The organism is Streptomyces sp. JK94, from assembly GCF_053613315.1.
Genome location: NZ_JBSICH010000013.1, coordinates 1 through 42,852 on the forward strand (window position 1 = coordinate 1; position 42,852 = coordinate 42,852).

20 protein-coding genes and 2 pseudogenes are annotated in these 42,852 nt (G+C 73.8%); 16 read left to right on the top strand and 6 right to left on the bottom strand.

Annotation, left to right across the window (positions count from 1 at the left end):
• Positions 1 to 99: 99 nt before the first annotated feature.
• The 3 genes from ACVV2G_RS13060 to ACVV2G_RS13070 are packed head-to-tail and all read left to right on the top strand — an operon-like array spanning position 100 to position 4,319.
• A complete protein-coding gene (locus tag ACVV2G_RS13060) occupies positions 100 to 999 on the top strand; it encodes a DUF6039 family protein (protein ID WP_453842845.1) in 900 nt (299 codons plus the stop codon).
• Entirely contained in the window at positions 996 to 3,368 is a 2,373-nt protein-coding gene (gene fabD, locus ACVV2G_RS13065; RefSeq protein WP_453842846.1) for an ACP S-malonyltransferase, read from the top strand. Before ACVV2G_RS13060 ends, fabD begins: the two co-directional genes overlap by 4 nt.
• A gap of 18 nt (positions 3,369 to 3,386) precedes the next feature.
• The gene (locus tag ACVV2G_RS13070) at positions 3,387 to 4,319 is read left to right on the top strand and encodes a DUF6039 family protein (protein WP_453842847.1); all 933 of its coding nucleotides are present in this window, start codon (positions 3,387 to 3,389) and stop codon (positions 4,317 to 4,319) included.
• Between the two features lie 87 nt (positions 4,320 to 4,406).
• Here the strand turns inward: ACVV2G_RS13070 and ACVV2G_RS13075 are convergent, their stop codons facing one another.
• Both ACVV2G_RS13075 and ACVV2G_RS13080 read right to left on the bottom strand, forming a co-directional pair.
• On the bottom strand, positions 4,407 to 4,772 hold the full coding sequence (locus tag ACVV2G_RS13075) for a VOC family protein (protein WP_453842848.1): 366 nt from the start codon (positions 4,770 to 4,772) through the stop codon (positions 4,407 to 4,409).
• Between the two features lie 116 nt (positions 4,773 to 4,888).
• Positions 4,889 to 5,290 (bottom strand): DUF3224 domain-containing protein, encoded by a 402-nt coding sequence (locus ACVV2G_RS13080; RefSeq protein WP_453842849.1) that lies wholly within the window; start codon positions 5,288 to 5,290, stop codon positions 4,889 to 4,891.
• 168 nt (positions 5,291 to 5,458) lie between these two features.
• On the opposite strand from ACVV2G_RS13080, the gene ACVV2G_RS13085 reads away from it, so the two are divergent.
• On the top strand, positions 5,459 to 6,175 hold the full coding sequence (locus ACVV2G_RS13085) for a PIG-L deacetylase family protein (RefSeq protein ID WP_453842850.1): 717 nt from the start codon (positions 5,459 to 5,461) through the stop codon (positions 6,173 to 6,175).
• Positions 6,176 to 6,374: 199 nt separating this feature from the next.
• Here ACVV2G_RS13085 and ACVV2G_RS13090 read toward each other — a convergent pair whose 3' ends face one another.
• Positions 6,375 to 7,121 (bottom strand): class I SAM-dependent methyltransferase, encoded by a 747-nt coding sequence (locus tag ACVV2G_RS13090; RefSeq protein WP_453842851.1) that lies wholly within the window; start codon positions 7,119 to 7,121, stop codon positions 6,375 to 6,377.
• Positions 7,118 to 9,142 carry an alpha/beta fold hydrolase gene (locus tag ACVV2G_RS13095; protein ID WP_453842852.1) on the bottom strand — a complete coding sequence of 675 codons (2,025 nt, stop codon included), beginning with the start codon at positions 9,140 to 9,142 and terminating at the stop codon, positions 7,118 to 7,120. Before ACVV2G_RS13095 ends, ACVV2G_RS13090 begins: the two co-directional genes overlap by 4 nt.
• A 262-nt stretch (positions 9,143 to 9,404) precedes the next feature.
• Here ACVV2G_RS13095 and ACVV2G_RS13100 point away from each other — a divergent pair, with 262 nt between their 5' ends.
• The 8 genes from ACVV2G_RS13100 to ACVV2G_RS13135 all read left to right on the top strand — a co-directional run bounded on the left by ACVV2G_RS13100 (position 9,405) and on the right by ACVV2G_RS13135 (position 38,060).
• Positions 9,405 to 9,659: an acyl carrier protein gene (locus ACVV2G_RS13100; protein WP_453842853.1), complete on the top strand. Its 255-nt coding sequence runs from the start codon at positions 9,405 to 9,407 to the stop codon at positions 9,657 to 9,659.
• 38 nt (positions 9,660 to 9,697) lie between these two features.
• Complete coding sequence (locus ACVV2G_RS13105; protein WP_453842854.1) at positions 9,698 to 11,284, top strand: AMP-binding protein; 1,587 nt, start codon at positions 9,698 to 9,700, stop codon at positions 11,282 to 11,284.
• Positions 11,281 to 32,523, top strand: coding sequence for an SDR family NAD(P)-dependent oxidoreductase (locus ACVV2G_RS13110; protein WP_453842855.1), 21,243 nt, complete (start codon positions 11,281 to 11,283; stop codon positions 32,521 to 32,523). Before ACVV2G_RS13105 ends, ACVV2G_RS13110 begins: the two co-directional genes overlap by 4 nt.
• Complete coding sequence (locus tag ACVV2G_RS13115) at positions 32,523 to 33,758, top strand: hydroxymethylglutaryl-CoA synthase family protein (protein ID WP_453842856.1); 1,236 nt, start codon at positions 32,523 to 32,525, stop codon at positions 33,756 to 33,758. The genes ACVV2G_RS13110 and ACVV2G_RS13115 overlap by 1 nt, the downstream gene beginning before the upstream one ends.
• Positions 33,759 to 33,777: 19 nt before the next feature.
• Complete coding sequence (locus ACVV2G_RS13120) at positions 33,778 to 34,053, top strand: phosphopantetheine-binding protein (RefSeq protein WP_453842857.1); 276 nt, start codon at positions 33,778 to 33,780, stop codon at positions 34,051 to 34,053.
• Complete coding sequence (locus ACVV2G_RS13125) at positions 34,050 to 35,342, top strand: beta-ketoacyl synthase N-terminal-like domain-containing protein (protein WP_453842858.1); 1,293 nt, start codon at positions 34,050 to 34,052, stop codon at positions 35,340 to 35,342. Before ACVV2G_RS13120 ends, ACVV2G_RS13125 begins: the two co-directional genes overlap by 4 nt.
• A 118-nt stretch (positions 35,343 to 35,460) precedes the next feature.
• A complete protein-coding gene (locus tag ACVV2G_RS13130) occupies positions 35,461 to 36,702 on the top strand; it encodes a cytochrome P450 (RefSeq protein WP_453842859.1) in 1,242 nt (413 codons plus the stop codon).
• On the top strand, positions 36,699 to 38,060 hold the full coding sequence (locus tag ACVV2G_RS13135) for a MalY/PatB family protein (RefSeq protein WP_453842860.1): 1,362 nt from the start codon (positions 36,699 to 36,701) through the stop codon (positions 38,058 to 38,060). The genes ACVV2G_RS13130 and ACVV2G_RS13135 overlap by 4 nt, the downstream gene beginning before the upstream one ends.
• Here ACVV2G_RS13135 and ACVV2G_RS13140 read toward each other — a convergent pair.
• The gene (locus ACVV2G_RS13140) at positions 38,024 to 38,713 is read right to left on the bottom strand and encodes a Crp/Fnr family transcriptional regulator (RefSeq protein ID WP_453842862.1); all 690 of its coding nucleotides are present in this window, start codon (positions 38,711 to 38,713) and stop codon (positions 38,024 to 38,026) included. The two genes, ACVV2G_RS13135 and ACVV2G_RS13140, sit on opposite strands and share 37 nt — an antisense overlap.
• Positions 38,714 to 40,076: 1,363 nt before the next feature.
• Entirely contained in the window at positions 40,077 to 40,436 is a 360-nt protein-coding gene (locus tag ACVV2G_RS13145) for a hypothetical protein (RefSeq protein WP_453842863.1), read from the bottom strand.
• A 41-nt stretch (positions 40,437 to 40,477) separates the two neighbouring features.
• Between ACVV2G_RS13145 and ACVV2G_RS13150 the strand changes: the two are divergent.
• From ACVV2G_RS13150 to ACVV2G_RS13165, 4 genes and pseudogenes are all read left to right on the top strand, one after another.
• Positions 40,478 to 41,884: pseudogene (locus tag ACVV2G_RS13150) on the top strand (transposase); the annotation flags it as partial.
• Positions 41,885 to 41,949: 65 nt separating this feature from the next.
• Positions 41,950 to 42,129, top strand: a pseudogene (locus ACVV2G_RS13155) (transposase); the annotation flags it as partial.
• 125 nt (positions 42,130 to 42,254) lie between these two features.
• The gene (locus ACVV2G_RS13160) at positions 42,255 to 42,728 is read left to right on the top strand and encodes an IS3 family transposase (protein ID WP_453842864.1); all 474 of its coding nucleotides are present in this window, start codon (positions 42,255 to 42,257) and stop codon (positions 42,726 to 42,728) included.
• A gap of 16 nt (positions 42,729 to 42,744) precedes the next feature.
• Positions 42,745 to 42,852, top strand: a 108-nt coding sequence (locus ACVV2G_RS13165) for a hypothetical protein (RefSeq protein ID WP_453842865.1), incomplete at its 3' end; no start/stop codon positions are given.

Here is a 42,852-nt window from a genome sequence, read left to right on the forward strand (position 1 = left end):
TTGCGCACCCCGGGTGGTTCCCCTTTTGGGTGGTTTCTGGTGGGTTCCCCCCCCCCCCCCCCGAGCCACGCACTCCGCGCACTGGAAGGACGGCCATTCATGGACCAGCGGACAGCCCGGAGCACGGCCGGTATCAGCCCCGCCTCGGCCCAGAGCCCCATGCCCGCCGACAAGCTGCTGCACTCCGGCAACTCGGGCTTCACCATCGCCCGCAGCGCCCAGCTCAAGTATGAGCACCGCGCCGAGGGCCGCAAGCTCTTCGCCGACGTGATCGCCTACATGAACCAGTCCGACCTCAACGGCGCCTCCTTCTACTTCTACGAGGAGGCGTTCGGCAAGCAGGACCGGGTGCACTGGCTGATCCACTGGAAGACCCCGAACGACTACGCCATCAGCCTGGACATGGTCGATCACGACGAGAAGATGATCGACATGCTGGAGAGCGACCACGTGCCCGACGACGCCGGCGCCGGCGTCTGGGGCCGGGCGGTCGTCGAGGGCTCCGTCAGCGAACGCATCCTCGTCCCGCAGCACGGGCTTGTGCACGAGGAGGACGACCACGACAGCGGCGACCTCTGGGTGGACCCGGCCAGCCTGCAGACCGGGCAGCCCGACACCGAGCTGCTGCACTCCGCCAACGCGCTGCTCACCCTGCACCGCACCGGCCAGGCCTCGCACGAGTTCCGCAAGGAGGCCCGGCTGTACGCGTTCGCCTGGCAGAACGAGGTCAACCGCAAGCTGCCCGGCCGCGCCACCTCCTACCTCTACGAGGAGACCTTCGGCGTGATGGACCGGCTGCACTGGCTCATCCACCTCAAAGACTTCGACGCCTACCAGGAACTGCTCGAACTGGAGCGCACGGACGCCGACTTCCGGGAGCTGGGTGAGCGGCAGTTCATTGCCGAGCGCAAGGGCGGCGGCACCTGGGGCCGGTCCTACGTGCCCGGCACCATCGAGGACACCCTGCTGCTGCCGTACCAGCTCCGCACGGGCGCGTGAAGGCCTGGCTCTTCGCCGGCCAGGGGGCGCAGCGCGCCGGCATGGGGGAGGCGCTCTTCGACCGCTTCCCCGCGTACGAGACGGCCGCCGACCGCATCCTCGGCGAGTCGGTGCGCGCGCTGTGCCTGGACGACCCCGACGGCCGGCTGAACCGCACCCGGTGGACCCAGCCCGCGCTGTACGTCGTCAACGCGCTCGCCTGCGCGGCGGCGCTGGCGGAGGGCCCGGCCCCCGACGTCCTGGCGGGACACAGCCTCGGTGAGTACAACGCGCTGCTCGCCGCGGGCTGTTTCGACTTCGAGACCGGCCTGCGGATCGTGTGCCGGCGCGGGGAACTGATGGGCGAGGCGGACGGCGGTGCGATGCTGGCCGTCGTCGGCCTCGCGCCGGACGCCGTGCGCGCCCTGCTCGACCGCGGCGGGCTCGCCGACGTCGACCTGGCCAACCTCAACACCGCCACCCAGGTGGTGGTGTCGGGTCCGGCCGCGTCCGTGAAGGCGGTCCGCGCCGCCGTACGGGAGACCCCGGGTGCCCGCTGTGTCCCGCTGGCCACCAGCGGCGCCTTCCACTCCCGGCACATGCGCCCCGCCCAGGAGCGCTTCGCCGCGTTCCTCGCCACCGTCGACGTCCGGCCGCCGCGCATCCCGGTGATCGCCAACGTCACCGGCCGGCCCTACCCGGCCGACGGCGTGGCCGGCCTGCTGGCCCGGCAGATCGCGGCCCCGGTGCGCTGGCACGAGACCCTGCGGGAGCTGGTGCGGCGGGGCGTGACCGAGGTCAGGGAGTTCGGTCCGCGATCCATGCTGCGGCCGATGTGGGACTCGGTGCGGGCGGAGGCGGAGGCACATGCAGGGACTGGGACAGGGGCGGGGACTGTGTCCCTTGGTGTGCCGGAAGCCGTGCCTGTTCGTGGGCCGGCGGTCGGACGGCGGAACGCTTCCGCCCCCGAGCCGGAGACCGTAGGGGACCCGGCCGCCGCGCGGCTCGGCAGTGTGGAGTTCCGGCGGGACCACGGGGTGCACTACGCCTACCTTGCCGGCAGCATGTTCCGGGGCGTGTCCTCCGTGGAGCTGGTGGCCCGGCTCGGCCGGGCGGGTCTGCGCGGTTACTTCGGCGCCGGCGGACTCGGCCTCGCCACCGTCGAGAAGGCCCTCACCGAACTCGCCCGCACCCCCGGCCTCGACGGCCGCTACGGCGTGAACCTCCTGCACGACCTGACCCACCCCGGCGCCGAGGACGCCCTGACCGACCTGCTGCTGCGACACGACGTCCGGCACGTCGAGGCCGCCGCCTTCACCGCCGTCACCCCGGCCCTCGTCCGCTTCCGGTTCACCGGCGCCCACCGCACTTCCGACGGCACCCCCGTCGCCGTGCGCACCCTGGTCGCGAAGTGCTCGCGCCCCGAGGTGGCCGCCCACTTCATGGCACCGCCCGCCGAGGAGCTGCTGCGGCGCCTGGTTGCCGAGCACGCGCTGACCCCGGCCGAGGCCGACGCGGCACGCGGGCTGCCGGTAGCGCAGGACATCTGCGTCGAGGGAGACTCGGCCGGTCACACCGACGGCGGGGTCAGCCTGGCCCTGGTGCCGACGACGGCCGCGCTCGCCGAGCGGCAGACGGCGGCGCACGGCTACGCCCGCCGCCTGCGGGTGGGGGCCTGCGGCGGGCTGGGCACCCCCGAGGCGGTTGCGGCGGCCTTCGTACTCGGTGCCGACTTCGTGGTCACCGGCTCGGTCAACCAGTGCTCACCGCAGGCGGGCACCTCGGACGCCGTGAAGGACCTGCTGGCCGCCCTGGACGTCCAGGACACCGCGTACGCGCCCGCCGGAGACCTCTTCGAACTCGGCTCCCGTGTCCAGGTGGTCCGCAAGGGCACCCTCTTCGCGGCCCGCGCCAATAAGCTGTACCAGCTCTACCGCGGCCACTCCGGCCTGGACGACCTGGACGCGGCCACCCGCACCTGGCTGGAACGCGACTGCCTGCGCGCCCCGCTGGACCAGGTGTGGCAGCGGACCCGCGCCCACTACCGGGACACCGGACGCGCCCACGAGGTCGAGCGGGCCGAGCGTGACCCCCGGCACCTGATGGCGCTGCTGTTCAAGTCCTACTTCGCCCGCACCAACCGGGCCGCCCAGGACGGCGACCCCGCCGAGCGCGCCAACTACCAGGTGCACTGCGGGCCCGCGGCCGGCGCCTTCAACCGCTGCGTCGCTGGTACCGCCCTGGAGCCCTGGCGGGAACGGCACGTCGAACGCATCGCCGAGCTGCTGATGACCGGGGCGGCGCGGGTGCTCGATGAGCGCCTGGCCGCCTATGCCGGGCCCGTGCCGCACCCCCGGCCCACCCCTGACCCACTTCCGACCCACCCCTGACCCACCTGAGGAGAGCCCATGACCCCGGACAGCGGCACGCCCCTCGTCCCGCCCGCCCGGCACCAGACCACGCAGCCCCTGGACCGGATCCTGCACTCGGCCAACGCCGGCGTCGTCGTGGAGCGGGTAGCGCAGATCGCCGCCGGGCAGGGTGACAGCGCGCGCCGGCTGGCCCGTGAGGCGGCCGAGTTCGTCAACACCAAGCACCCGGACCTCGCCACCGTCTTCGTCTACGAGGAGACCTTCGGCGTCAAGGACCGGCTGCACTGGCTGATCCACTTCCGTTCCCTGGAGGACTACGAGCGGCTGGTGCGCATAGGCGGCTCCGGCGACATCCGGGACGGGGTGCTCGGCGGCCACGTCTCCCACCACCAGGCGGACGCGTGGCAGGCCGCGTTCGTGCCCGGCAGCGTGCGCGAGACCATGATGCTCCCGCACCGCTGGGGCATCTTCGGCACCGCCACCCAGACGATGGCCCAGGACCCGTCGATGAGCCCGCTGGCCGCCGGCCGGGACGAGCCCTGGTTCGAGGTGCGGCCGGCGCACCACCAGACCTCCGTCCCCGCCGAGCGGCTCCTCAACACGGCCACCGCCGGCGTCATCATGCACCGGGTGGTCGACTTCAGCTACAAATACCGGGCCGAGGCGCGCCTGTTCGCCCGCACCGTCGCGGAGAACACCAACCTCAACGCCGGCGGGGACGCCACCGCGCTGGTCTTCGAGGAGCTGTTCGGCACGATGGAGCGGATGCATTTCCTCATCCACATGAAATCGCTGGGCACGATGTACAAGCTGATGGGCATTGACGCCCGCACCGACCCCTCGGCGCCGCGTGCCACGTACATGCAGGACTGGGTGTCCAAGGAGCAGGGCGGTGGCCGCTGGGACAGCCTGATGCTGGAGGGCAGTGGACACGACGGCTGCCTGACACCGCAGTACTGGGGGGACTGAGGATCGGAGCGGGGAACGGGAACGAGGAGGCCGCGGCACCCGGACGAGTGTCGCGGCCTCCTCGCGCCGTGTCCGGCGGGGCCGGGGTCAGGCCATGTTGGTCACGCAGAACGGGTGACCGGCCGGGTCGATCAGGACGACCCACTTCTCGCCGCCCGGCTGGTGGTCCGGCTTGGTGGCGCCCAGTGCGGTCAGCCGCTCCACCGACTCGTTCAGGTCACCGACGCTGAAGTCGAGGTGCATCTGCTTGTCGTCACCGGGCCAGGAGGGCTTCTTCAGGCTCTCCACCCGCTGGAAACCGATGCGGCTGGAACCGTCCGGCGTGCCGATGTAGGCGAAGTCCTCGCTGGCGAAGAGCGTCTGCCAGCCGGTGACGGCGCTGTAGAACTCGGCCAGGGCCTTCGGGTCCGGCGCGTCGAGGGTGACTGCTGCCAGTTGCCCAATGGGGGACATGATGAAAAATTTCCTCTCTCGGGACGATGAGCATCTCGGCGTGCGACTTCCACGTGCACCTCCGAAGTTCGCGAGCCTAGGCACTCATCGGTCCGGGTGCACGCGGATCGCCGGGACTACTCGAAGGAGTGATCCAACTCGATCGTCGCATGACCGTCCGGGCCCGGGTTGTCGCAGAAGTAGGTCCCGGTACCGCGTAGTCCGGTCAGACCGTCCGTTCCGGAGCCCTCCAGCACCTCCAGGGTGGCCTTGGCGGTGCCGCCGCCGGTGGTGCCGGTGACCTGGAGGACGAAGCTGCCGCTGCGGTCGCCGACCCGGCCCGTCACCCGCTCCAGCGCCGTGAACACACTGGAGCCGCCGGGGGACAGGGCGATGAGGACCTGCTGGACGCCCTCGCCCTCGACGGTCCCCCGGTAGTGGTTGGCCACCTCGCCGCGCAGCAGCAGCGGAGCGCCCTCCGTCTGCTCGTAGGGAGCCGGCTGCCACGGATCCCAGGTCAAGGTGCTGGTCGACTGCATGTGCTGTCCTCTCGCTCGCGGTACCTCGGCGAACCGGTGGCCGGACTGCCGACGGGGGTCAGCCGAATTCTCGCTCTTCGGCGCCGTCGGCTCTGCTCACTATTGAGCGGACCGGAGAAAAGGATTTCGGGGTACCGGGATGAGAAAGAGCGCTGTTATCTTCGGGTCATGAGCGATGAATTCCAGGAAATGCCCGAGGACTGGACCCGTGCCCTTGCTGTGGTAGCGCACCCCGACGACATGGAATTCGGTGCCGCGGGCGCCGTGGCGCGCTGGACCGCGGCCGGGAAGTCGGTCACCTATCTGGTGGCCAGCCGGGGCGAGGCCGGCATCGACTCGATGGCACCGGAGAAGGCCGTCGAGGTCCGCGAGGCGGAGCAGCGGGCCAGCGCGACCGTGGTGGGGGCGGCCGGGGTGGAGTTCCTCGACCATCCCGACGGTCGTATCGAGTACTCCGCCGAGCTGCGCCGCGAGTTCGCCGCCGCGATCCGCCGGCACCGCCCCGAGCTGGTCATCGGCTTCTGCCACCACGACCACACCTCGACGGGCCGCTGGAACTCGCCGGACCACCGCAACACGGGCCGTGCGCTGCTCGACGCGGTCGGTGACGCGGCCAACCGCTGGATCTTCCCCGAGGTGGGTCCCGGCCCCTGGCAGGGCGTCCGGTACGTGGCGATCTCCAACTCGCCCCGGCCGACACACGCCGTGGACGTCACCGACCACATCGACCAGGCGGTGGCCTCGCTGGAGGCCCACGCCAGCTACCTGGCGGCCATGCGGCCGCCCGTCACCGACGTCCGCGGCCCGTTGCTGGGCCTGGCCCAGGCGATGGGGGCGCGGTTCGGCGGCCGCCCGGCGATCGCGTTCGAACTCATATCGCGCTGAGGCCCGCGGCGCCGAGGCCCGCGGCGCCGAGGCCCGCGGCGCTGACGCACACCGGGTTCACCGCGCTGGGCCGCCGCCGCGCCGAGCCGAACGGCACGGGCCGGGACGACGGGCCCAGTCGCCCCGTCCTCCCGGCCCGTGTGCGAGGCGGGTGGTGGCCCCGGCGGTCCGGCCGGGGACCAGACCCGGACGCGGCCCCTCAGCTCCTGACGTACACACTGCGGTGCACGCGCCACTGCTGTACGCGGGGGCGGTCCGGGTCGGGCAGAGCGCGCAGGTCCGCCAGCGCCGGCTCCACCACCCGCGCCCAGGTCGCGTCGTCGACGTCCCACAGGTACGGCGGCATCCGGCGCTCCAGGCTCTCCAGGAGCTGCCGGGGGGACGTGGCGCGCTCGTAGTCCGGGGCGAACTCGTGCCGCAGCCGCTCCAGCCCCACCGCCCGCGCCGCCGCGTCGAGCCGCTCGGGCGTGTCGGGGCGCGGCGGCTGGAGCACCGCCAGCCGGTCCAGTACGGCGACCAGCTCGTCCGGGTCGGCGGCGGGATCCCCGTGCACCGCGAGCAGCCGCCCGCCGGGACGCAGCACCCGCGCCGTCTCGCGCAACGCCTGGGGCATGTCCCCGACGAGATGCAGGACGTGCGTGAACACCACGTTGTCGAAACTGCCGGCGGGGAACGGCAGCGCCCGGGCGTCCCCGACGGAGACCCGCCCCGGGAGCCGTTCGGCGGCCCGCGCCAGCATCGCCGGCGAGACGTCGACGCCGTGCACCTCGTGGCCCAGCTCGGCCAGCCCGGCCGCCACGACGCCCGTACCGACGCCCACCTCCAGCACCGGGCCCGGGGCCAGGTCCTCCGCCAGTTGTGCCGCGGCCTGCCTGCCGCGTTCCATTCCGCCCCGCATCCGGTCGTAGTCGTCCGCGACCCGGTCGAAGGCCTTGGCCTCGCTCACCGCGCAGTTCCTTCCGTGTCGATGTGCCAGGTGATCTCCGCGTGCCGCACGAGATCGGCGACCTCGTGCGGCGCGCGGACGAACTCCGTGATCAGCTCCGCCACCAGGGCGGGGCGGTCGTGCGGCGCGTAGTGGCCGGCGACGGCCAGCTCCGCGTACTGCGCGTGCGGGAAGCACCGGGCGGCCTCGCGAGCCCGGGCGGGTGAGGAGATGCCGTCGAACTCGGAGCAGACGAACAGCGCCGGCACGGTCACCCGGTGCGCCTGCGCCGCCGAGTCCAGCCGCCAGAGGTCGACGAGCTGCCGGGCGTAGCGCACGAGCACCTCGGCGTCCCGGAAGGGCCGCCGCACCTCGTCGGCGAGCGCCCCGCTCAGCACCCCGAGCACCCCCGCGTCCCGGGCGCCGGGGCCGCCCTTGCCGCCCGCCACGCCCGGAGCCAGCAGGTCCAGCATCCGGGCCGCCCGGTCGGGCCTGCGGTCCAGCGCGCGGCAGACCGCCGCGAGGTCGGCCTCGTACTTGGTGTCCATGCCGTCCCAGCGGCCGTCCTGCCGGAACGTGGCGTTCAGGAACACCAGGGAGGTGACGGCGTCGGGGCGGTGCTGCTGGAAGGCCGTGGCGATCTTGGCGCCGGTGCACCAGCCGAGCAGATGGGCGTGCCCGGCCCCGACGGCCCCCAGCACCGCGTCGATGTCGTCGAGCTGGTGCCGGGTTCCCCAGGCCGGGTCCGTCCGCTCGGTGCCGCGGACCTGCCAGGTGACGACGCGGTGGTGCGGGGTCAGGTGCGCGCAGAGCCGGGTCAGGAAGCCCGGGCCCTGCCCGAGCGCGTTCAGCACCAGCAGGGGCGGCCCATCGCCGGACCCGCCCTCGAACAGCGTGAGCGGCCGCCCGGCCACCTCCACGTCCCGCCGCCGCAGCCCCGTGTCCCGCACTTCGTCCGAGGACGCCTGAGAGGCCCGCACCGCCCCGAACACCTCCCACTGCCCGGCGGGGGAAAGGGCGGCCGGGGCACTCGCCGCCGAGCCGGCCCCCGCCCCGCCCGGCTGCGACTCGCGCGGGGCCGCGGGCGTCGTGGCGGCGTCCGCGGCCCGCAGGCGTACCGCCTGGTGGCGTACGTCGGTCAGGCGCAGGTCCAGGAGGCGGTCGGCGGCGTCAAAGGTGTCGCGGTCCGGTACCCGGCGGACGTCGACGCCGTACACCGCGCCGGCCCGGGCGAGCACGTCGGCCAGCGGGACCGGGGCGGGCCGGGGCACCGTCGCGAAGCCGTCGGGCAGGTCGCCGGCGCCGCCGGCCCGCCAGAGTCCGTCGGCGGCCTGCCCGGCGGTGAGCAGGGGCAGGCCGAGGCCCGCCGTATCGGCCACCCGCAGCGGATGCCGCTCGAACCAGTCCGGCACCCGGTCCTCGACCTCGGCCCGCACCGAGTGCAGCGCCCACAGCAGCCGGTGCGCACCCGGCGGGCACTCGCCCAGCCCCGGCGCCCCGGCATCCACCACCGGCGCCGTGCGCAGCACCCGCCAGGAGACCCCGGCGTTCAGACACGCCTCCACCGCCAGCCGTTCCAGGTCCCGGTACGACGCGTGCGCCGAGCCGTCGTCCGGCGTCGTGTCCGGGCCCACGTGCACATAGCCGCGGGCCCCGAGGGCGGGCAGCGCGGCGAGCAGCGAGCCGGTCAGCGCGGCGTCCGCGCGGGCCCCGCGGGCCGGCGACCGGTCCCAGCCCGGCACCACGCACCACACCCGCTCCGCGGTCCAGGCCGTCAGCTCGGCGGCCACGGCGTCCGGTTCGGCGCAGACCACGGTCAGCCGCCCCGCGCCGCGGGCGTCCGGCACCCCGTCCCCGGTGTCGCACCGCGTCACGTACTCGGCCAGCTCCCGCCGCCCCGGTGCCGGCGCCCCGGGGCCGGACCGGACGGCGGACAGCAGGACCACCTCGGGGCCGGCGGCGTCCGTGGCCACCAGGCAGCGCGCGGCCAGCCGGGCCGCGAGGAGCGGTGACGTACCGGCGATCAGCACACGCTGCGGCATGCGTACCGTCCTCCTGTGCCGGCGGGCGCCGCCGAACGCTCGAATCCCGGGGCCTGGAAAAAAATAAAGACCCCGCATGGTCCACTCTTTACGGGCCGCAATTCTGCTCAACATTGCGCACGCCGAAAAATTACCCGGACGCCCTTGCGGTGGCGGAAAATAAATCGCTAGCATCCCCGCGCCGGAATTCTCCGACCGGGCCCGCACGCCCTTTCCCGGCACACCGGCACCACCCCGGCGACGACGAAGGACGAGGCGTACCGTGGCGACGAACTGGGACGAGACCTACGAGAAGCTGGTCAGGGCCGCACTCACCGATTACCCCCCGACCGCTCCGCTGCGCGCCGACCTCCCGTTGCCCGCACACGGCCTGGACTCCCTCGGCATGGTCGGCCTCTCCGCTCGACTGGAGGACGCCTACGGCATCGAGTTCCCCGACGGCGCCCTCGTCCCGGCCAGCTTCGCCACCCCCGCCGACCTCTGGCGCGTGGTCGACGGCTGTCTGGCGGACCGGTGACGCCCGGCAGGCCGGACACCCGGCCGGGGGCCGCAAGGATGCTGCACGACTGGTTCGCCGACGGCCTCGCCCAGAACCCCGACGGCCCCGCCTTGCGCATCCTCGACCGCGACTGGACCTACACCGAGGTCGACGCGCTCGCCCGCGCCTGGGCCGACGCCGTCGCCGGGGCCGGTGCCGCCGGTACACCCGTCGCCGTGCTCGCCTCCAAGACCCCCGAGGCGTACATCGGCCTGCTCGCCGCGCTCTACGCCGGCGCCCCGGCCGTGCCGCTCAACCCGGAGAACCCGGTGGCCCGCAACGCCGCCGTGCTGCGCGCCGCGGGCTGCGGTGCCGTGATCGCCGCCCCGGACACGGCGGGACAGGTGGCCCGGCTGCTGGAGTCCGCGCCCGTCCACATCGTCCTGGCCCCGGGCACGGACCGCGCTGCCCTGCCCGCGAAGCTGCCCAGCGCGGTCGGCGGCGCCCGCGTCCTGACGGCGGACGAGCTGGCCGCCCCCGGCGCCGGGGGCGGATGGCGGCCGCCCGCCGGATCCCCCGACGACATCGCCTACCTGCTCTTCACCTCCGGTTCGACCGGCACCCCCAAGGGTGTGCCCGTCAGCCACGGCAACGTCTCCGCGTTCCTCGCCGCCTCGCTGCCCCGGTACGGCGTGCGCCCCGAGGACCGGTTCAGCCAGATCCACGAGACCACCTTCGACCTGGCGATGTGCGACATCTTCCCGGCCTGGGCCGGCGGCGCGTGCGTGTGCGTCCTGTCCCGGCTGCAGGCCCTCGACCCGGCCCGCTGGGTGCGCCGGTACGGCCTGACCGTCTGGCACAGCACCCCCAGCCTCGCCCGCGGCCTGCAGCGCACCGACCGGCTCGCCCCCGGCAGCCTCGCCGGCCTGCGCCAGTCGGTGTTCGCCGGCGAGCCCCTGCTCGTCGACACCGCGCGCTACTGGCAGCGCGCCGCGCCCGGCGGCGTCATCGACAACGTCTACGGTCCCACCGAACTGACCATCGCCTGCACCGCGTTCCGCTGGTACCCCGACCAGGATCTGTCCGACCCGGCGTACGGCGCCACCGTGCCCATCGGCGCTCCGAACGCCGGGATGGCAGCGATGCTCCTGGCGCCGGACGGCTCGCCCGCCGGGGACACCGGCGAACTCGTCATGACCGGGCCCCAGATGTTCCGTGGCTACCTCGACCCGGCCCAGGACACGGACCGGTTCCTGGAGCACGGTGGCCGGCGCTGGTACCGCACCGGCGACCAGGTGCGCGGCACCGTACACGGCTACGTCCACCTCGGCCGCAAGGACGCCCAGGTGAAGGTCAAAGGGTACCGGGTGGAGGTCGGCGAGGTGGAGGCGGCGCTGCGCGACACCGCCGGCACCGACGCCGTCGCGTTCGCGCTTGACGGGTCCGACGGCACCCGGCTCGTCGCCTACCTGCTCGGCGACGCCGAACCCGACACCGCGGACCTGGCCGAACGGCTCGCCGACCGCCTGCCGTCCTACATGCTGCCCCGCCACCTGTGGTGGCTGGCCGACGTACCGCTGAACGCCCATGGGAAGACGGACCGGACCCGGCTGCGCGAGGACGCCGTCCGCCGGCTGGGACACGAGGGGGAAGCCACACCGTGAACGACCCGATCGAGTGTTACCTCGCGCTGCCACACGACGACTTCATCATGCAGAACCACCGCATCCACCAGGTGTCGGTGATGCCGGGCGCGACCTTCCTCGACATCGTGTACCGGGTTCTGCGCGCACAGGGTCTGGACACCGGGCGCGCGGTGCTGCGGGACGTGCTCTTCGCCGAGCCCATCGCCACCGCCCCGGGCCGCGACCTCGCCGTCCGCGTCACCATCGGCGCCCCGGACGCCACCGGCGCCCGCCCCGTGGCGGCGGCCGGCGCGGTCCCGGCTCCGGGCACGGGCCCGGCGGCGGCAGCCTCCGCCGGCCTGCCGTGGCGGCCGCACTTCTCGGCCCGCCTGGAGTTCACCGACGAGCGCCCGCCCCCGCCGATCGACCCGCGCGCCCTGCTCACCCGGGCCGGGCGGAGCCGGGACATGGCCGAGCTGTACCGGCAGGCCCGGGCCGAGGACATCCAGCACGGGCCGCCCATGACGGGTTTCGGCGAACTCCACTTCCTGGACTCCGGCGGCCTGCTGGCCCGCCTCGAACTGGATCCCGGTTCCCGGGACCAGGAGAGCGCCTTCCACCTGCACCCGGCGAAGCTCGACGCCGCCACCCTCGTCACCTTCGGTCACCGACCGCCGCCCGGACCCGACCCGTTCATCCCCGTCCACATCGCGGCCTTCCGCGCCCCGCGCGCGGTGACCGGGCCCTGCTGGGTGCACGTGCCGACGGCCGAGACCCTCGCCCCGTCCGGTGACGTGATGCACAACGACTGCCTGATCTATGACGAACAGGGCCGCTTCGTTGCCCAGTTCACCAAGCTGAGCTGCAAGCGGGTGCGGCACGCCGGACTCATCACCCGGCTGCTGGACGCCCCGGCCGCACCGCCCGAGCAGCCGTCCCGGCCCGCCGCCGGCACCGCGCCGGGCGGCGGTCCCGAGCAGCGGCTCGTTACGCACCTGCGCACCCTGATCGGCGGTCTGCTGGGCCGCGCCCCGGACGCCGTGGACCCCCGGCGGGGCTTCTACGAACTGGGCCTGGACTCGGTCGCGCTGCTCACGCTCAGCGCCGAACTGGAGAAGGCCGTCGACGGCCGCCTCTACCCGACACTGCTCTTCGAGCACTCGGACGCCGCCTCCGTCGCCCACCACTTGGCACAGCAGTACACCGTCACGTTGCCGGACGGGGACCGGGTTGCTGGGGCGGACGAGGTCAGGGCGGCCGAGGTCTCGGACGCGGCCGGGGCGGGAACGCCGCTGCGGCCGACGGCACCTGCGGGACCGGCCGCCGCACCGGCCGTGACATCGGCGTCCGGCTCCCACTCCAGCTTCCACCGCTCCCACTGGGTCCCTCTCGCTGCCACCCCCGCCCCGCGGCCGTCCGGCGTGTTGCTCGTCGTCACCGCCGACCCCGCGCTGGCCGACGCGGTGCGCCGCCGTGCCGCCCCCGGGCGGCGCACGGTGCACGTGCTGCCCGCCCCCGCCTACGAGCGCACCGGCCCCGACACCTGGCGCGTGCCCACCGGCAGCCGCGACGGCTTCGGCCGGCTGCTGGGCGAACTCGCCGCCGAGGACGCCACCCCTGCGGTCCTGGCCGTGTGCCCCGCGCCCGCGCCCGGCCCCGCCGCCGACACCGCCGACGGTTACGACACCGTCTGGGCGCTCGCCGGCGCGCTGGCCGCCCGGCCCGCCGACATCCCCCGCGACCTGCGCTTCCTGTACCGCGCCGAGCACGAGGACGCGGTTCCGCAGCACAGCGCCGTCGGCGCCCTGGCCCGCGGCATCACCGCGGAGAACCCGGCCCTGCGCTGCCGCAGCACGCTCGTCGTCGGTCGGCCGGACGCGGCGGACCTCGCGGACATCCTCCTGGCGGAGGCGGCCGACGCCGGGGAGGACAGGGAGAGCAGGCACCGGGACGGTGAGCGCCACGTGCGCCGCCTCGTCCCGCACCTCCTCGACGGACCGGACGCGCCCGCCCTGCCCCGGGAAGCCGTCTGCCTGGTCACCGGGGGAGCGGGCGGCATCGGCTCGCTCCTCGCCGAGCACCTGGCCGACACCCGCGGGGCCCGCCTGGTGCTGTGCGGGACCCGGGAGGCCGACGCCACGGTCACCGCCCTGCTGGACCGCTGCGCCGCCCGGGGCGGTGAGGCGCACTACGTGCGGGCCGACGTCTCCCGCCCCGAGGACGCCGAGGCCGTCGCCGCCCGCTGCCACGAGCTGTACGGCCGGATCGACGCGGTCTTCCACTGTGCCGGCCGCACCGACGACGCCCTGCACTTCCGCCGGGACCCGGACGGGACCCGTGCCGTGCTCGCCCCGAAGCTGGCCGGCACCCTGCACCTGGACCGGGCCACCGCCGCCGCCGACCCAGCCCTGTTCGTCCTGTTCTCCTCACTGTCCGCGGTCCTGCCCAACACCGGCCAGTGCGCCTACGGCTACGCCAACGCCTTCCTCGACGCCTTCGCCGGCCACCGGGCGGCCGACTCCGCTCGCACCGGCCGCACCCTGTCCCTGGCCTGGCCCTACTGGGCCGAGGGCGGCATGCGCGCCGACGCCGCCGCACTCGCCCGCTCCGCCGCGTCCGGCATGCGGCCCCTGCCCACCCGGACCGCGCTCGACCTGCTGGACCGCTGTCTGGCGGCGGCGGCCCGGCCCGGCACCCCGGCCCGGCTGGTGGCCGTGCACACCGACGGGAACGCGACCGGACCGCTGACGGCCGGCCTCTTCGCCCCGGTGCCGCACCGGGCGGGCACGGACGTGCCGGCCACTGCGCCCGCGCCCACCCACTCCCTCGCGCCGACGCAGGCCCTCGTGGCCGAGCCCGCGTCCACGTACGCCTCCGCCCGCGCACGTGGTGCTCGCACGGCGCCCGAGCCCATCGCCGTCATCGGCGTCGCCGGACGCTACCCCGGCGCCGCCGACCTGAACGCCTTCTGGGCCAACCTGGCCGCCGGCCGGGACTGCGTCACCGAGGTACCGGCCGACCGCTGGGACCACGACGCCCTCTACGACCCCGAGCCCGGCCGGCCCGGCCGCACCTACGGCCGCTGGGGCGGCTTCCTGGCCGGCATGGACCGCTTCGACCCGCTGTTCTTCGGCATCTCCCGCCGCGAGGCCGAGCGGATGGACCCCCAGGAACGGCTGTTCCTGACCATCGCCTGGCAGACCCTGGAGGACGCCGGCCACTCGCCGGACTCCCTCGCCGAGGAGCAGGTCGGCGTCTTCGCCGGCGTCATGTGGAACCACTTCCAGTTCGTGACGGATCCCGACGACGAGACCGCCCCGGTGGCCCTGCACTCCTCCGTCGCCAACCGCGTCTCCTACACCTTCGACTTCCGCGGCCCCAGCATCGCCGTCGACACCGCCTGCTCCTCGTCGCTGACGGCGGTGCAGCTCGCGGTGGAGAGCCTGCGCCGGGGTGAGAGCTCCCTCGCCCTCGCCGGCGGCGTCAACCTCATGCCGCACCCGCAGAAGTACCTCCAGCTCGCCCGCGGACGCTGGCTGTCCCGGGACGGCAGGTGCCGCGCCTTCGGCGAGGGCGGCACCGGTTACGTGCCCGGCGAGGGCGTCGGCGCGGTCCTGCTCAAGCCCCTGGACCAGGCCCTCGCCGACGGCGACCACGTCCGCGCCGTCATCCGCGCCGCCCGCATCAACCACAGCGGCCGCACCGGTGGCTTCACCGTGCCCAGCCCGACCGCGCAGGCCGCCCTCATCGCCGAGGCGGTCCGCGAGTCAGGCGCCGACGTGCGCGCCCTCGGCTACGTCGAGGCCCACGGCACCGGCACCTCGCTCGGCGACCCGATCGAACTGCAGGGCCTGCGCACCGCGCTGGCCGCCTTCACACCCGGGCCGGACCACGTGGCCATCGGGTCGGTGAAGACCAACATCGGCCACCTGGAGAGCGCGGCCGGCATCGCCGGACTCACCAAGGTGCTGCTCCAGTTCCGGCACGGCGCCCTGGCACCCTCGCTGCACGCCGACACGCTCAACCCGCACCTCGACTTCGGGGACGGCCGGGTGGCCGTGCAGCGCGGTGCCGCCCCCTGGCCGCGCCCGTCCGGCGGCCGGCGACTGGCCGGGATCAGCGCTTTCGGCGCGGGCGGCTCCAACGCCCACCTCGTACTGGAGGAGGCCCCGGAGACCCCGGTCCGGCCCGCACCACGCGGCCCCCGGCTGTTCCTTCTGTCCGCCAAGGACGAGGCGGCGCTACGGGAGCGCGCGTCCGCCCTGCTCACCCACCTCACCCCGGCCGCGGAACGGTCGGAGGAGGCCGTAGGGAGTGAGGGGCACGTGGAGAGCGGGGTTGCCGTGCGGAGCGAGGCCGCCGAACGGAGCCAGGACGTCGTGCGGAGCGAGCCCGCGCCGGTACGGTTCCTCGTCGCCAGGCGTCTCGCGGTGCCCGAGACCTCCCTCGGCGGCGGCGAGACCTTCGAGGACCTCGGTCTCGACCCCGCGGGCCGCCTGGCCCTGGCCCACGACCTGGTCGCGCACACCGCCACCGAACAGGCCCTCCCGGCCGCCGCCGAGGAGTTCGCGGCGGCGGTGCACGCCGGGACCACGCTCGACGAGGCCGCCGAGACCTGGGCCGACCTGACCGGGGCGGCCCGCGCGGACGAGGACGGCCTGCCCCGGCCGGACGACCTCGCCCACACACTCCGGGTGGGCCGTACCGCGATGCCGGTCCGGTTCGCGGTCGTCGCCGACGGCCTCCCCGAGCTGCGCGCGGCCCTGGAACGCCTGGTCGAGGGCGCCGAACCAGGACCCCGCACCTACCGGGGGACCGCGTCTTCCGACACCCCTGCACCCGCACACACGACGCCCGGCACCGGGCTCACCCTGGAGGAGCGGGCACGCCGCTGGGTCAGGGGCGACTCCGACGCCGCCGACGGGCCCGAGCCGGACGGTGCGCGTGCCCGCCGGGTGCCTCTGCCCGGCTACCCGTTCCGCGAGGAGAGGTGCTGGCCGGGCGGGTGGACGGGACGGACGGCCACGGACGGGGAGGCCGCACCCCGCGCGGTGCCGGCCCCCGCCGCACCTACTCCGACGGTCTCCTCCCGTGACGACGGCGCCGAACTCGTCGTCCTGGACGGGGGGATCGGCCTGATCCGCATGCACTCGCCCATGTTCACCGATCGGTTGCTGCACGACCTGCGCGAGGCCTTCGACGCGGTCGCCGCGCGCGCGGACGTCAAGGCCGTCGTCGTCACGGGCTCCGGCGGTGTGTTCAGCATGGGCGGCACCGCCGAGGCACTGGAGACCCTGGCCGACGGTGAGGGGCGCTTCACCGACCAGGCTTTCGTGTACGAGGGGCTGCTGCACTGCGACCGGCCCGTCGTCGCCGCGATCGACGGGCACGCCTCCGGCGGCGGTCTGGCCTTCGGGCTCTACGCCGACGTGGTGCTGCTGGCGGAGGAGAGCGTCTACAGCGCCAACTTCGTCGCGTACGGCTTCACCCCCGGCATGGGGGCCACCTATGTCCTGGAGCGCCGGTTCGGGTCGGCCCTCGCGGACGAGATGATGCTCACGGGCAGGCCCCTGACCGGCGCCGAACTGCACCGGCACGGTGCGATGGTGACGGTCCTGCCGTCACGTGAGGTGCTCCCGGCGGCGCTGAACCGCGCCCGCGCGCTCGCCGCCCGGCCGGAGGGCGCCGTACGCCGCCTCAAGCGGGAACTGGCCGACCGGGTCCTGGCCCGGCTGGATGACGTGGTCGGACGTGAGGTCCGGATGCACGAGGAGGTGCTCGGCACCGAGGCCCGCGACCGGGTCAGGGGCCACTTCGCGCGGGTGGAGGCGTTCCGGGAGACCGGGACCGGGAGCGGCACAACGACGGCTTCCGAGCCCGCGCTGCGACGTGAGCCCGAGCCTGAGGTCCGGGACGAGCCCGAGATTCGGGCGGAGTCCGCGGTCCGGCCCGAGCTCGAGGTGCGAGCCGAGCCCGTGTCAGAGGTTCGGGCCGCGTCCCGGATTCGGGCCGAGCCCGTTCCCGAGCCGATACCGGCACCGGCACAGGCACCGGCACCGGAGGCCGTAGCCGGGCCGTCCGAGGCGGAGGTGCGGGCGGGGGTCGTCGCCTCCCTCGCCCAAGTGCTCTACCTGCGGCCGGAGGAGATCGACGACGAGCGGACCTTCGCCGAGATGGGTCTCGACTCGATCGGCGCTGTCGAGGTCGTCCGCGACCTCAACGAACGGCACGGCGCCGGGCTGGAGGCCGTCGCGGTCTACGACCACCCGACCGTGCCCGCGATGACGGCAGCCCTGCTGACGGCTCACCACCGGACGGCGGCCCTGCACCGCGCGGCCCTCGAAACGACGGCACCGGCCGGGACCGACGACCGGAAGACCGTTGCCGCGAAGACAACGGCCACTGACACCCCGCGCACCGCCCCCGAGCCCGCTCCCACCCCCGAGCCGACTCCCACGCTCACCCCTATGACCGCTCCCGCACCTGAACCCACCCCACCCCCCGCCCCGCCCGGCCTCGTGACCCTGCGCCCGGTGCCCCGCCGCGCCCCGGCCGCCGCGACCAAGGCCGCGCCCGGCGAGCAGGAGCAGAACCAGGACTCCGACCCGGCCGACCCTGACCCCGGCCCTGCCGACCCCGACCCGGTCGACCCGCCGGAGGCACCGTCCGTCGACGCCGCCGACATCGCGGTGATCGGCATGTCCGGTCGCTTCCCCGGCGCCGATGATCTCGACGCCTTCTGGGAGAACCTGGAGGCCGGGCGCGTCGAGATCACCGAAGTGCCCCCGGAGCGCTGGGACACGGCCCGCTGGTACGACCCGGACCGGTCCGTCACCGACCGCACCGACAGCAAGTGGGCCGCGCTGGTCAGCGGGGCGGACGAGTTCGATCCGGCGTTCTTCCGGCTCTCGCCGCTGGAGGCGGAGGCGATGGACCCGCAGCAGCGCCTCTTCCTCCAGGAGGCCTGGAAGGCACTGGAGGACGCCGGGCACGGCGCCGGCGGCACCGACCGGCCGACGGAACGCGGCACCCGCGACTGCGGCGTGTTCGTGGGCTGCGGCGCCGGGGACTACACGGACCTCCTGACGGCAGCCGGGCAGGCCGACACCGGGCACGCCTTCCTCGGCTCCTCGCCGTCCGTGCTGGCCGCCCGCATCTCCTACTTCCTCGATCTGACCGGCCCCACCCTGGCCGTCGACACCGCCTGTTCCTCCTCCCTCACCGCCGTCCACCTGGCCTGCGAGAGCCTGCGCCGCGGCGAGTGCCGTACCGCCCTCGCGGGCGGCGTCGCCCTGATGCTCACCCCGCGCCTGCACATCCGGTGCAGCAATGCCGGGATGCTGTCGCCGACCGGCACCAGTGCCCCCTTCGACGCGCGGGCCGACGGCATCGTGCTCGGCGAGGGCGTCGGCGTGGTCGTCCTGAAGCCGCTGGCCCGGGCGGTGGCGGACGGCGACCACATCCACGGCGTCATCAAGGCCACCGGTGTCAACGGCGACGGCCGGACCAACGGCATGACCGCGCCCAGCGCCGCCGCCCAGACCGAACTGCTGCGCCGCGTCCACCGCGCCGCCGGCGTCACCGGTGCGGACGTCGGCTACGTCGAGGCCCACGGCACCGGCACCTCACTCGGCGACCCGATCGAGGTGAAGGCCCTCCAGGACGCGTTCCGCACAGACGACACCGCAGACACCGACGCCGGCACTTCCGCCATCCCCGCCACCCTCGCCGCGCCCACCGTGCTCGGCTCGGTGAAGGCCAACATCGGGCACACCACCATGGCCGCCGGCATCGCGGGCCTGCTCAAGGTCCTGCTGGCGCTGCGGCACCGCCGTATCCCGCCCACGCCGCGCTTCAGCGAGGCCAACCCCGAGATCGACCTCTCACGGGGCCCCTTCCGCGTGCTCACCAGTGCCGACACCTGGCACCCGGGCCCCCGTGGCACCCGCATCGCCACGCTCAGCAGCTTCGGGTTCAGCGGTACCAACGCGCACGCCGTCATCGCCGAGGCACCACCCCGCCGGGCCGCCCCCGCCCCCGAGCCCGCCCGCTCCCGGTTGGTCCCGGTCTCGGCACGCGACGGAGACGCGCTGTCCCGGAGCCTCACCCGGCTCGCCGACGCCCTCGACACCGCGGACGCACCCGCCCTCGCCGACGTCGCCCGCACCCTTGGCACCGGCCGCACCCACTTCCCGGTGCGCGCCGCCTTCGTCGTACGGGACCGGGCCGAACTCGTCCGCGCGCTGCGCACCGCCGCCGCACGCCGCGAGGCGCCGTACGTGCACGCTCCGGCGACCGGCGAGCCCGCGCTCCGGCGCCTCGCCGAGACGTACGCGCACGGCGGGACCGTCGACTGGGCGGCTCTGCACCCGGACGACGGCGCACACCGGGTGCCGTTGCCCACCTACCCCTTCGCCCGGGACCGGTACTGTGTGTCCGGCGCCCGGCCGGAGAGCGGCACATCCCGCCGCTCCGAGGAGGCCCCCGGCACGCTGACCCAGTCCCTCGACCCGCGCGACCGCGTCGTGGCCGACCACCGGCTCGGCGGGCGCGCCGTGCTGCCCGGGGTCGCCGGCCTCTCGCTCGCCGTGCGCTCCGCCGCCCGGCACGGGATCACCGGTGCCGTCCGCGTCTCCCAGGTGCAGTGGCTGCGCCCGGTGGCGGTGGACGCCGCCCGTGACGTCCGGGTCACGACGCGGGAGTACCCGGCGGGCGGGCTGACCTTCGAGCTGACGGCCGACGGCGACGGCGGACAGGATACGACCTGCGCCCGGGGCCGCATACAGCCGCTCACCGGCGAGGACGGCGCTGACGACCCGCTCTCCGTCGAAGCGGTGCGCGACCGCTGCCCCACCTGGCACCCGGGGCAGGACCTGTACGCCGCCTTCGCCGCCGGAGGCCTCGCCTACGGGCCCGCCTACCAGGCGTTGGAGGGCGTCTGGGCGGGCGCCGACGAGGCGCTCGGGGTGCTGCGCGTCCCGGACGCGCCGGTGGGTGAGGAGGCGTCCTGGCCGCTCGGTCCGGCCGTGCTGGACTCGGCCCTGCAGACACTCACCGTGCTGGCCCGCGATCCCGGCGACGCCCCCCTCGTCCCCTTCGCGCTGCGGGCGCTGGAGGTGCGGGGCCCGCTGCCGCGGCACGGCCACGTGCACGCGACCCGGGACGGCGCCGCGTTCACGGTGCGTGTGACGGACCCCGAGGGCCGCGTCCGCGCCACCTTCGAGGGCGTGGCGCTCCGGCCGCTGCCGGTCGCGGCGGAGGACGGGCCCGGCCAGGCGTCCGAACGGTCCCAGACCGTCGTCCTCGTCCCGCGGCTGCGCGAGGCCGGTCCCCTGGACCGGGCGACGCCCCCGGACGGGGGGCCGACCTGGCTGTTCCACACGCCCGCCGCCCGGTCCCTGGCCGAGGCCCTCGCGGGCGCGGGGCGGCAGATGACCGCGGTCGCCCTCCCGGCCGCCGACGCCACCGCGTCCCTCGAGGTGCCCGACGGCGTGCCCGACACGGTCTACTGGCTCGCCCTGCACGATCCCGCCGGACCCGCTCCCGGGCCGGGCCCGGACCCGGCGACCCTGGGCCTGTTCCGCCTGCTGAAGATCCTGCTCGCCCGAGGGGCCGGCAGTCGGCGGCTCACCCTGAAGGTGGCGCTGTCCGGTGCCGTCGCCGACGAGGAACGGGGCCCCGTCCAGCCGCACAGCGCCGGTCTGATCGGTCTGACGCGGTCGGCCGCCGCCGAGTACCCCAAGTGGCGTGCGGGCTGCGTCGACCTGCCTCCGCACGGGTCCGCGCCGGCCGAGTGGGCGGACCTCCTGTCGGCCGAGCCCTGCGCGGAACCCCTCATCGTCCTGCGTGGCGCCCGCCGGTTGGTGCGCGGCCTGGTCCCGGCACCGGCACCGCAGGCGGCCGACGGGGGGGAGGCGTTCCGCGAGGGCGGTACGTACATCCTGATCGGCGGCACGGGCGGCATCGGCACGGCGCTGGCCCGCCACCTGGCCCGGGCCCACCGTGCCCGTCTGGTGCTGGTCGGCCGTCGTCCGCAGGACGACTCCGTGCGGGCGGTGCTCGCCGAACTCGATGCACTGGGCGGGTCGGCGGCGTACGTGCGCGGCGACGTGGCCGATCCGGCCGATGTGCGGCGGATCGTCGCCGAGGCGCGGGACCGGGCGGGCCGTGTCGACGGCGTCTTCCACAGCGCGCTGGTGCTGCGCGACCGCACGCTGGGCGCGATGGACGAGGCCACCTTCCTGGACACCCTGGCCGCGAAGACGAGCGGCCTGACGGCGCTGGCGGACGCGCTCGCGGACGAGCCGCCCGGTTTCCTGGTCTGCTTCTCCTCGGCGATCTCCTTCGCCGACGCCCCGGGACAGGCCAACTACGCGGCGGCCAGCACCTTCGAGGACGCCTTCGCCGGATACCTGCGGGAGCGGTCCTTCCCCGCCTCCGTGGTCAACTGGGGCTTCTGGGGCAGTGTCGGCGTGGTCGCGCAGGAGCGGCGCGTCGAGCGGTTCGCCGGGTTGGGCATCGGCTCCCTGGAGCCCGCCGAGGGCATCGACGCGCTCACACACGTTCTCGGGACGGGGCTCGTCCAGGCCGTCGTCGTGAAGGGCACCCCCCGCGGACTCGCCCTCCTGGGCACCGGACCGGACGACGCCGTCGACCTCAGCTACGGACCGGACGTCCTCACGGACCCCGGGACCGGGCCGGACGACACCGCGGACCCCCTGACCCGGGCCCGGGCCGGGTTCGCCGGGCTGGAGCGGGTCGCGGCGACCCTGCTGAGGGCCCGGCTGACCGGAACGGACGGGGACCCCGGCACCGCCCTGGCACGGTGGACCGGCCGGCACCCCGGGGGCAGCGCCGGTGCGCGGCTGCTCGGGGCCGTGGCGGACCTGCTGCAGCGACCCGGAGCCGACAGCCTCCCGGCGGCGGAACTGGTCGCCCGCCAGCCGGCCATGCGCCCGCACGTCACCCTGCTGCAACGCTGTGTCGAAGCCCTGCCCGAGGTGCTCGACGGCACCCGGGCCCCCACGGACGTACTCTTCCCGGGCGGCTCCGTGGACCTGGTCGAAGCCGTCTACCGGGGCCAGCCGCTCTCCGACCACCACCACCGGCTCATGGCGGCGGAGACCGTCGCCGCGCTGAGGCGCCACCGGCCGGCCGACGGCACTTCCCGTCCGCTGCGGATCCTGGAGGTCGGTGCGGGCACGGGGGCGGGGACGGCCTTCGTCCTCGACGCCCTCGATGCCTTCGACGAGGCCCTGCGCGACCCGGACGGCGCCCCGCCGGTGACGTACACCTACACGGACGTCTCGCCCGCCTTCCTCGCGCACGGCGAGCGGCAGTTCGGGCCCGGCCGCCCCTACCTGTCCTTCCGGACCCTCGACATCGAGCGTCCGCCCGCGGCTCAGGACGTCCCCCCGCACGGCTACGACCTGGTCCTCGCCACCAACGTGCTGCACGCCACGGCCGACATCGGACGGACCCTGGCACACGTCCGGGAGCTGCTGGCACCCGGCGGCACCCTGCTGGTGAACGAGGTCACGCGGACCTCCGACTTCCTCACCCTCACCTTCGGGCTGACTCCCGGCTGGTGGGCGTTCCGGGACACGGAGCACAGGCTCCCGCACTCGCCCCTGCTGGGACCGGACCAGTGGCACCGGGCGCTGACCGCGACCGGCTTCGGACCGGTCCGGACCCTGGGCGTGCCGGGCACCTCCGTCGAACACCTGGACCAGTGCGTGTTCGTGGCCGGAGCGGCGCCCGAGACCGCCGCACCCGACGACGCCCATGTCCGTGCCCATGTCCGCTCCTATGTGCGCGGCGTCTTCGCCGAGGTGCTGAAGTTCGACCCCGGCGCGTTCGCGGACGACGTCACCTTCGAGAACTACGGAGTCGACTCACTGGTCAGCCTGCGCATCATCAGCCGCTTCGAGGAGGACTTCGGGGACCTCCCCGCGACCCTCCTCTTCGAGAGGCTGACGATCGCGCGACTCGCCGATCACTTCATGGACGAACACGGGACGACCGTCGCCGAGCTGCTGGCCTCCGAGCCGCTCACCCCCGAGGCGGCGACCACCAGAACCCCGCTCCCCGAGCTGCCGTCCTCCGCACCGGCCTCGTCCTGCGACATCGCCGTAATCGGGGTCAGTGGACGCTACCCGGGCGCGCCCGACCTGGACACGTTCTGGCACAACCTCGCCTCGGGCACCGCCTCCTTCACCGAGGTGCCGACCGAACGGTGGGACTGGCGGCCCACGTTTGACGTCCGGCGCGGCACACCGCAGCGCACCTACAGCCGCTGGGGTGCCTTCCTGGACGGCATCGACCGGTTCGACCCCGCCTTCTTCGGCATCCTGGGCCGCGACGCCGCACACATCGACCCGCAGGAACGGCTGTTCCTGGAGACGGCCTGGAACCTGCTGGAGGAGAGCGGCCACCTCGGTCCGGACACCCACGAGCCGAACACCGGCGTCTTCGTCGGGGTCATGTACGGCACCTACGGGCAGCTCGCGGCCACCGGCTGGCCCCAGGGCCGGCTGTCGGGCGCGCACTCGGCGCACTGGTCGGTCGCCAACCGGGTGTCGTACTTCTTCGACTTCCAGGGTCCCAGCCTCGCCGTGGACAGCGCCTGCTCGTCCTCGCTCACCGCCGTCCACCTGGCCTGCGAGAGCCTGCGGCGCGGTGAGTGCCGTACCGCCGTGGCGGGCGGGGTGAGCCTGATCCTGCACCCGGCCCACCATGTGTCGCTGAGCGCCCTCAACATGCTGTCCGCCGACGACCGGTGCAAGGTGTTCGACGCCGGCGCCGACGGGTTCGTGCCCGGCGAGGGCGTCGGCGCCGTCCTGCTCAAGCCGCTCGACCGCGCCGTCGCCGACGGCGACCGGATCTGGGCGGTGATCAAGGGCGGGGCGATGAACGCCGGCGGCAAGACCGGCGGTTACACCGTGCCCAACCCCAACGCGCAGGCCGCCCTGGTTCGCCGCGTCCTGGAGGGCACCGGCGTGCCGCCCGAGACCGTGTCGTACGTCGAGTGCCACGGCACCGGCACCGCCCTCGGCGACCCGATCGAGATCGCGGCGCTCGGCAAGGCGCTCGGCGGGGCGGGCCGCGCGGCCCCCTGCGCGGTGGGCTCGGTCAAGTCCAACATCGGGCACCTCGAAGGCGCGGCGGGCATCGCCGGACTGACCAAGCTGCTGCTCCAGTTGCGGCACCGCCGGCTCGCGCCCGCCGCCGGCCTCACCACCCTCAACCCCAGAATCGACTTCGAAGCGGCGGCCCTGGAGCCGGTCCGAACGCTCACCGACTGGCCCGCCGCGCCCGACGGCACTCCTCGCCGGGCCGGCGTCAGCTCCTTCGGCGCGGGCGGCGCCAACACACACCTGGTGCTGGAGGAGTACGTCCAGCCGGACGGGACCGTCCCGGAGGATCCCGGACCGCAGGTCTTCCTGCTGTCAGCGCGGTCCGCCGAGCGCCTCCGGGTCTACGCCCGCCGCGTGGCCGACCACCTCGCGGCCCCGGACGGTGCCGGGACCGCCCTCGCCGCGCTCGCCCGGACCAGCCAGACCGGCCGCCGCCACTTCCCGGACCGGCTGGCGGTGGTCTGCGCCGACACCGACCGGCTCGCCGTCCTGCTGCGCTCCTACGCCGACACCGGCCGCGCCGAGGCCCCCGGCCTCGTCGTCGGCAGGGCCGCCCCCGGCCGGGGCGAGCGGCGGCACGGTCCCGGCTCCGCCCTGCTGCGCGACGCCCGCTCCATCGATCCGGCACCAGCCCTCGCCCAGCTCGGCAGGCGCTGGGTCAGCGGCGACGACGTCGACTGGGCCGTGCTGTGGGAGGGGCACGCGGCCGGGCGGGTGCCGTATCCGACGTATCCCTTCGACCGGACGCGGCACTGGCTGGAGACGGGGGTGGAGGACCCGACGCTGGGCGGCCCCGCCGCGTGGCTGCCGGCCGTTCAGGAGGAAGTGGTGAATGCGCCCGAGCCCATGACCGCGGAGGGCAGCCTGCACCGCCTCGCCCCCACCCTGGAAGCGTGCCCCCTGGACACGTCCGGCCCGGCCGATCCGCCCCGCCGGGTGCTGCTGCTCGGGCCGGACTCTCTGGTGCGCCGCGCGCTGGCCGAGGAGTTCGCCCGCAGGGGCGTCGAGTGCCAGGCGGTGAGCGCGGCCGACGCCGTGCCGGTCACCCCCGACGGCCTGCGCCGGTTCGTGGCCGGGCTCGCCGACCGAGCACCGCTGCCCGACGCGCTCGTGCTGGCGTGCCCGCCGGCGGCCGGACCGCCCGGGCCGGACACCGTCGCCGACGACCTCGACGCCGGACCGCACCTGCTCCTCTGGACGGCGGCGGCCCTGCTCGCCCGCGACCGGCGGGTCCGGCTGCGCACGGCCGTGGCGCACGGGCCCACCGGCCGGCAGCCGCAGTTCTCCGCGACCGGCGCCCTGCTCAAGTCGCTCGCGCTGGAGCACAGCGGCAGCACCGCGGTCACCCTCGCCTTCGAGGCGTACGACGACGCGGCGGCCGACTCCGCCACGGCGGCCCGGATCGCCGGAGCCGTCGCCGACGAACTGGCACGCTCCGGCCCCGGCGTCACCGAGACCGTCCACGACCGCGACGGACGACGCCATCACCGTCGGCTCACCGAGCGGTCCGTACCGCCCGGTACCCCGGACACACCTCTGCCCGTCCGCGCCGGCGGCACCTACCTCGTCACCGGCGGTGCGGGCGCCATCGGCCGGATCCTCGGCGGGTTCCTCGCCGACGCCCAGCCGGTCAACCTGGTGCTCGCCGGACGCTCACCGCTCGACGGCGACGTCGAGCGGCGCACGGCGGAACTGTGGCGCGGCGGCAGCACCGTCTGGTACCGGCCGACCGACCTCGCCTCGGCTGCGGACGTCACCACCCTGATCGCCGACATCCGCTCCCGCTACGGCACGCTGAACGGCATCGTGCACGCGGCCGGGGTGCACCGCGACGCCCGCGCCGTACTCAAGACCGCCGCCGAGGCGGCCGAGGTGCTCGGCCCCAAGGTCACCGGCACGGTCCTGCTGGACCACGCCACCCGCGACGACGACCTCGACTTCTTCGTCCTGTGCGCCTCCCTGGTGGGGGAGACCGGCAACCTCGGGCAGACCGACTACGCCTACGCCAACGCCTTCCAGCTCGACTTCGCCGAGGCCCGGGAGCGGCTGCGCGCCCGCGGCGAGCGCCCGGGACACACCGTGGCGATCGGCTGGCCCCTGTGGGAGGACGGCGGCATGGCCGTCGACGAGGCCACCCGCAGACTCTTCGCCCAGCTCTGGTCGATGGCACCGCTGCGCACCGAGACCGGACTCACGGTCTTCCGCGCCGCCCTGACCGGCACCGAGCCGCGCTGGCTGCCGGTGGAACGGACTCCGGCAACTGCCACACCCACACCCACACCCACGACGGCTCCGGTCGAGCACTCGGACACGGACACCGATGCCCTGAGCGCGGCAGTGCGGCACCGACTGCGCGTCTTCACCGCGGAGTTCCTGATGGTCGACCCGGACGAGGTGGATACCGCCACCGAGCTGATGGACCTCGGCTTCGACTCGATCTCGCTGAGCGAGCTGACCGTCCGCGTCAACGACCACTACGGACTGGAACTGTTGCCGACCGTCCTCTTCGAGCACCCGACGCTGGACGCCGTGGCCGGGTACCTGAGCGGCGAGCATCCGGCGGCGACGGGTGCGGTGCACACGGCGCCTACGGCATCGACGGCACCTCGGGACGCGGCGGTCGTGCGCGCCCCGGAGGTCGTCGCTCCTGAGCCCGTCGCCCCGCCGTCGGATCCCGCCCCCCGTCGCCAGGACGTGGCCGTGATCGGCATGGCGGGGCGGCTTCCCGGCTCCCCGGACCTGGACGCCTTCTGGCGGCATCTCAGTGCCGGTGACGACTTGGTCGGCCCCGTGCCCCCGGACCGTGCCGACCTGCTGGCCGACCCCGTCACGGCGGACCTGCGCGGGGGGTTCCTCGCGGACGTGGCCGACTTCGACGCCGCGTTCTTCCGGATCTCCCCGGCCGAGGCCCGGCTGATGGACCCGCAGCACCGGCTGTTCCTGGAGACGGTCTGGCGCACCTTCGAGGACGCCGGGTACCGGCCGGAGGACCGCGCGGGCACCTCGACCGGTGTCTTCGTGGGCATGGCCACCTCGGACTACGGCGAGCTGATCACCCGGTCCGGCGCGGACACCGAGGCCCACATGGCCACCGGAGTCGCCCGCTCGCTGGTCGCCAACCGCGTCTCCCACCTGCTCGACCTGCGTGGACCCAGCGAGACCGTCGACACGGCCTGCTCCAGCTCCCTGGTCGCCCTGCACCGCGCGGTCGGCGCCGTGGCCGACGGCGAGTGCGACGAGGCGATCGTGGGCGGCGTCAGTCTGGCGCTGAGCCCGGGCCTGTTCCGGGTGTTCGACCAGTCCGGCATGCTCAGTCCCACCGGACGCTGCCGCACCTTCGACAAGGAGGCCGACGGGTACGTACGGGGTGAGGGGGTCGGCGCGGTCCTGCTGAAGCCGCTGGAGCGGGCCGAGGCCGACGGCGACCGGATCCTCGCCGTCGTCCGGGGCAGCGCCGTCAACCACTGCGGCCGGTCGCCCTCGCTGACCGCCCCCAACCCGCGTGCCCAGGCCGACGTCGTGGTCCGCGCCCACCGCGTCGCCGACGTCTCCCCGGCCACCGTCACCTACGTAGAGACCCACGGCACCGGCACCCGGCTCGGCGACCCGATCGAGGCCGAGGGCCTCAAGGACGCCTTCGCCCGCCGGTACGACGACACGGGAGACCCCGTGCCCGCCGAGCCGCACGTCACCCTCGGCTCGGTGAAGACGAACATCGGCCACCTGGAGGCGGCGGCCGGGATCGCCGGACTGCTCAAGGTGCTGCTGGCCCTGCGGCACCGCACCCTGCCCGCCCATCTGCACATGCGCGAGGCGAACCCCTACCTCCGGCTGGCTGGCACCCCGTTCCGCATCGGCACCACGACCACGCCGTGGGAGGGCGCCAAGGACGAGCACGGCCGTCCCCGCTGGCGGGCCGGGATCAGCTCGTTCGGCTTCGGCGGCACGAACGCCCATGTCGTACTGGAGGCCTGGACGCCGCCCGAGGACGCAACCCGGCCGGACGTCCGCGCCGTGCCGAGGGCTGAGTTCCAGCCGCGCCGCCACTGGTTCACCGCCCCGACCGCACCCCGGCCAGCGAAGACGGAGCCCCCCGTGCCACACCCCGACCAGGCACCCACGGTCACAGACATGACCCCCGCACCCACCACACGTCCGCAGGTCCGGCTGCAACCCCTCGACGCCCCCGCAGCAGCCACGCCGAGCGGGGCCGCTCCCGCCCGCGCCGCGGCGAAGCCGGACACCGCACCTCCGGCGGCGACATCCCCGACGCCCGCGCCCCCGGCCGAAGAGACCAGCCCCTCCGCGACCGGCATCCGCGCCACCGTACGCACCCTGATCGCCGACGTGCTGGGCCTGCCCGCCGCCGACTTCGCCGACGACACGCCCTTCGCCGACCTCGGCCTGGACTCCATCTTCCGGATGGACGTGGCCCGCGCCCTGAACGACAAGCACGGCCTCGACCTCCAGGGCGCCGAGCTGTATGAGCACGACACCATCGCCGCGCTCGCGGACCACGTACAGACAGCCCTCAGGACGGGCACGGCCCGGCCGGCCCCGCGCGAGCTCCCGCCGTCGCCCGCACCGACCGACCGCGACGACGTCCGCGACGACGCCCGTGCTGCCCTGCGCCAGGTGCTGGAACACGTCCTCGGCCGCTCCTTCGAGCCGGCGGTCACCTTCGAGGACAACGGCTTCACCTCCTTCGACATGCTCCGCGGTGTCAGCGCCCTGGAGACCGGCCTCGGCGCCCTGCCCAAGGCCCTGCTCTTCGAACGGCCCACATTGGACCAGCTCACGGACTTCCTCTGCGAGACCCACGGGGAGCGGACCGTCGCACGGGTCCGGCCCCCGGCGCAGCAGCACACCCCGGCTCCCGCCCCCGCCACCCGGGCCAGACTGCTCACCCGGACCGAGGCCGCCACCGACCTCGAACTCGGCGCAGTTCTGGCCGAGTTGGAGCGGCGGCACGGCAAGGAGAGCGGGCTCGGCGGCCGGGACATCGCCCCGCACCTCTTCGTCGGCGCCGACCGCCGCGGCTTCTTCGCCTTGTCGCAGCGGGACGGGGCCATGCTGGTGTGGAACTACACCGGCCCCGAGGACCACTTCACCGAACTGGCCGCCGAGTTCTTCGACTACGCCCGGCACACCGGCCTGCGGCCCAACCTGCTCTCCTTGGTGCGGCTGGCGGAAGTGGGCGGGGATCCCGTCACCGCGACCCCGCTCGGGGCGCTTCAGCGCATCGAGGACCTCGGTTCCTTCAAGCTGTCCGGCGGCCGGATGAGCCGGCTGCGGTACATGGTCAAGCGGTTCGAGAAGGCCGGCGCCTGCCGTACGGCCGAGTACCGCAGCGGCGACGACCCGGCCGTGGACGCGGAGCTGGCGGCACTCGTGGACGGCTGGGCGGCGACCAAGCAAATGGTCAACCCCTATGTGCGGCGGGTGCGGGGGGAACTGGCCAGCGGCAAGCTCGACGAGCGGCACCGGCTGTTCCTGACGTACCTGGACGACACCCTGGTGAACGCCGTCGTGGTCACCCGGATCCCGTCCGAGAACGGTTACCTCCTCGACGTCGAGTTCTACCCCGACGGCATGCCGCTCGGCGGGCTGGAGTTCGCGCTCGTGCGGATCCTGGAGCGGCTGCGCGAGGAGGGCTGCGAGGTCTTCAGCTTCGGCGCCAGCTTCGGCGGCGAGATGGGCACCTCGCCCAATGCGTCCGACACCGCCGTACGTGCCCTGGCCGAGTTGCGCGACGCCGGGGTCTTCGGCGGCGGCAACTACCAGTTCAAGAACAAGTTCCGGCCCGAGAACCGGACGCTGTACCTGGTGCAACCAGAGGGGGAGCAGGCCAGCGAGGTCAACGACGTCATCCTGATGATCGCGGACCCGGCGACACCTACGACCGCCGACGCCCCCACGACCGTCGATACCCCCACGACCATCAACACCCCCGCACCGAAGCAGTCCGATCCGCAGGAGCCCGCCCCGAACGAGCCCGCCCCCGACCGCGCGCCCCGCCTGGCCCAGCTCGCCGCGCACGGCCACAACCCCGTCCGGCTGCCGCACCTGACGGTCGAGCTGGACCTGATCACGGACTCCTGGGCCGACCGCGCCGACCCCTGGCAGCGGGAGCGGACCCGGGCCCTGACCGAACTGGCCGACGCGGCCGGGATCACGGGGGAGGAGCCGCCGGCCCCGCCCTGGCTGCCGTTCACCCACCGGTTCCTCGCGGCGTCCGGCCGCTCCGCCGAGGAACGGCTGTGCCGGGCCTGGCCGGGGCCGCGCGGCCGGGTCCTGCACGCCTCGGCCTTCCCGACCTGGCTCGGGGCGCTGGCGGAGCACGGGTTCGACCCCTCGCTCGCGCTGCCCGTCGTCGGCGAGGGCCCCTTCCCGGCGGATCTCCGGCTCACCGCGCTGGAGGAGGCACTGGACCGGTATGCCAACGACGTGTCCTTCGTCCTGGTGGAGGCCGCCACCAACGCCCACGGCGGCGCCCCGCTCTCCCTGGAGAACCTGCGCGGCGTCGCGGAGCGCACGCGGGCCAGGGGTGTGCCGCTGCTGCTGGACGCCACCCGACTGCTGGAGAACGCGCTGCTGGTCGCCGCCGCCGGCCCGGGCGGCCCGGCCCGGGACCCGTGGGAGGTGGCCCGGGAGATGCTGGGCCTTGCCCGGGCGGTGACGTTCAGCCTCTCCAAGGACTTCGGTGTCGACGGCGGCGGCCTGATCGCCACCAGCGACGAGCGGCTGGCCGAGCGGCTCACCGAGCGGACCCTGGAACGCGGCCGGGAACCGGGCCTGTCCGCGCGGCGGCTGCTCTCCGCCGCCCTGCTGGACCAGGAGTCCACCACACGGCTGGTGACCGAGCGGGTGGCGAACGTGGCGGCGTTCCGGCAGCGCCTGGAGCTGGGCGGGGTGCCCCTGGTGCCCGGGCCCTCCGCGCACTGCGTGCTGATCGACGTCGACCGGGCGGCCGGCGGCACGCTCCGCCACCCCGTCGCCTCTTACCTGGCCGGCGGCTACGTGGCCACCGGCGTGCGCGGCGGCCCGCACCTCACCCCCGCCACCCGTCTCACCGACGGCTCCACGCTCCCCGAGCGGCACCTGATCCGGCTCGCCGTCCCGCTGGGCATGGACCGGGATACGCTGGAGCGGGCCGCCGACCGGCTCGCGGCGTTCGTCGCCGACCCGGCGCCGGTGCCGGACCTCACGGAGGTCCCCGGTACCCAGGGACCCGCCGCGCTGCGCTCCTACCACCCGACGGACGCGCTGCCCGCCGACATCCGCGAGGCCTTCGAGACGGGCTCCGCGCCCGCCGCCCCGGCGTCCGAGAACCACGCCGTGCTCACGGAGCGGGCTCCCGGGACGCGGCGGCACCTGCTGCCGATGCCGGGCGGCACGGTGGAGGTGTTCGACTGCGGCAGCGGCCCGGCCGTGCTCATGCTGCCGCCGTTCAACATCGGTGGCGGGGTCTTCGCCGACCAGGTGGCCGGCCTGGCGGACCGGCACCGGACACTCGTCGTGCACCACCCTGGCGTCGGCGCCACCACCAGCGCGGACGACATCTCGCTGCCCGGCATCGCCGACCTGTACCGCGACGTCCTGGACCGGCTCGGCGTGACCGGCCCGGTGCACGTGGTGGGCACCTCCTTCGGCGGCCTCCTCGCGCAGAGCTTCGTCCTCGCCCACCCCGGCCGCGCCCGGTCGCTGACGCTGGTGTGCAGCTCCTACCGGTACGCCAACCGGGTGGGCGAAATGAACCTGTTGGCGGACCTGGTCGCCGAGGACCTGGACCGGATCGCCGCCGCCGGGGGAGAGGACGTGGCGCGGCACCGCGACGCGTACACGGCACGGCTGCTGCGCTGCGAGAGCATGGCCCCGCACATCGGACTGCGCTACCTGGACGTCTTCGCCCAGCAGCCCGACCTGCTGGGGCGGCTCGCCGACATCGCCGTGCCCACCCTCGTCGTGGCCGGCGGCGTCGACGCCGTCGTACCGCGCAAGACCTCGCACCTGATGCACGGAGCCATCCCCGACGCCCGCTACCTCGAACTGCCGCTGGCCGGGCACTTCCCGACCGTCACCGACCCCGACGGGGTGACCGCCGCCCTGGCCGCCTTCCTGGCCGCAGCGGGGGAGGCGTGATGACCGGGTACGGCATCGAGGCCCTGGACGTGTACGCGGGCAGCGCCGCCGTCAGCGCCCGCGCCGTGTTCGACGGGCGCGGCCTCGACCCGCGCCGCTTCGACAACGTCGCCGCCGACCGGCGCTCCGTGGCTCTGCCCTTCGAGGACCCCGTCACCCACGCCGTCAACGCCGCCCGCCCCCTGCTGGCCCGGCTGGCGCCGGCCGACCGCGACCGGATCGAACTCCTCGTCACCACCAGCGAGTCCGGGCTCGACTACAGCAAGTCCATTGCCTCCTACGTGCACGAACACCTCGCTCTGCCGCCGACCTGCCGCCTGCTGGAAATGAAGCAGGCCTGCTACGCGGCGACCGCCGCGCTGCAACTCGCCGTCGGCTACCTGGCCGCCGGTCTCTCACCCGGCGCGAAGGTGCTCATCGTCGCCACCGACATGTCCCTCGCCGACGAGCGCGCCCAGTACGCCGAGCCGGTCACCGGCACCGGGGCCGTGGCGCTGCTCGTCGGCGACCGGCCCCGGGTCCTCACCGCCGACCTGGGCGCGTTCGGCGTGCACAGCTTCGAGACCCTGGACTCCGCCCGGCCGGGGCCCGACCTCGACATCGCCGACGCCGACCGGTCGCTCATGGCCTACCTGGAGTGCTTCTCGCGCAGCTTCGCCGACTACCGCTCCCGCGTGGCGGACGCCGACTTCGCGACCACCTTCGACCTGCTCGCCCTGCACACCCCGTTCTCCGGCATGGTCCGGGCCGCGCACCGCAGGCTGCTGCGCGAGCTGTACCGCAGCCCCGCCGACGCCGTGGCCGAGGACTTCGAACGCCGCGTCGCCCCGTCCCTCGTCCACCCCGGCCAGACCGGCAACCTGTTCTCCGGCTCGCTCTACCTGGCCCTGGCCAGCGCGCTGGACCACACCCGGCTCGACGGCCCGGCCCGCGTCGGGCTGTTCTCCTACGGCTCCGGCTGTTCCTCGGAGTTCTTCAGCGGCGTGGTCGGCCCCGAGTCGACCGCCGCCGTCGCCGAGGCCCGCATCGGGCCCCGGCTGCGGGCCCGCGCCGACCTCGACTTCGCCGAGTACACCGCGCTGCTCGCGGAAAACGCCGCCTGCCTGCGCCCCGCCCCGCACCGTGACGTCGACCCCGGCCGCTACGCCGCCCTGCTGCGCCGGGCCGCGGACCGCCCCGAGCTGCTCGCCCTGACCGGCGTGCGCGACCACCACCGCCAGTACGCCTGGATCTGACCAAACGGAGGCACTGCCAGTGAACGGAACGACCGAGAGCACCCCCGGCGCGAACGGCACCGAGGAGCGGGTGCTGGCGGTGCTGCGCCGCACCACCCTGGAGATCGTGCCGGAGGTCGAACCGGCCGCGTTCACCCCTGACCGGACCCTGTCCGACCTGGGCTGCAACAGCATCGACCGGGCCGAGATCGTCACCCTGGCGATGGAGGAACTGGACATCGCGGTGCCCGTGCACGAGTTCCACCAGGGGATGGACATCGCCACCCTGGCCGCCCTCATGCGGAAGCACCTGTGAGCGGACCCGGCCCCGGCGGGCGGGCGGTGGTGGTGACCGGACTCGGCGTCCTCGGCGCCGTCGCGGCCGACCCGGAGGACCTGACCGGCGCGCTGCGCTCGGGACGGTGCGCCCTCACCGCGCCGGTGCCACCCGCCGACGCGGACCGGCCGGGCGTCTCCTGGCCCGCGGGCACGGCCGAGCTGGCGGCGGACGACGTCCCCGACCGGGCCCTGGACGCGCTGCCCGGCCTGCCGGAGTCCCTGCATGGCCTGGCCCGGCGGACCGCGCTGCGGGCACCGGTGCCGGTGCGGGCGGGCGTCGTCGCCGCGCTCCAGGCGTGGCTACGGGCCGGACTCGACCGTACGGCGCCACCGCCGGAACGCATCGGCATCGTGGTGGCCGGCAACAACCTGACGGAGCGGGTCACCGAGGACGGCCGGGCTCGCGCCGAGCGCAACCCGGCCTACCTGCCCGCCCGGTACGCCCTCCAGCACCAGGACACCGACCACGTCGCCACGCTCAGCCGCGTCCTGGGTGTACGAGGTGAGGGCGGCACGGTCGGCGGGGCCTCGGCCAGCGGCAACCTCGCCCTCGTCCACGGCGCCCGGATGCTGGCCGCCGGGGCCGCCGACGTGTGCCTCGTCGTGGGTGCCATGACCCGGCTGTCGCGGCTCCAGACCCGCGGCTTCCTCACCCTCGGCGCGATGGCCCCGGCGGCCGGCGCGCCGCCGAGCCCTCCGGCGCCGTTCGACACCGGCCACCGCGGCTTCCACCCCGGGGAGGCGGCGGCCTGCATGGTGCTGGAGACTGCCGCCTCCGCCCGGGGGCGCGGCGCCCCGGTCCTGGCCGGGTTCGCGGGTGGTGCCGTCGTCCTGGACGGCAACCACCTGGCCGATCCGTCGGCGGCCGGCGAGGTGCGGGCCATGCGGGGAGCGCTCGCGCAGGCGGGCGTGGGCCCGGCCGACATCGGCTGGGTCAGCGCCCACGGTACGGGGTCACCGCTGGGCGACCGGACCGAGGCCGAGGCGCTGCGTCAGGTCTTCGGTGCGGGCCCTTGGATCAACGCGACCAAGGCCCTCTCCGGGCACTGCCTGAGCGCGGCGGGGGTGGTTGAGGCGGTGGCCGCCGTGCTGCAACTGCGGGGCGGGTTCGTGCACCCCGGGCCCGGCCTGCGCGAGCCGGTCGACGCCGGCCTGCGCTTCGTGCGCGACGAACCGCGTCGGGCGTTCGCCGGGTTCGTGCTGTCGAACGGCTTCGGGTTCGGCGGCATCAACACGGCGGTCGTCCTGGCCCACCCGGACGCCTGAGCCGGGTTGGAGAGGCCCGCCGATGCGCAGAAGTGAACAGATTCCGGGCGCCGCCGGACCGTAGGGTCGGCTTCCGTGCCGGGAGCGGGCCCAAGGTGACAGCAAGGGAAGGTTTCCTATGACGGACACGACCGACGCCGCCGGACCGCTGCGGGACCCCGGGGCCGCACCGCCCGCGTTCCCGCAGGAGAAGGCGCCGGGCTGCCCCTTCGACCCGCCGCCCGGATACCGCCGGTTCCAGGCCGAGGACCCGTTCGCCGAGGTCACCCTGCCCAGCGGACAGCGGGCGCGGGTGGTCACCCGGCACCGGGACGTCCGGGCCGTGCTGGACGACCCCCGCTTCAGTGCCGACAGCTCCCACCCCGACTTCCCCCGCATGTTCCCCCGGCCCGTGCCCCAGGTGCTCAAGGGCACCTTCCCCCGGCTCGACGGCGCCGAGCACCTGCGCTACCGCCGGATGCTGGCCCGGGACTTCACCGGCCGCCGGGCCGACGAACTGCGGCCCCGCATCGAGCAGATCGTCGACGCCCGCCTGGACCTGATGGAGGAGCAGGGCGGCCCGCTGGACCTCATGGAGGCGCTCGCCTACCCGGTGCCGTCCACCGTCGTCTGCGAACTCCTCGGGGTGCCGCCCGAGGACAGTCCGCTCTTCGAGTCCCGTACCCGGATCCTGATCAACGGCCGCAGCACTCCCGAGGAGACACTGCGGGCCAAGGACGACATCCTGCACCACCTCGAAGGCGTGGTGGCGGCCAAGGAGAAGCGGCCCGGCGACGACCTGATCAGCAGGCTGTTGGTCGAGCAGGTCGCCCCGGGACTGCTGGACCGCGCCGAGGTCGCCGTCATTGCCTGGCTGCTGCTCGCCGCCGGCCACCACACCACCGCCACCATGATCGGCACCGGCACCATGCTGTTGCTGGAGCACCCGGACCAGTTGGCCGCCCTGCGCGCCGACCCGAAGCGGATCCCGGACGCGGTGGACGAACTGCTGCGGCACCAGACGGCCATGCAAATCGGCATGAACCGGATCGCCACGGCGGACGTCACCCTCGGCGAGCACACCGTCCGCGCCGGAGAGGGCGTCGTCTGCCAGTTGGCGACCGCCAACCGGGACGCCGAGGTCTTCCGCGACCCCGACCGCTTCGACATCACCCGCACCGCCCGCGGCCAACTGGGCTTCGGCCACGGCCCCCACCAGTGCCCCGGACAGTCCCTGGCCCGGGTCGAGCTGCAGGTCACCCTGGACCGGCTGATCACCCGGCTGCCCGGACTGCGGCTCGCCGTCCCCGCGGCCGACGTGCCCTTCTGGCACCACCTGTTCGGCATCCACGGCGTCAAGGAACTGCCCGTCACCTGGTGAGGACCCGCGTCGCGGAGAAGGACGCCGTGGAGGAGGGCGCCGTGGAGGAGGAGCCGTTGTCGGAGGCACAGCAGGAGCTTGTCCACCGGTTCGACGGGCTGCGCGCTCTTTCGCTGTCCGCCCGGCGCAGCGAGAAGTGGCGGCGTTACCCGCCCGACATCCTGCCGGCGTTCATCGCCGAGATGGACTTCCCCGTCGCCGAGCCGGTGCTCGCAGCCATCCGCGCGCACCTCACGGTGGGCGGCGACCTCGGCTACGCCTACGCCTACACCACCGAGGCCCCCGTGCAGCGGGCCTTCGCGGCCTGGGCGCGGGCGGCCCACGACTGGCGGGTGGAGCCGCGGACGGTGGTGCTGTTCCCGGACACCATGCGGGTGATGGAGGTGGCGCTGGAGCAGTTCACCGAGCCGGGCGACGGCGTCGTGGTCGACGTCCCCGCCTACCCGCCCTACTTTGAGGCCATCGCCGCGGCCGGCCGCGAGGTCGTCCCGCGGCCGATGCGGCTGCGCGGAGGCCGCTGGCGGCTCGACCTGGAGGGGCTGGCCCGTGCCTTTCGGGACGGAGCCACCGCATACTTCCTGTGCAACCCGCACAACCCCACCGGCCGGGTTCTGACCGTCGGCGAACTGCGCGAAGTGCTGGCACTGGCAGCCGAGTTCGGGGTCGCGGTGATCTCCGACGAGGTGCACGCCCCGCTCACCCACCCGGGACACCGGCATGTGCCGCTCGCTTCGCTGCCCGAGGCTGCCCGGGTGACGACGGTGACGGCGGCCTCGGCCAGCAAGGGCTGGAACCTGTCCGGCCTGAAGTGCGCGATGGCGGTGGCCGGCCGGCCCCGGGACCACGACCGGCTCATGGAGATGCGGCCCAGGGAACGGGACGGCGTGGGCATCCTCGGGGTGAGCGCGAGCGAGGCCGCCTTCACCCGGGGTGCCCCCTGGTTGCGCACCGTGCGTCACTACCTGCACGGCAGCCGACGGATGCTCGTCGAGCTGGCCGAGTCGCTCGGCCCCGATCTGGAGCTGGTGCCGCCCGAGGCGAGCTACCTGGCGTGGTTCGACGCCCGGCGGCTGGCCGACCGGCTGGGCCGTGCCGACCTCGCGGAGTTCTTCCTCGACCGCGGCAAGGTGGCCGTCAGCGACGGACGGGAGTACGGGGGCGAGGGGTTCGTCCGGCTCAACTTCGGTACGTCCCAGCGCTTGCTGGAGGAAATGGTGCGCCGCATGGAGAAGGCGGTCCGGGAGGAGACAGCCGACGCGGGCGGCGCCGGTGGGGCGCCGCCGCGGAGTGTGCCGGGATATCCCGCGCCGGTGTGCGGTTCCTACGGGCCGGCGGACAAGGAGGAGTCCTCCAGATAATCCGTCAGTTCGGCTATGTGAATGCACAGATGCGCGTCTTCGGTGCGATGGACCGCGCCGGCCACGGAAAACCGTTTGAGGAAGTAGCCGATCCGCGAGCGCGTCGTCCCGACCATTTCGGCCAGCTCTTCCTGGGTTATCCGGTCGCGGATCAGGGCGGTCTGGTCCCTGGGTGTGCCGAACTTTTTCCCGAGATTCACCAAAAGTGCCGCCAGTCGGTGTTCGCTGTCCATCGTCACCAGATTCGCGATCACCTGCTGCTGCTCCTGCAGCCGGTTCGCCATGTGGCCGATCAGCGCCTCGCGCAGCGGCGACTCCCGGTCGGTCATCATCTGCGCCACGCGGACCTGCACCAACGTGGTGATCTGCATGGCCTGTGCGGTTTCGGTGCGGTTGGCGGCCAGGACGCTGGACTCCCCGAACACGTCACCGGGACCGTGTATGGAGAGGAGGCACTGCTTGCCGTCGCGGGTGTGCGTCAGTGTTTTCACCTGACCGCTCTCGACCAGATAGATGTGCGCGTCGGGCTGGCCGAGATTATAAACGTGCTCCCGCCGACCGACATGAAACCGTGTTCCTCGGATGGTCCCTCTTCTGACTGCCTCCCGCAGTGCGTCGGCCAGGCTTCGTTCGGTGTTACAGAAGAGTCCCATTCCGTCCCCCCGGTGACCGTCTTCGACGGCCGAAGTTGCTGGTGGAAGCCGTGCCTCTAGATCGGACTTCTCTGCCGAATCTAAAATACATGCCCCAGATCAGGGTAGTGGTCCGCGCCATGTTGGCTTCAATTGATCGACGAGTCGTAGGAGGGATTTCCCGACGTTGCGTCATGCGCGACGGAATTGCTCATTCCGATTGCTGTGCTGGAGGTTGGCGACTGCCGTCGATCGACAAAAGCCCTGGTGCAGGGCGAGGTGCCGGTCCGACCGGCCGGGGCGGTCGGACGCGTTGGTTCCGCTACACGGCCGATTTGCCCGCGAAGCGCAAGCGCGAGTTTGCGCCGCTGGACGGTTCGCGGATGCGAGGGTGTCATCCCGTGAAGATCCATGGCGGGGTTCGGTGGCTGAGCTGTTCGGCGGTTCGCCCGTAACGTCCTCGGGCCGGTCGAGGCCCAGGCCTTCCTCCGCCTCGCCCGCCAAAAATCTGTGCGCAGTGCGGGGAACGCCGCTACATCCAGGCCCGCGAAGGCGACCGCCCGCTGTGCCGGCGCTGCCACCAATACCCCACCGCGGCCTGCAGCGAGTGCGGGAAACGACGTCCGTGCTTGCATGTCTCCACCGACACCCCAATCTGCCTTTCGTGCACGTGGAAGCGGCGCCCCGCGCGATCTGCGTCGGCTGCCACCGCGACAACCAGATCAGCTACCGCACGGCCGACGGAGAGCTGCTGTGTTCGTCCTGCGGCGCCACACACCACCCCTGCGCCCAGTGCGGCCGGACGCTGCGCATCCAGGCCATCGCGCCGAACGGCGACGAACTGTGCCCCACCTGCTGGCGCTACCACCCGGCCCGCAAGCGGCCGTGCAGCGAGTGCGGCACAGCCACCCATCTGCAGCACCACGGCCTGTGCCCCGACTGTGCTGCCCGCGCGCGCCTTCGAGAAACACTCAGCGTCGAGGGACGGATGCGCCCCGGCATCGAGCCGGTCTGCAAAGCCCTGTTGAGGCAGCCCGGCAGGAACCTGGCTGTACTGGCTGAACCGCCGCCCCGCACGGCTGCAGCGCGCTGCGCGCCCTGCAGCCGGAAGCGGGCCGGTCACCCATGACACCTTGGACGGCCTGCGGCCGGCCAAGGTGGTCGACAACCTCCGCATGCACCTGGTCGCCGGCGGCGCACTGCCCGCGCGTGACGAGCAACTCGCCGTCCTCGAGCGCTGGCTCGCGGCAAGGACTGCACAAGTCCGTGACCCGGAGAGCGGCAAGGTGCTCCAGGCGTACGTCACCTGGCACCTGCTGCGTCGCCTCCGTCGTTTCTCTCGGCGCCGCCCGGTCAGCCAGGCACAAGCTCATGGCGTCCGCGCCTACGTCACCCAGGTCGTCCGGCTGCTCAACTGGCTCCAACCCAGGACGTCGCCCTCAGCACATGCACCCAGAACCTTCTGGACGCCTGGCTGGACGACTACCCGGCCCGCGGCCCGCGGGTACACGGCTTCCTCGCCTGGACCAGCCGCGACGGCCACGCCCGGCAGCCGACCGTCGAACTGGCCGCCCCGGCCTTCAGCGGTCAACTCATCGTTCGGGACGTCCGCTGGCAGCTGGTCAACCGGCTTATCCACGACGACGAGATCCCGCTCCCTGACAAGGCGGCCGGGCTCCTTGCTCTCCTCTTCGCCCAGAACCTGTCCCGGATCGTTGTGAACCTTCCCCTTGATCGTGGACACCTGGAGACTGGGACCTGAGGTTCCAGAGGCAGTAGCACCAGGTGGGAAGCAAGTACACGAAGCGGTACACCGAGGAGGTCAAGCGGGACGCCGTCGCGCTCGTCGACTCCTCGGGCAAGACGGTCACTGCGGTGGCCTGGGAACTCGGCATCAGCTCCGAGTCCCTGCGCGGCTGGTACCGCCGGGCCAAGGCGGACCGGGGCGAGGGCGAGCCCGGTGAGCTGACCAGTGCCGAGCGCGAGGAGCTCAAGCGGCTGCGCAGGGAGGTCCGCGAACAGCAGCAGACGATCGAGATCCTGAAAAGAACGACCGCCTTCTTCGTCACCTCGGGGCGGATACTCACCCGCACCGCGCCGGCCGCGCTCGGCTACAAGGAAAGCTGGAGCTACGACACTGCGGGCAACCTCACCAGCCACACCGACGGCCGCGGCAACAAGACGACGTACGCGTACACCGCGAACCGGCTGACGTCGGCGACGGACCCGACAGGCGGCAAGACCGTCTACACGTACGCCTCGCTCGGCTCGCTGGAGACCGTGACGAGCCCCCGCGGCAAGGGCACCACGTACGGGTACGACACCGCGGGCAACCGGACATCGGTCACCACGCCGCTGGGCGAGAAGACGACGTTTACGTACGACAAGGCGGGCCGCGTCCTGACCAGGACGGACCCGCGTGGGAACGTCTCAGGCGCCGACCCGGCCGCGTACACCACGAAGTACACCTATGACGGCCGCGGTCTGCTCAGCTCGGCCACGGACGCCCTGGGCCGTACGACGACCTACGAGTACAACGGCGCTGAGCAGTTGACGTCGGTGCGCAACCCGGCGGGCGAGGCCGCCACGCTCGGCTACGACGACGCGGGGAACCTGACCCGGACCACCGACCAGGCGGGCAAGTCCCTCACCCGCACCTACGACGCGAGCGGACGGCTCGCCTCCGAGACCGACGCAGCCGGCGGCCGGACCACATACACGTACGACAAGGTAGGCCGGCTGCTCAGCAGCGTCTCGCCGCGCGGGAACGTCTCCGGCGCCGACCCGGCCGCCTACACCACGTCTTACGTGTACGACGCTGCCGGCAACCTCACCGAGACCACCGGTCCCACCGGCGCGACGACGAAGACGACCTACGACGCGATCAACCGGCCGCTCGTGGTCACCGACCCGCTGGGCCACACCACCGGCTACATCTACGACGCCAACGACAACGTCACCAAGACCACCGACGCCGCAGGCAAGACGACCACCGCCGTCTACGACAAGAACAACCGCCTCAGCAGCAGCACCGACCAGCTGGGCAAGACCACGACCTACGCCTACGATGCCGACGGCAATCTGCTCAGCCGCATCTCCCCGCTCGGCCACAAGTCGAGCTGGACCTACGATGGCGACGGCCGCCAGGCCACCGCGGTCGATCCGCGCGGCAACGCCACCGGCACCGACCCCTGGAGTGACCCCCGAGATTCCGACACCTGGACGCTGGATGTTTCGTCATCCAGGGGAAGTGATCCATGGTGGCAAAGCGGAAGAACTACCCCGAAGAGTTCAAGCGGGATGCAGTGGGTCTGGTGCGTTCCTCGAAGGACCGCACCCTCACCGACATCGCACGAAGCCTGGGCATCCATCTGGAGACGCTGCGGAACTGGGTCCGCGAGGACAAGGCCCGCACCCAGGACGCGGACGGCGGGGGTGATGCCGGTATGACTCCCGACGAGAAGGAAGAGCTCAGGCGTCTGCGGCGGGAGAACGCCCGGCTCAAGGAGGACAACGAGATCCTCCGGAAAGCCGCCGCCTATTTCGCGCGGGAGACGACACGGTGATCCGCTTCCGTTTCGTCGACGAACACCGGAACGCCCACGGCGTGAAGCGGATGTGCGACGTCCTGGGCTGGGACCGGTCCGGCTACTACACCTGGCACAAGAACAAAGAGGCCCGGGAGGAGAAAGCCGGCGTCGAAGAGGAGCTTGCGCACCGCATCCGAGAGATCCATACCGATTCCAGGGGCGCCTACGGTGCTCTGCGGATCACCCGCGAACTGCGCCGTCGCGGACACGTCGTGAACCGCAAACGGGTCGCGCGGGTCATGCGAGAGAGACAGATCGCCGGGATCACGCGACGGAAGTCGCGGTCCCTGACGAGACAGGACCGCTCGGCTGCACCCGCGCCGGATCTCGTCCTGCGTGACTTTACGGCGCCGATGCCGGGACTGAAACTCGTCGGGGACATCACCTGCATGCCAACCGCCGAGGTGGCTTCATCTGGCGACGGTGATCGACCTGTGCACGCGTGAGGTCGTGGGCTGGTCGATGGCCAGCCATATGAGGGCTCAGCTCGTGGCGGATGCCATCCGAATGGCCCATGCCGGCGGGCACACCGCTGGCAATGCGATCTTTCATTCGGACCGCGGGTCTCAA

What these genes read in the sequence shown, in the direction of transcription:
- ACVV2G_RS13060 (WP_453842845.1), top strand. Translation starts at nt 100, where the DNA reads ATGGACCAGCGGACAGCCCGGAGCACGGCCGGTATCAGCCCCGCCTCG.
- ACVV2G_RS13070 (WP_453842847.1), top strand. Translation starts at nt 3,387, where the DNA reads ATGACCCCGGACAGCGGCACGCCCCTCGTCCCGCCCGCCCGGCACCAG.
- ACVV2G_RS13075 (WP_453842848.1), bottom strand. Translation starts at nt 4,772, where the DNA reads ATGTCCCCCATTGGGCAACTGGCAGCAGTCACCCTCGACGCGCCGGAC.
- ACVV2G_RS13080 (WP_453842849.1), bottom strand. Translation starts at nt 5,290, where the DNA reads ATGCAGTCGACCAGCACCTTGACCTGGGATCCGTGGCAGCCGGCTCCC.
- ACVV2G_RS13085 (WP_453842850.1), top strand. Translation starts at nt 5,459, where the DNA reads ATGAGCGATGAATTCCAGGAAATGCCCGAGGACTGGACCCGTGCCCTT.
- ACVV2G_RS13095 (WP_453842852.1), bottom strand. Translation starts at nt 9,142, where the DNA reads ATGCCGCAGCGTGTGCTGATCGCCGGTACGTCACCGCTCCTCGCGGCC.
- ACVV2G_RS13105 (WP_453842854.1), top strand. Translation starts at nt 9,698, where the DNA reads ATGCTGCACGACTGGTTCGCCGACGGCCTCGCCCAGAACCCCGACGGC.
- ACVV2G_RS13115 (WP_453842856.1), top strand. Translation starts at nt 32,523, where the DNA reads ATGACCGGGTACGGCATCGAGGCCCTGGACGTGTACGCGGGCAGCGCC.
- ACVV2G_RS13130 (WP_453842859.1), top strand. Translation starts at nt 35,461, where the DNA reads ATGACGGACACGACCGACGCCGCCGGACCGCTGCGGGACCCCGGGGCC.
- ACVV2G_RS13140 (WP_453842862.1), bottom strand. Translation starts at nt 38,713, where the DNA reads ATGGGACTCTTCTGTAACACCGAACGAAGCCTGGCCGACGCACTGCGG.